The sequence below is a fragment of the Cupriavidus sp. 21MJTG02-4 genome (assembly GCF_057798975.1).
Genome location: NZ_JBYOJP010000017.1, coordinates 70,281 through 126,686 on the forward strand (window position 1 = coordinate 70,281; position 56,406 = coordinate 126,686).

Genomic DNA, 56,406 nt, shown 5'->3' on the forward strand with positions numbered 1-56,406 from the left:
AGATCCAAAGGCTCCATGTGACATTGCGTGGCGCTCTTTCGATCGGACTTCTCATGGCCCCTTGGGGAAAACAAGGTACTCCGCAAACACAGCGTTTTTATCGGTTCCCCGTTCCAGTAATTTTCAAAAATTTCGCTGCATCACCTATTTACGGAATTGGTTCAGGCATGAAAGTTGCGCTCGAACGTTCGAAGCCTTCACGCGCGAAGTTCACACGGCCAGGAGAGAACATGGACCAGATTGAAACACAAAACACGGAACGCCCAAGCGGCGGCTTCAATCCGGATACGCAACGCGGGACCGCGTTACGAAACCTTTCGTCGGATAGGCCTTCCGCCGATCGCCCGGATACCGGTGCATCGGCATCAGCAAAGCCTGCGTCGCAGGAACTGTCAGATGAACTCGACAAGCTGATTGAGCGTTTGCCCGGCCTCGCCGGTACAGCTCGGGACAAGGCAAAAGCGGAATTCCTCGACTTCGCTGCAAAGTCTACGAGTACCGCCGGGGCACTTGCTGCCGAGTCGACGGACGTCGCAAGGCGCGTCACCATACGGGCCAAGAACGAATGGGAAACGCGGCGGCAGCGCGTTGAATCGTTTGTGCAAGCGAATCCCTTCCGCGCGGCGGGCATAGCCATTGGATTAGGCGTACTGCTGGGGGCGAAGCTGTTTGGAAATTCGCATCGGCGCGGCGACACCTTGTAGGGGCTCGATGGCGATGGAGTTCCGTGTGTATGACGGGAGACCGCTGCCGGAAGCCTTGACACTAATGCCAGAGCAAGCGATGCATCGGAATCGAAGCACAGAGACGTATGGAGAGCAAGGCGAAACAAGGACAATGTCCTGCACCCGATGCGAGAGAACCACGGCTCGCCGAGATACGGCACCTCAAGATGGCACGTTCGTCACACGAGTACGCCCGCGGGAACGCGGCCCACTTTTACGCGTGGCTAGCGTGCCAGCCAGGCGGATCGGTCCCCGAGGGCGCTGACGTGTGGATTTGCGGCGACTGTCATCTCGGTAATCTCGGCCCGGTGGCCGATCAGGCCGGCGAGACCGCGATCCAGATCCGGGACCTTGACCAGACCGTGATCGGGAATCCGGCATACGATCTGATACGGCTTGGCCTCTCGCTGGCAACCGCGGCGCGCAGTTCCGATCTGCCAGGCGTGATCACGAGCCGGATGATGGAAGCGCTCATGACAGGTTATGAGCAGGCAATCGATCCGCGTCGCGGCAAGACCGCACAGGAAGCGCGGCCCGCGGTCGTTCGGATCGCGATGAAGAAGGCGCTGCATCGTTCGTGGCGCCGAATGGCCAGACAGGAGACCCGCGACGCGAAACCTCATATTCCTTTGGGCAAGCGCTTCTGGCCGTTGTCGAGTGAGGAGATGAACGGAATCCGTGCGCTCTTCGACACTAAGTCCCGCTGCGTACTTGAAACCCTCCTGGGCCCTGAATGCGACCCTGATACAGAAGTCAACTTTCTCGACGCGGCGTACTGGGTGAAGGGGTGTAGTTCCCTGGGGCGTCTCAGGTATGCGGTAATGGTGGATGTCTGCAGCGCGGGTCCGCGCCACAACGGCCCATGCCTGCTGGACATCAAGGAAGCCGTCAATCCCGCAGCGCCACGGCAGGAGGCGCGTCGCATGCCGCGCGACAATGCCAGGCGGGTTGTCGAAGGCGCGAGGCACCTCTCCCCCTTCCTCGGCGACCGGATGATGGCGGGACGTCTCTGCAGTCGCGCCGTGGTCGTGCGCGAGTTAAGGCCGCAGGACCTGAAGCTCGAAGCTGAGCGGCTCGGCGAGGCTGATGCAGTCAAGGCCGCGCGTTTTCTTGCATCCGTCGTTGGTAAGGCGCATGCCAACCAGATGGATGCCGCGACCCGGAAAAGCTGGCTCGCGGAACTGCGCCTGAACCGGCCAAAATCGCTGAACGCGCCATCGTGGCTTTGGCGGAGCGTGGTCGGGTTGCTGAGCAGCCAGGAAGCGGCGTATCTAGAGCATTGCCGGCGGTATGCGAAAGGCCGGCCACTCAGCTGATTCTAGCCGAGAATCCCGTGAATTCTGGCTGGCACTAAACTCAGGTACGACGCGCACCGGCTTCTGGCCAGTACGAGCAGTGCGTCACGACAAAAATTCAACGTCCTATCGTACAGTAGCATCGGCATCAATTCCGCCCGCGTGGCACAGGTAACATCCTGCTGGCCACGGCGTCACCCCTTGATTCTTGGCGACGATCTCGCCAGGTGCAAAGCAGGCTGGCGGCATCTGGCAGAGTGGCGGTTGAATCCCTCCAGCCTTCGCCTGCATTAATGTCCCCCCAAACTGTGCGCAGCGGCATTAGCCATGCCAGAGACTAGGATCGCGGCGCAATTGCCGATCATCGATATTGAACTCGTGCACCGCGAACTCCGCTAGCAGAACGCGGAGCCGGTGCTACTCAATGGGTGCCATCCGAGGATGTGCGCCTGCTCGGCAGTTTGCTTGGCGAAAACCTGAGGTCAACAGTATCTATTGGATTGTGCTAAACACCACATACCTGCCTTTGCCGCCGCGCTTGGCGGTGTAGAGCGCCGTGTCCGCCTGCATAAACAGGTCCCCAATGGATTGGTCGTGCTGCGGATGTCGGAGTGCGACACCAACCGTTGCGCCAGCAGTGATGTGATGGCCGTCGATGGTATAGGGCGCTGACGCGAGTTCTACGATGGTTTGCGCAACGCGTTCCACCGTATCGGGGTTCGAGATGTGTTCCATGACAATGGCAAATTCGTCTCCGCCTATTCGCGCCACCGTATCAGATTCGCGCACGCACGACGCAAGACGCTCCGAAAACCTCCTCAGGAGCTTGTCGCCGACGGCATGACCACAGGTGTCGTTGACCGGTTTGAAACCATCTAGGTCTATCAGCAGCAGACCCATTTGGGTGCCGTTCGCACTTGCTCGCTCGTTGGCCAACCTTAAGCGCCGGTCGAAGCCCTTTCGGTTGAGCAGGCCCGTCAGGTGGTCGAGGAGCATCTGCTTTTCAAGGTGCCTTAACTTGAGGCGTTCCGTGGTCACGTCTCGGACGAAGATGTGCAGGCCCAGGACAGTGTTCTTTGCCTCGTTCCATGCGGGCTGGTAAGTCACCTCAAGGCACTCGCTACCGCCTCCTGAATCCCGGTCGAAGGCCACGGAAGCGCCTGCAAACGCTTCGTCGAGGTAGGGCTTGACTTCGGCGTAAGCAGTGGCGCCCCAAAGCTCTTGGATGGACAGGCCAACTATCTGTTCCGATGCAAGTCCAAACCGGCGCCCGTAGGCCTCGTTCACGAACACGTAACGTTCGTCGCGTCCGACATAGCTGGCGAGGTCCGGAAGGTGATTGGCGATAGCCTGAATGCGTCTTTCACTTTCCCGCGCTTCGTCCTTCGCGCGTTCCAAGGCAGCTTCCCTTTCGGCGAGTTGTTGCATGAACTCTGAGAAGGTCGTGGTGAGGTCGCTGATTTCATCACCAGTTGTAATTGACACAGGTGAATGCATGAGCCGGCCTTTCGCGTTCTGTTGCACTAGCCCATGTAACCGAACCAATGGAACCACCAGTCGGTGCGAAACCATCCACATGAGAATGGCTGCAAAGGCTATAGCGATTCCAGCCGCCAGAGCCAATCTTCTTCTCACATCATTCAGCGGCGCGTAGGCCTCAGCCGCAGGAAAGTTGGCAACTAGGTCCCAACCATTGGTGTCGAGCAGGTAGTGCGAGACTATGGGCTGCTTCGGATGAATGAACTCCAGGGCAGCAGGGTCGGTGTCCGCCTCACAAGACTCTCCAGTCGCATTCGCCCCTTTCAATAAATTCGACAAGTCAATATGCATGACGTATCGCGGGTTGTCTCCTGACGATACCAAGCAGAAGGTGCCCGTCGCGCCGATTCGGTTGCGTGTCAACTCCTGCAGAAAATTCTCCCGCAGCAGGTTCAAGCTTCCTGCCACGATTGCGCGCAGGCTGCCATCAGAGGAACGCAGCCCGACGGCCATGACGATGCCAGGCGCGCCATTGTTCTTCCCAACCAAGGGTTCGGAGACGGCAACGGATGCTCCTCGGACAATTTCACGAACATAGTCGCGGTCGGCCAAGGATATGTGTTGACCCAAAGGCGTGGCGCTGTTGAAAGCCAGTTCGCCGTCTGGCCAGATGAGGGAGACCGCGTTGAATGCCTCGGGAATGGAAACAGCCTGCGTCGCGAAGGCTCTGAGCTCATCCGGGCTCCGGTCGAGCATTGGCGCTAACTGCCGTGCCAAGCGGCGCAACACGATGGCTCGGCCTTCAAATTTCTCGTCGAGCTGCTCGGCCACCAGCTTAACGAGAGTGTCTTGCTGGCTCTGCAGCAAGTCTCTCAGGCTCAAGTACGCGTAATACTGGGCGACAACAGCAAGTGCGAAGATGACAACTGCTACGACGAACCCGGTCGCGAGTGCCGCTCGAAATTTCAGAGAACGCCGCACTGATATCTTCCTCTTTCCCATTTCGCGACAATTATCATCTCTACATGCTCCCAAGCCCACCCGAACGGGTGACTGTGTGGCTGGCGCGGCAACTATGCTCTTCATAAGAGCGGAATAATCCTCAGAAAGAGACTATTGAGGCACAAAATGGGTGGGCTCCAGTTTTAGCAGCCACAACAAAGTCAGCATCCAAGGGAATTTGGTTCGTGATGAGCTTGAACTGTACGGCGCGTACAGATGACTCATGTACTTGCGGCCGCCGCTTGCATCGTGTGGCCGCAACATCCCTGCTTCCACAGGCTTCCTTGATCAGGCGAGATGCGGTCGCACTGTTCCCGGCAGTGATGCTGAAATGCTCCCGAAGCGTCGCCGGTCGCGCGTCCGGCAACCGGCTCGACCTTGCACCAGTCCAAGGTTGTCAGGGCTGGTCAGTCAGGTTTCACCCAGCTCTGGTAGCATCGACAGGCGGCGTCTGCAGGTCTGTCGCCTCACCCCCAGTTCGGGTCTCTAAACCGTAACCTCCACGGGAGGGAGTGCCATGGATGTCCAGCAACTTGTTTCCGAATTTCTCGCTTCCGAGCACGGGAGCCAGGCTGCCCAGGCTCTGGCCGCCCAGGGCATCAGCGCCGATGACACGCAGCAGATGCTGAGCCAGGCGGCAGAGACCGCGCATGCCCACGCCGAGGAACAGAGTGCCGGCCTGATGGGTGAGCATCCGGGCAAGAGCTTTTTTGCGGCCTTCGCCGCCGGCCTGGTCCGGGGCGATGGTTTTTTCAAATCCCTCGCGGAGGGCGGGGAGGGTATCCTGGCCGGCCGGGTGGCTGAGTCGCTGGCGGAGAAAATGGGCATCGACCCGTCCACCGCGTCGACCGTGGCCGCCGCCGCTACCCCGTATCTCGTAGCGTTCCTCAAGGAAAAACTCGCCTAAAGAGCTTCTGTCGCGTACCGATGGCATGCATGGTTGGGAGGCCCGGCCCGCCTTACAATCGAGCCCAGCAGCCCTCAGCGCCGGTGCCAAGCCTTCATCGACGTCGTCGATGCCGAGCTTCGTCATTGCATCGGGAGCCGCTGCTTGTAGACGGCAGGCGCTCGTGGTCAGACTGCCCGCGCAGGCAAAAGGCTAAACCCAATTCCTTGCAGGGAGAGTTGTCCTGATCCGAACTACTCTCAGGCTGTGACCGTAAGATGCAATGATTGGGGCCGCAAAGATCGGGTCTCCATTTGAGCCGGACGACATTGGGTTCTTTGATTCCACGAAACTGGCTGCTTCGCTGAAGCGCAAGTTCTTGGTGGCCCAAATCCGTATTGCGGCCCAATCCTTTGCACCTTGAAGACTTCCCAAACAAGCCTTCAGTTAGCGCATGCCGAGCGGCAGGAACAAATGTTTAGACATTATGCCGGGTATGTCGCGTGACCTTACCGCCGGCGCCGCGCCCTTGCGACGCTCGCGACCTGCTTCGCCGACTAAGGTGGGCCAACCTGCGGGGTGCCCGCCACCAGTAGGGGAGCGTGCTGCCGGCTGCTGCCCGTTTGTCTCTTGCCGACCCCGCGGCGTCATTCGAGTCCGCGAGGCTCCAAAGTCAGCTTCCGAAGTACAGCGGTCACCCGTCATACGCGATAGCTAGCGAGTTCCATCATGCCGCGGATTGCGATTGCCGGTAGCGCCCCGGACTTTGTCCAACGATCCGTTTGAACGCGGAATTGAAGGCAGCCTCTGAACCATAGCCGACGCTTTCGGCGACCGAAGCTATACTTTTCCTTTCTCGCAGCGCGGCGCCAGCTTTTGCGATACGCCAATCGGTCAGATAATCGATGGGCGTCATGCCGACTAGCGTCCTGAAGCGCTCGGCAAACGTCGTGCGCGACATGGCCACCGCCGCCGCCAATTCATCGACTTTCCAACGCCGGGCTACGTCCTCATGGATGAGGGCAAGGGCGGTCCCGATCTTTGGATCGGCCAGGGCGCCAAGCCAACCCGGCGTATGCGCTCCCGACGCCAGGTATTCGCGCAGGACTTGCACGAGTACCATGTTCGCGAGGCTCGCTGCGGCGACCGACGCGCCCGGGCGGGGCTTCTCCGTTTCAAGTCGCAGCAGATCGAGCACGGCCCGCAGCGCCGGAGCCGTTTCAGAAGCAGCCGGAATATGGATAAGTGGCGGCAAGGATTTCAGCAAGAGTTCGCTGGTATCGGCGTCGAAGACGAAGCGGCCTCCGGCTGCACTGACCTTCTCCCCGCTGCGGCCATAACGCACGATCCCGTCTGCGCAAAGGCTCGTGGCAAGCACTTCACGGCCGTCGTCAGGAGGAAGTGAAGGGTCGCTTCCGGTGCAATACGCCTGCCCTTGAGTCAACAGATAGAAATCACCCGCCCTCAGTTCGACCGGCGGGGTGCCATCTTCGAACCATAGCCAGAAAGCACCTTCCAGGACGCCACCGAACTTGATGTGTTCATAAGCAGAAAAGCGCAGCGACCATGCGCCATACACATCCAGCCGTGCCGACAGCACGCTGTCGACTTTGAGCAGGTGAAAGACATCTGAGAGCGGGTCCATCCGAATCCGGACGATTGATAAATAAATACGTTGATTCGATTATAGATTAGACGACCCTGCTAGACGAACATTGGATGTGCAGAGCGTGCGGGGGCTATTTCATGATTCTCGCCCTCTTGGACAAGAGATGAGGAAAATATCATGTCGACAATCAAGGACAAGGTCGTTGTCATCACCGGTGCAAGCAGCGGAATTGGCGAGGCAGCGGCACTGCTACTGGCGGAGCGCGGGGCGAAGGTGGTGCTGGGCGCCCGTGGCGAGCATCGGCTTCGCGACCTCGCCGATCGAATTGCCAAGGCGCGGGGACAATGCGCATGGGCATGCACAGATGTCAGGCGCCGAGAGGACATGTCGCAACTCGTAAAACTGGCGTGCGAGCGATTCGGTCAGCTCGACGTGCTGATCAACAACGCTGGCGTCGGGCCGATTTCTCCTCTCGACGAGCTGCGCGTGGACGATTGGGAAGACATGATCGACGTGAACATCAAAGGCGTGCTGAACGGTATTGCAGCGGCATTACCGGTCTTTCGTACGCAGGGCTTCGGCCACTTCATCAATACCGCGTCCACCGCCGCTCTTCGCATCGCGCCAAACATGGCGGTCTACGCCGCAACCAAGAGCGCCGTGCGCGCGATCTCGGAGGGATTAAGGCAGGAGGCGGGAGACAAACTGCGTGTGACGGTCATTTCACCCGGCTTCACGCGGACGAATTTTGCAGAATCGGTGACCAACTCGGAAGCCAAGGCGCAAATCTCCGCCTCGATGGATGCATTCGCCATGTCGCCGGACGCCATTGCCCGGGCTATGGCGTTTGCAATCGAGCAACCGGCCGATGTTGACGTGGGCGAGATTATCGTCCGCCCCACGGCGCAGGGGTAGGTTGCTGCCGCCGCAGCCGGCCTTATCGTTCCCCGGCTGGTAGCTGACATCAGTACAAATTGGTCGGTTCGTTCGCATTGGGCGAGCGACGGCATCGGCGGCCTGCGAACGGCCGGAAACTGAACGAAGCCGACACCTGAATGTCATGTCCACGACACTAGCGGACGGCTCTTCATGGCCGGCAAGCGACCGCTCAGCCGGCCAATCGTTTTCAGACTTCAGTTTGTTCTGCCATTTCGAGGGCGTCATCTACCTCGATACCGAGGTAGCGAACAGTGCTCTCAAGCCTATTGCCTGCAGGCCATAGAGCAGAGATTTTTTTGGTTAGCGATCGCGGCTACTGACACGTGAACAGGCCGGTCGGGCCAGCCCGCGATCGGTAATCAAAAAAATGTTTGTGCTAAACCGCTCCGCAGGCGCTGGCGTTTATGGGCATTGAATGATCGTCGCGGTGATTTGCGATACCCGGCGCGTGCCCATCGCAGGCCGGAAGCAGGCGGTCTGACGGAGCCGGTCGCGCGATGACAGTGAGAATGCGAGGGTCAATGGGCAGATGGTGCGCAGTTTCGCGGCATTGTGTTGGTGCGATGCCGCCAAAGCACGAGTGGGTTCGCGTTGGCCGCGTGGGGAAAGACCATCGTGCTCGGGGTGGTGGTGATGCCGGTCAGTGTCCATGGCTGGGGTCAGGCGGGGCCCGCGGAAGGATGCCAGGCACACCGCCTTCGATGCGGACCATGTGGCCCTCGCCACAGACGGGGCAATCGCGCAGTGACTTGCCGGTGAGCCGCTGGTAACGGTCACGGTAGTCTTCTGCGAAGGGCGGTGACGCAGCGGCGGGCGGCTCGATACCGAGCAGCCGCCGGCAGGTGGCCAGGCGCGCCGCCAGGTGGCAGTTGGCGAGCCACCCGTAGCTGCGGATGCGCTTGAAGCCGTCGGGGAGCACGTGCAGCAAGAAGCGGCGGATGAACTCGTCGGCCGTGAGCGTCATGGTTTTGTGGCGGGCTTCGTGACGGTAGTCCTTCCACTGGAACAGGACCGAATCGCCATCAAAGCGCAGCAACCGGTTATTCGAGATGGCGACGCGATGCGTGTAGCGACCCAGGTAATCGAGTACCTGTGCAGCGCCGCCAAACGGTGGTTTCGCATAGACGACCCACTCCGCGTGAGCAGCGGGCGCGAGCCAGGCGGCGAAGGCTCGCGGGTCACGCAACGGCTCGAGCTGGCCATGCAAACGCAGCGCGCCGGCGTCGAAGGCGCGGCGCAATTGGTCGAGAAAGAGCCGCCGGAAGAGCCGCGAGAGGACCCGCACGGGCAGGAAGAAGCCGGGTCGGCAGGCGATCCAGCGCTCGCCGTCCGGGGCAATGCCGCCGCCCGGTATCACGCAGTGCACGTGCGGATGGTGCAGCAGATTCTGCCCCCACGTGTGCAGGACCGAGAGGAAGCCGATTTCCGCGCCCAGGTGCTTCGGGTCGGCGGCGATCGTGCGCAGCGTTTCCGCGCTGGTGCGAAACAGAATGTCATAGAGCACCTTCTTGTTCTGGTACGCGAGCGCGGCGACGGGCTCGGGCAGCGTGAAGACGACGTGGAAGTATTCGATCGAGGGGAGCAGCTCGGCGCGCCGGCGTTCGAGCCATTGCGCACGGGCGAGCGACTGGCACTTCGGACAGCAGCGATGGCGACACGAGTCGTAGGCAATGCGCTGATGGCCGCAGGCATCGCACTGCTCGACATGACCGCCGAGCGCGGCGGTGCGGCATAGCTCGATGGCGCTCATCGCGCGGCGCTGGGCACGACTGAGGGCGTCGGCATGGGTCTGCCGGTAGTGAGGGCCGCAGCGGCGGAAGATGTCCGCCACCTCGAGCGCCGGCCGCATCGCCGGCTTCAGAAGTACTCGGGCGCAGGTGGCGGGGGTGGAACGGGTGCAGGATGCGGCAGCAGGTCGAAGGGACTGGTGGTAGCGCACACGGTGCTCGTCGCCAGCTTGAGGTACCGTGCCGTCGTAGCCATGCTGCGATGTCCCATGAGCAGTTGGATTCTGCGTACATCGGCACCGGTTTCCAGCAGATGAGTGGCAAACGCGTGCCTCAAAGAATGGGGTGTAACGGGTTTCGTGATGCCGCTACGCTCACGTGCAAGCTGGCATGCGTCGCCCACAGCATGGCGGCTGATGGGCCGCCCCGGAATGCTGCCTGGAAAGAGCCATTCCCTCGGGTGAGCGTCCTGCCAGTACAGTCGCAGGACCTCGAGCAGCCTCGGCGAGAGCATGACGTAGCGATCCTTACGGTTTTTGCCCTGGCGCACGCGGATCATCATCCGCTGGCTGTCGATATCGGTGACCTGCAGATGCACGACTTCGGAGACACGCAGGCCGGCCGCATAGGCCGTCATCAGGATGGCGCGATGCTTCAGGCTGGGAATCGACTCGAAGAAACGCGTGACTTCCTCGAAGCTCAGGATGACCGGAAGCTTCATGGGCCGCCTGGGGAGCGGAAAGTCCTCGTCGCTCCAGTCGCGCCTGAGCGTGATGCGGTACAGGAAGCGCAGCGCGCCGACGGCCAGTTGCACACTCGCTGGCGCGAGCTTGCGTTCGTTGGTCAGGTGGATGATCCAGGCACGGATCTCTTCGGGGCCGAGTGCCTCGGGTGAACGCCGGAAGTACCGGGCAAAACTGGAAACCTGCAGGAGATAGGTCTTCTGCGTGTTGACTGCAAGGTTGCGGATCTGCATGTCGTGCAGCATGCGTTGGCGCAGTGGCGTCATGGCGAGCCTCCTGGAAGCAGTGGGTGGAATGCCCAACCGGGCGTTCACATACTGCTCCTGGCTTCACGGCTCACCACCTCGCCGGGGTTCAGCGCCAGACGACCTCTTCATGAAACGTCAGCCATGGACCTGTGCCCACCTCCCCCTACCGCGTCAGCGGTTTAGTACAGGCTTGACTATGTCCCGCGCGAAACTATGTCCCGCGATCGTTGGGAATCCCAGTCGGGAGTGGATTTTCCGCAGGAGCGCTAGACATTGGCATTCTCCTTTGCAGGCACTTAGCCTGAAAGGAGAAGTTCGTGGAACATTCTTACGAGAACGCGGACGCGCTGGTCCGCACCGCCCGAAGCGCAACCGGGGAACCCCTTTCGGAGTTCGTTAGTTCGCTGATCAAACAGCAATACTCGGTCAGCTATGTATGCCAACTGGCACAGCACGCACTTGCGTTTGAGCGCTGGTGCGAGGATCGCCGCATTCCCTTTCATACGTTGAAGGACGACGATATCGCAAGGTATCAGCGCTTTCGTTCACGACATCGATCGCGATGCTCAGAGACGCAACGCCGTGAACGGCACGGATTGGAGTTATTGATCCGCTTCCTGCGCGATCAGGGAGTGTGTCCTGCTGGGAAAGCGCGCGCAATTGCCGCAGACGACGTTGCCGAGGAGTTCGCGCAGTCCTTGAGGCGTGATCAGGGATTCGCCGTTGTGACCGTTGAAACCTATGCAAGGCTGACACGCAAATTCCTGGTGTGGCGGTTCGCTCAAGGAGAGATCTGCCTGCATGACGTTCGCGCGACCGACGCCAGCACTTTCATTCAGAGCGAGGCGAAGCGCATGGGACCTGCTGCGCTGAAGAACGTCGTCACGGCATTGAGGTCCTTCTTTCGTTACGCCCAGTTTCGTGGAGAGGTCACCGTGGGACTTGCCGCAAGCGTGCCAGCGGTGGCCAGTTGGGCGAGCACACCCCCAATCCCCAGAGCCATCTCTCCCGAACACGCACAGCGCGCGATTGATAGTTGCGACCGCCGGACCGGGGTGGGCCGACGCGATCGCGCCGTGCTGCTGCTTCTGGCGCGACTGGGGCTACGAGCCTGCGAGGTCGTCTAGCTGACGCTAGATGACGTCGACTGGGACCGCGGTCAATTGCGCGTGTGTGGCAAGGGCGGCCGGGAGAGTTTCCTGCCATTGACCGCCGACGTAGGCGACGCAATCGCCGCGTATCTGAGGCGTGGACGTCCCACGAGTCCAGACCGGCATCTCTTCCTTCGATCCGTAGCGCCGATACGCGGGCTGATGGAGGGCTCAGACGGAATCGGCACGATCGTGCGCCACGCGCTCAATCGTGCCCGGGTCAGCGCGCCGCACCGCGGCTCTCACCAATTCCGGCATGCTCTCGCTGTTCGCATGTTACAGCTCGGCGCGTCGCTGCCCGAGATCGGACGAGTGCTTCGTCATCGTAGCTCGCAGTCCACCAGCCTTTATGCGAAGGTGGACCTCTGTACTCTCCGTACGTTAGCCATGCCGTGGCCGGGAGGTGTGCGATGAACACGCTTCGCGATGCACTCCAGGAGTACCTTGAACTGCGCCGCAGCCTGGGCTTCAAGATGCACGATGCCGGCTTGCAGTTGCCCCGATTCGTCAGCTTCATGGAGACTCGGCAAGCCGAGCACATCAGCACTGGCCTCGCTCTCGAGTGGGCGCAACATCCGTCGGTTCAACCCGCAGAATGGGCCAGACGCCTTTGCTTCGTGCGCGGCTTTGCCCGCCACCGCAGTGCAACCGACAGCCGCACGGAGATTCCGCCAGTCGGCATGTTGCCCCATCGGTCTACTCGAGCCAGACCTCATCTATACACGGAAGCGGAAGTACAGCGCTTGCTGGACGCGGCATTGGAACTGCCGGTGACATGGCCGTCGACGCCGCTGCGGCCTTGGGTATTCCATTGCCTCATCGGCTTGCTCAGCGTCACCGGCCTGCGCATCAGCGAAGCGCTGAACCTCGAGCTTGGAGACGTGGACCTCGAAGATGCCGTCCTGACGATTCGCGGCGCCAAGCTCGGTCGGTCTCGACTGGTGCCCATTCATCAGACGACCTGTACTGTCCTGGCTGACTACCTCAGACGCCGCAAGCAGTTCCTCGGTTGCCGGGTCTCGTCGTATGTCTTCGTGACGAGTCGCGGAACCCGCCTCGACATGGGTCGCGTTCATCGGACGTTCTACGCGCTGTCGCGACAAACGGGACTGCGTGCCAAAGGCGCAAGCAAGGGGCCGCGACTGCATGACTTCCGACATCGCTTCGCCGTTGAAGTACTGATACGTTGGTATCAGTCGGGAGAGAATGCTTGGCAGCTATTGCCGGTGCTGTCGACCTATCTTGGGCACATCTATGTGGCCGGGACTTACTGGTATCTCAGCGGGTCGCCCGAGTTGATGGCACAAGCGATGGAGCGCCTGGAACACCGTTGGGGAGAGTCATCATGACAAGGGAACCTAGCTTTGCAGCCCTGCTGGAGAAGTTCTTCGTCCAGCGCCTGATCCATCAGCGCCAGGCTAGTATGCACACGATCGCATCATACCGCGACACATTTCGGTTACTGCTGGAGTATTTACAGCGACGCCTGCATAAAGCGCCATCCACTCTGGCACTGGAAGACATCACCGCGCCGCTCGTCATGGACTTCCTCGATGAACAGGAGCAGGTTCGCGGCGTCACGGCTCGAACACGTAACCTGCGCCTGACGGCAGTGCATTCGTTCTTCCGGTATGCGGCCTTCGAGATGCCGTCGCTCTCGGCGCACATCCAGCGCGTGCTGGCCATCCCGGCGAAGCGGTTCAGCCGCGCATTGGTCCCATTCCTGAGCCGACAGGAGGTAAATGCATTGCTGGCCGCGCCGGACCAGCACACCTGGTCAGGTCGCCGCGATCACGCTCTGTTGTTGCTGGCGGTTCAGACAGGGTTACGCTTATCTGAGCTGACCGGTCTTCGGCGCGAAGACCTCCACATTGGGGCAGGCGCACATGTCCGCGTATTCGGCAAGGGACGCAAGGAGCGTTGCACGCCGTTGAGCAAGAACACCCGCGCCGTATTGGCCGCGTGGGTTCAGGAGCCACCGCGAGCAGGAAACCAGCCACTGTTCCCAAATGCACGTGGCGGCCGGCTGAGCGCACACGGCATGCACTACCTCATTCACAAGTATGTCGTGGCGGCTGCGGAGAAATGCCCTTCACTGATGAACAAGCGTGTAAGCCCGCATGTGCTACGACACACTACAGCGATGGACCTGCTGCAAGAAGGCGTCGAGCTCTCGGTAATTGCGCTGTGGCTCGGTCACGAAACGGTGGAAACCACGCGGGTCTACCTGGACGCCAACCTCACGTTGAAACAGCAGGTTCTCGATAGGATCACGCCTCCTAACGGTAAGCCAGGACGGTATCGTCCAGATGACCGATTGCTGGTGTTCCTGAAGAGCTTGTAGGCCCATGGCTATGTCCTGCGCCGTGCACGGGCAACTGATGACATCTTGCTAGTCTCGTGACACACGAGACATAGTTCTGCGCGGGACATAGTCAAGCTTGGTATGGCCGAGCAACAGTTGCACAGCCCTAAGGTTTTTCATTCGCCGATATATCAATGAAGCCTTTGTGCGACGCATGGTGTGCGTGCCGTACGCTGTATCGTCGAGACCAATAGAGGCGATCCATCGATGGACCATGCGCGCGTATTGCCGCGTCGAAATATGCGGCGAGGCATGTAGTCGACTGGGGAACAGATAGTCGGTGAGTTTGAGGCCGCGGGCCTTGATCCAAGCTTCGGCGCTCTGACGCGTCTGCTCGGTGATCTCGAATCGCACCGACCGTTGGGTCTTCTGTTGTATGACCACCGCTCTCGATCCGACATGGCTGCCCTGACAGATGTCCTGGACGACCAACCGAGTTAGGTCGCACGCTCGCAGTTTGCTATCAATCGCGAGGTTAAACATAGCAAGCTCGCGGATGTTCGACGACATCTGCAACCGGGTGCGAATCGCCCAGATCTCCGGAAGCTTCAACGGTGGCTTCTGTCCGGTAACCTTGCCCTTGTTCCACGGCACGCGTCCGCCGACGTGATTATTCGAAGCTTTCATGATGATCTCCTTTCGGTTGGAGGGAGATCCAGTGTGCGCGTCGGCTGGCGGTCGCTGTCCCACCCGAAGCCGCCCACCTGCGCTTTAACCAGGTTGTGTCTGCTGAGCAACTTGTTGCTGCCATTCATTTGAGCTTGAACGGGGCTCCAACCTGCTGGTGACGCTGATTGACCGCAGCTACCACCGGCACTTTGTTATGACAATGCCTTTACATGTCAAACGATTGAGGGCTATAAACTCTGCGAGATGCCGTAAATACTAGGAGCGGGCACATGCTCATTAGGGGAAGCTGCCACTGTCGTAACGTATCCTTCGAACTCACCTGGGAGCCTGATCCCGTCGAAATTCCAGCTCGTGCATGTACCTGCTCTTTTTGCAGGAAACACGGCGGTGTCTGGACGTCCAATCCTTCGGGGGTACTTCAAGTCCAAGTCCAAGACGCTTCGGCCGTTTCAAAGTACTCCTTCGGTACCCACACAGCCACATTCCACGTTTGCTCTCGTTGCGGTGTGGTGCCAGTTGTCACAAGCGAAATCGAGGGGCAACTCTACGCAGTTGTCAGCGTCAACGCCTTCGAGAACGTCGAGCCATCCCTGGTGAAACTTACGCCGGTGAGCTTTGAGAAGGAAACGGAAGCGTCGAGGCTGACTCGCAGGAAACGGGGTTGGATTGCCAATGTCCAGTACATAAAAGGCGGGACGTAAGCCCTCCATCTAGTGGACAGCCACAGGCAGGCTTCACTCCACCTGCCGCTCTAACGTTGACGGTAGCTTTCTGGCCCTCGAGGCATCCAAGCGGAGTAGGGCGCGGGTCGACGCTCCCCGACCAATGTTCGCTTCGATACCGATTTCGGTCCTTCGGCGCAACAATGCCATCGTCTCTACCTGGCCGACCTCAGGCAGCCGAGGGCAGGGCGCGCCGGTTGGCGCTACCCGACCCACTGCGGGCACTGGACCATGCGTTTCGCCAACGGCAGTTTCCTGGGCGAAGCGGTCGTCTGAATGGCACGGTCGGGGGCGAAATCGCACGCTGCCTCCTTGCCGACTGCCGGCGTCCGAGAGGAGGGCGCCTGATCGTCGCTACGCGACCCTTCTGCGCCGTTCGAGTCTTCCACAACTCGATGGCGGCTATTCGAGTCCAACGGTCATCCGCCTCCCCTCTGGCGAATTCATGATGGGTAGCAGCGAATTGCCTGACTCGCTCGCTAAGGTGTATCCGCAATATGCCAAAGAACGCCTCCAAGCGCTGGCTGACGAAGCGCCGGTGCATTAGCCCAGTTGAAGTGCTGCGCAGCTCATTGCAGCGCACTCAAGTGGCTCACGCTCTGGTGAAGCTGCCATTAGGCGCGGCGCCCTTCCGCGCGCTTGTCACGATTCCAGTTGCCGTTTAGCCGGAGAAGGAAGTTCAAGGCTCGCGATCCTGAACTAATTAGCCTACACTGCACTTCTAGTCGGTCTGGTCCGAGTACATCCATGAGTCCCGACGAGCACAACCACTCCGAGCTTTCGCCAATCCAACTGCGGGTGCGCGCGCTCGAGACAATCCTGACCGAGAAGGGCTACGTCGACCGTTCCGTCCTCGACCTTATCGTCGAGCGATACCAGACCAAGATCGGCCCTCACATCGGGGCTAGAGTAATCGCCCGGGCGTGGGTTGATCCTGAGTTCAAGGCGGCGCTGCTGTCAGACGCGACAAAGGCGATCGCTGCGCTTGGAGTCGTCAGCCATGTGGGCGATCATCTGATCGCGGTGGAGAACACGCCCGGGCATCACAACATGGTCGTCTGCACGCTGTGCTCGTGCTACCCATGGGACGTGCTCGGGCTGCCACCGGTCTGGTACAAGTCGGCCGCTTATCGCTCGCGTGCCGTGTCAGTTCCCCGCGGCGTGCTGGCCGACTTCGGTGTCGTCCTGCCAGAAGACGCGCAGATCCGAGTCTGGGACTCGACCGCAGAAGCCCGCTTCATTGTGGTACCACCCCGCCCCGCCGGCACTGAAGGCTGGCCCGAGGAGCGCCTTGCGCGGCTCGTCACCCGTGACTGCATGATCGGCACCGGCTTGCCCCGGCGTCCCGAGGAGATATCGCCATGAACGGAGTTCATGACATGGGGGGCATGCACGGCTTCGGCGCGGTCCAGCCCGAGGCTGACGAACCCCCGTTCCACGCGCAGTGGGAGGAGCGCGTGCTGGCGATGCAGCGGGCCATGCGTTTCACGCGCGCCTGGAACATCGACATGTCTCGCGACGCGCAGGAGCGGCTGCCTGCCGAGGTGTACCTCTCGGTGTCCTACTACGAAAGATGGGAATTGGGAATCGAGCGCAACGCCGTCGAGCGAGGGCTGATCGGCGCCGATGAAATCGCCGCAGGGCATGCCCTGCGTCCGGGCAAGCCCGTCGAACGGGTCATGACGACAAACGACATCGAACACGCATTCACCCGAGGCTCTTTCGCTCGCCCGCCCAAGAAGCAGGCCAGGTTCAAACCGGGTGAGCGAGTGCGCACGAAGAACATCAACCCGCCCACCCACACACGCTTGCCGCGATACGCACGCGGCCGTGAAGGAACGATCGAGGCGATCCGGGGTTGCCATGTCTTCCCGGACAGCGTCGTGACAGGCGCAGGAGAAGACCCGCAGTGGCTCTACACTGTCGTCTTCGAAGGCCGCGAGCTCTGGGGAGCGGACACCGACGCCACGCTCACCGTTTCGATCGAGGCATTCGAGCCCTACCTCGAACCAGCGTGAAATGAAGGTCGATCCAGCCGCAGCGCGTGATGCCGCCGAGGCCGTACCGGGCGTTCCCCATGACCAGGAAGGCCCGGTGTTCCGCGAGCCGTGGGAGGCACAGGCTTTTGCTCTGGCTCTGGTCTTGCACCAGCAGGGCCTCTACACCTGGCGCGAATGGGCAGCAACGCTGGCAGAAGAGATCAGGCGCGCGCAGCTTGCCGGCGATCCAGATACCGGCGAGACCTACTACCTGCACTGGCTAGCCACGCTCGAGCGCCTGGTGGCAAGTAAAGGCGTCGCGAGCACAGAGACGCAGGCGCGCTACCGTGAAGCCTGGCACCACGCTGCCCTTCGCACGCCTCACGGCACGCCTATCGAACTGTCGCATGGCGATTTCACAGGAAACGAGGATTCATGACCCCGCTAGGCTGCCCGGACGAGGAATAGCAAGCGCATGAACAACTCGCCATCTGCCACCGTATTTTCGCCTCGCTCGGCTGGACGGAGTTGATCTACAACCACATTCACCGGTCCAGGGCCCAGAGTCGGGCAGCGTACGCGTGCGTCGCGGAGGATCGTGGCACACGTGGTCGTTCTACGCTCGCTCGTCGTATCGCAAGTGGAATACACCGCAGACTCGTCGCGCCGCTGAAGGCCAGCAGACGTAACGAAGCGCGCATTGCCGGCCTGCCGACGGATGATACTTGACGCTTGTCGCGGAGGACCCATATCGGTCGGAAGTACGCAACCGCGACCGGAATCTTCAGTCATTCGCGAGAGTCCGTTGGCTGCGGCAGAGCCGACGTTTGAATGTCCATGTGACAGTTTCGGCCAACGGCTGAAACTGGCCGGGTGCGGCCCGACGCCGCCCGCCGGCAGCCGATCCTCCCCCGAACTCAGGTGTGTAAGACACCTCGATTGGGCTCCAACTAGGCACTCGTGTTCCTTGCAACTTCAGGCACCAAGTCATGAAGTCGAGAAAGAACGAGTCGTGCCGCCCGGGACAATGGGTGATGTCGCGTGATGCCCATGGCAATGGTCCGTGGTAAGCGTGGCTCGACAATCTCGACGGCGGACAAATGCCCAGTGGCAACTTCGTGATCCACTGCGAGCATTGGAAGTATTGTCAAAGCGCCCCCCGAAAGCGCAACCTCCTTCATCGTATTCAACGATTCGACTTCCAGCGCCACATCCAGCGAGATGCCGAGCTGACGCGCGTGCTGGTCGAGAATCGATCGCAGCCCGTTGGGGGCCGGTGGCAGGACAAGCGGAAGGCCGTCGAGCTTGCGGAACGGCACCGTCGGTACCCCGGCGAGCGGATGGCCGGGCGCGCAGATCAGGTAAGTGGCGACCTCAGCAAGCACATCTTCTCCCTGGCGGGGCCCGGGACCATAGCGGTTGATGACCGCCAGGTCCAGATGGCCCGATTCCAGTTCCTCGTCGAGTTGTCCGCTGAAGCCTTCGGCCACGCGCAGCCGGACACCGGGCGCCGAGGCGCGCAGATTCTCGAACAGCGCCGGTATCAGGCGCGGCGCCATTGACGGCAGCACGCCGATCCTCACCTGTCCGAACGGGACGCCCGCCGCGTCCTTGACCTCATCGCGCAGCCGTGCCGACTGGGCCAGCAGCAATTGGACATGCGGGAAGATCCGCTGGCCGAATTCCGACAGCACCACGCCCCGGCCGGTTCGTTCGAACAGCCGGTCGCCCCATTCCGCCTCGATCTGCGCAATCGCACGGCTCACCAGTGACTGGGCTATCCCCAGGGAGCGTGCCGCACGTGACAGCGATCCCACTTCAGCCACCAGCGCCACGATTTCGAGCTGTTTCAGATTCACACCGGCTCCCAATCCAGAAAGTGGATATCAGATATCTATGATTATACTCTTTTGAGTTGGCTCAGGACTCCTTAAACTGAGGACAGCCCTCCCTGCAGAGAGGGCTTACGCAACATCTGGAGACAATATGCCGTGCTTTTCCGCTGCACTTCGCGCATTCCGGCGTCCGTTATGCGCCTTGCTGGTCGCTGCCACCCCGGCCGCCTTTAGTGCCCCCGCTGCCGCCTCGACCGGCTATCCCGCCAAACCGATCCGCCTGGTCGTGCCGTTTCCCGCTGGAGGACCCACTGACGCGATGGCGCGACTGATCGGCCAGCACATGTCGCAGCAGCTTGGACAGCCTGTGTTGGTCGACAACCGCGGCGGCGCTGGCGGCACCATCGCCACCGAGGCCGCCGCGCAGGCAGCCCCCGACGGCTATACGCTCTTCTTTTCCACCACCGGTACCATGGCCATCAACCCGTGGCTCTACCGATCGCTGAAGGTGGACCCCCTCAAGTCGTTCGATGCCGTAGGCTCGGTGGCATCCACTGTCAACGTGCTGGTGGTGCCGAACAACCTGCCGGTCGGCAACATCAAGGAACTGATCGCACTGGCAAAGCTGAAGCCGGGCACGCTGACGTTCGGCTCGGCCGGCAACGGCAGCTCCAACCATCTGTCCGGCGAACTGTTCAAGTCGATGGCCGGCATCGATATCGTCCATGTGCCGTACAAGGGCTCGGCCGCGGCGTTCACTGACTTGCTTGGCGGACGCATCTCGATGATGTTCGACACCGTATCGAGCCAAGGGCAGTACATCAACGCGGGCAAGGTCAAGGCGCTAGGCGTGACCGGCGTGACCCGTTCTGAAGCACTGCCTAAGGTGCCGACGATTGCCGAGGCTGGCCTGCCAGGCTTCGACGTGACGATCTGGTTCGGCCTGTCGGCGCCGAAGGGCACCACGCCGGATGTGATCCGCCGCCTGAACAGCGAACTACAGGCCGTGCTGGCGCAGGCAGACGTGCAGAAACAGCTCGCCGCGCTGGGCGCCCGGCCGCTGCCGGGAACGCCGGCCGAGTTCTCGAAACTGATCCAGCATGACGCGGGCAAGTGGTCGCCGGTGGTCAAGGCATCGGGAGCGACCATTGACTGAGACCATTGCAACCTTCGACGCCCTGTTCTCGCCGGCATCGGTGGCCGTCATCGGCGCCTCGGACAACCCCAACAAGGTGGGCGGACGACCGATTCACTACATGCGCACCTTCGGCTATGCGGGCGAGGTGTTTCCGGTCAACCCGGCGCGCGAGGTCATCCAGGGCTATCGTGCGTACCCCGATCTTGATGCGATCGGCAAGGCGCCGGACGCGGTCGTGATTGCCGTGTCCGGCGAAGCCACGCTTGGGCAGGTGCGCAAGTGCGGCGCCGCGGGCGTCAAGGCTGCAGTCATCATGGCGTCGGGTTTTGCCGAAACGGGCGAGGTGGGACGCCAGCGGCAGCAGGAATTGGTGGCGGTGGCCAATTCCAGCGGCATGCGGCTGGTGGGCCCGAACGCGCAAGGCACGGCCAACTTCGCCAGCGGCGCGGTGCTCAATTTCTCGACGATGTTCATGGAGGTGGCGCCCCAGGACGGCCCGATCGCGATCATCAGCCAGAGTGGCGCGGCGAGCGTCATGCCTTATGCATTGCTGCGCCAGGCTGGCTACGGCGTGCGCTACCTGGTGGCGACGGGAAATGACGCCGATCTCGACGCCTGCGCGATGACCGCGGCCGTGGCGGCGGACCCCGATGTGCGGTTGATTCTGGTCTACCTCGAATCGGTGTCCGACCCTGCCCAGCTTGCCCGCGCGGCGGAAGTGGCCCGAGCGCATGGCGCCAGCATCGTGGCGATCAAGGCCGGCAACAGCCAGCGCGGTGCCAAGGCGGCGGCCTCGCATACCGGTGCGCTGGTCGGCAACGATGCCGCGATCGATGCCTTCCTAGCACGTCACGGCATCTGGCGTGCGCGTGACATTGGCGAACTGGTCCGCGCGGTGCCGCTGTATTTGCAGCAGCGCGCCCCGGGGCAGGGCCGCACGGTCGTGATGAGCCATAGCGGTGCGGTGGGTGTGATGGCGGCCGACCTGGCCGAACGGCACGATTTGCCGCTGACCGAACTCCAGCCGGCAACGCTGCGCGAACTGGGCGCGATCCTGCCTGAGTTCGGCACGGCCAGCAATCCGCTCGACATGACAGCGGCGCTGCTGGGCAAGGCCGACATGTTCCCGCGCGTGCTCCAGGCGCTGGGCGCCGATCCGCAGGCCGACATGGTGATGGTTGGCATTCCGGTGGCGGGTCCCGGCTACGACGTCGAGGCACTGGCGCGCGACGCCGCCGACTTCAGCGCGGGCCAAGCCAAGCCGTTGGTGGTCAGCGCGACGCAACAATCGGTCCGCGAGGTTTTCGTGCGACACGGCGTGCCGGCCTTTGTCACCGAAGCCGATGCCGTTGCAGCGCTTGCGCAGTATGTCGCGCATCATCGGCTGGCCGCGGCGGCAACGGTGACGGAGACTGCGTCGACCTGGCCTGACGCGCAGCGCCTCGACGGCAGCGGCTTGCAGGACGAAGCCCGTAGCCTGGCCTTGCTCGCCGAAGCCGGCGTACCCGTCGTGGCGCACCGACTCTGTGACAGCGTGGATGCGGCGGTAGCGGCGTTTGACGCGCTCGGCGGGGTGCCGGTGGTGGTCAAGGGCTGTGCGGCGGACGTCCCGCACAAGAGCGAGCACGGCCTCGTGCAGCTTCGCCTGACCGATGCCTCCAGCGTGGCCCGGGCGGCGCAGGACTGCCTCGACACGCTGCAGCGGCTAGGCGTGGAATCGCCACGGGTCATTGTGGCGACGATGGTCAAGGGCCGTCATGAGTTTGCGCTGGGGGTCTCGGTCGATCATGTGTTCGGGCCGCTGGTGATGATCGGGGAGGGCGGCACACTGCTCGAACTACGCAAGGACGTCGTGACCCTGCCGGCGCCGTTCACGGCCGAAGACGTCAAGGCGGCCTGCGCAAGGTTGCGCCTGGCGCCGTTGTTCGATGGCTATCGCGACATCCCGGCGCTTGATCTCGACGCGCTGGCAGCGTCCGCAGTGGCACTCGGCGACTGGGCATTGTGTCACCGTACTGCGCTGGCATCGGTGGATATCAACCCGCTGATGGTGATGGCTGCCGGCGAAGGGGTCATGGCGGTCGATGCTGTGGTGGAACTCAAGTGGAATTGAACATGGAAACTGTACGCGTCAAACGGGATAACGACATTGCCATCGTCACGCTGAACCGCCCGACCAGAATGAATGCGGTCAATGACGCCTTGCGCGGCGAGTTGATCGAAGCCCTGGGCCAGCTCAACGCCGAGCCTTCGGTGCGCGCCGTCGTGCTGGCCGGTGCCGGCGAGCGGGCGTTTTGTGCCGGACAGGATCTTGATGAGGCGGCCACGGTGACCTGGCAGCAGCTCGTGCCTTGGCTGAATCGGCAACGGGCGATGTACCAGGCCGTACGCGACCTGGACAAGCCCTGCGTGGCCGCAGTGCGGGGTGTGGCGGCAGGCGCGGGTTTCCAGCTTGCGCTGTGTGCGGACTGGCGGCTGGCCACAGCAGACAGCCGCTGGGGGCAGCCGGAGGTCAAGGCAGGCCTGGCGAGCATCGTCGGATCCTACCTGATGACGCTGCACGTGGGATACACCCATAACGTGCAGATGTCGCTCTCGGGCGATCTGGTCAGTGGCCAGCGCGCCTTCGATATCGGTCTGGTGACGGCACTATGCGGCGAGACCGAACTGATGGCGCAGGCGCTCGCGCAGGCCAGATCGCTCGCGGCGCTGCCGCCGACCGCCGTGCGCCTGTCCAAGCAGCGCTTTCGCGCCATGACGCAGCCGGGATTTGATGACGCCTGTGTCGCCGGAATCCGGGCGCAACTCGAATGCTATGCCGACGGCGAACCGCAGCGCGTGATGGCTGCGTTCCTCGACAAACGCAACACAAGGGAGTCGCAGTGAAGCAATTTACCCAACATTATATAGACGGCGCACGTCGTCCGATTCGAGCCGGCGAGTCAATTCGCGTCTACGATTCGGCGACCGAAGCCCCGTTGGCCGATGTCTGTCTCGGCACCGCGGGCGATGTGGCCGAAGCCGTGGCGGCAGCCGCGCGGGCGCAACCTGGCTGGCAGGCGCTGGGCGCATCCGGACGGGCGCCGTATCTGCGCGCGCTGGCCGACGCGCTGGAAGACTGCGCGACGGAGCTGGCGAATGAGATCTCGCGCGAAGTCGGCATGCCGCTGAAGCTGTCGCGTCGGATCCAGGTCGATGCACCAATCGCGGCGTGGCGCGCCACGGCGGCGATGGCGGACACGTTCGCCTTCGTCCGGACGATCGGCAATTCCCGCGTGACGCTGGGACCGGTCGGGGCAGTAGCCGCTATTACGCCGTGGAACTACCCGCTGCATCAGATCACGGCCAAGGTGGCGCCGGCGCTGCTGGCCGGCTGCACGGTGGTGCTGAAGCCGTCAGAGCTGGCCCCGGCCGTGACCGAACGGATGATGGCCGCTTGCGAGCGGACGAAGCTGCCGCCGGGCGTCCTCAATCTCGTGTTGGGCGGCGCGGCGGTCGGCGAGGCGCTGGTATCGCATCCCGACATCCAGATGGTGTCGTTCACCGGCTCCACGGCTGTCGGCCGCAAGGTCGCCGCACAAGCGGCCGGCGACATGAAGCGTGTGTCGATGGAACTGGGCGGAAAGTCCGCGTCCGTCGTGCTGTCGGGCGCGGATCTCGCCAGGGCGGTCAAGGCGACTGTCAACTCATGTTTCCTCAACTCGGGGCAGACTTGCAGCGCGACTACCCGGCTGATCGTGCCCCGCGAGGACTACCCGCAGTGCCGGCAACTGCTGGCGGAGGCGGCAGCAGCGGTGAAGCTCGGCGATCCCGCCGATGGCGAAACCCGGATCGGCCCCTTGCTATCGGCGCAGCAGCGTCAACGCGTGCAGGCGCATATCGCCGAAGCGGAGCAGGCAGGCTTTGATCGGATTGCCGGCGGTGCGGATGCGCCGGTGCCAGCAACCGGCTATTTCGTTGCGCCGACCGTCTACGGCAACGTCGCACCCGACAGCCGGCTGGCGAACGAGGAGGTCTTCGGACCGGTGCTGGCGGTGCTGTGCTACGACAGCGTCGACGAGGCGATCACCTTGGCCAACAGCACGCGCTATGGGCTGGCAGCAAGTGTCTGGGCTGCCGATGACAGTGCCGGCGAAGTGGTCGCCAACGCGCTGCGGGCAGGGCAGGTGGACGTCAACGGCGCCCGGTTCAATCCCGCGGCACCGTTCGGCGGCTTCGGTATGTCCGGCGTTGGGCGGGAAGGCGGCGTGTATGGGCTGGAGGAGTTCCTGGAACCGAGATCCGTTCAGCTCCCTTAGTACGACATCGAAAGGAATCGCAAAATGTACAGTCAGATTACCGTTGCTCGCGCCGGAAAAAGCGAGCGAATCGCCGTGGTCACCATGAACCGGCCGGACAGGCTCAATGCGCTGACCAAGGTCATGGAGGGCGAACTGCGCGACGCCATGGATTCCATCGATCGCGACGACAACGTGCGCGTGGTGGTGCTGACCGGGGCAGGCAAGGGATTCTGCGCCGGCATGGATATCAACGAGCTCGAAGTGCTGCCACCTGGCGATATCCGCGCCGCCCAGTGGATGCGCCCGTTCGACATGAACCGGCGCGCCGATTACCAGACGCGCTATGGCTACTTTCCGGCCATGCGCAAGCCCGTGATCGCGGCAATCAATGGTGCGGCAGCGGGGCTGGGGCTGGTGTTCGCACTCTACAGCGACATGCGCTTCGCCAGTGCCGACGCAGCATTCAGTACCGCGTTCGCGCGTCGAGGCTTGATTGCAGAGCACGGCATCTCCTGGCTGCTGCCGCGCGTGGTCGGCCCCGGTCATGCGGCCGACCTGTTGTACTCGGCGCGCAAGGTGCTGGCTAACGAGGCGCTGCGGATCGGCCTGGTCGACCGCCTGGTGGATGCGGACGCCCTCATGGCGATCACGCTCGACTATGCCGACGACCTGGCCGAGAACGTTTCACCCCGATCTATTCGCGTGATGAAACGGCAGCTGTGGGAGCAGCCGTTCCAGTCATTGGCCGAAGCCACGCAAGTCGCCAATGCCGAAATGTTCGAAAGCATCCAGAGCGAGGATTTTGCGGAAGGGGTTGCGCATTTCCTCGAGCGCAGACCTGCCCAATTTTCTGGTCGGTGACCGGGGGTCCCACTGGCGGCAAGACCCTATTGCTGACCTCGAAGCTCGACCGTCTCTGACCGACCCGTTGCCGCCGCTCGACTTCGCGCGGTCCGTGCGGCGGTTCCCACGAAGTACAACGGCCATTCAGCGAGGCCTGCCGACTAGCGAGTGATCGGCCGACGCAGACCGCGGATTCAACCGGTCGATGCAACGGTTTGATGGAATCGTTCAGCCGGTGTATGAGTCTGCCCGCTGATGGCTTCGCGCGGATTCTGGCGTGGCCTGGTCACCGACGATCAAGGCGCGGCGGCGCTCGACCGCTTGCACGTCGTCGTATGGACGGCCGTCCTGAGCAGCCTCTTCCTGTAATCGGTGATGTTCTATCTGGCGATGCCCGAGTTCAGCGAAACGATGCTGCTTCTGATGGGTATCAGGTCGGGCACCTCCATAGGCTTCAAGCTGCCCGAACAGCGATCATGACACCGCACGCCACACCAATGAGGGTCAGATGCAAGAGCGCATCCCCCTCGGCCAGGGGTTGTTTAATTGGAGTCTGGCCCTTGATGTCTCAGCTTGAATACCGCTACGGCCTCAACCAATTTTGTCGCCTGCTGACTTAAACTATCGGCCGCCGACGCAGACTCCTCAACCAGAGCGGCATTCTGCTGCGTCACGTAGTCCAGTTGGTTGACTGCGTCGCCAACCTGTCCAATACCAGACGATTGTTCGACGGTGGCTGCGCTGATCTCCGCAATGAGGTCACTGACCCGCTTCACCTGGGAAATGATGTCGCTCATCGATTCGCCTGCAGCGCTGGCCTGCACACCACCGGCTCTGACCTTCTCGACGCTGTCTGTGATCAAGTCCTTGATCTCTTTGGCTGCGGCAGCCGAGCGCTGAGCCAAGCCGCGCACTTCTGTTGCCACAACCGCAAAGCCGCGCCCCTGCTCCCCTGCGCGAGCTGCTTCCACGGCAGCATTGAGCGCTAGAATATTAGTCTGAAAGGCAATGCTGTCGATCACGCCGATGATGTCACCGATCTGTTGGCTGCTTGCCGTAATGGCTTCCATCGTGCTGACCACTTGGCTGACAGCTTTTCCACCTTGCGCTACGGCATCGCTCGCGGAACTCGCGAGTTGCGTGGCTTGACGCGCCGCTTCGGTATTGTTCTTCACCGTCGAACTGATCTCCTCCATTGAGGCGGCAGTTTGCTCCAGGTTCGCGGCTTGCTCCTCGGTGCGCTGACTAAGATCCGTGTTGCCGGCAGCGATCTGAGCCGATCCCGTAGCAATGCTTTCTGAGCTATGCCGTACCGTTCTCACCACGGAATCGAGATTCTCGTTCATGCTCTTGAGTGCGGAAAGCAACTGCCCCGTCTCGTCCGAACGCGTGATTTGAATGCTGGAGGTTAGATCACCAGCAGCTACCGTCTGGGCCACTTCCAGTGCCTGCTGGATAGGAACGGTAATTGATCGGGTCAGTCGCCACGCAAATGCGGTGCCAATTAGCAGAGTAGCCAGACCGGTGGCAAGCATTGCAATTCGCGTGGAGTCAATGTCATCTCTGATGACAATGCTCCTAGACTCAGCCAGCTTCTTTTGCAAATTGCTTAAGGCTACTACGCGGTCCTTCAGTGCTTCGAGTCGCGGAAGAGTTTCATCGACCAAGATCTTGGTGGCTTCATCTCGCCTGCCATCGCTCAGCAATGTGTCGACGCGCATGAAAGATTCAAGATAGGATGCACGCATCTCCCTTACGCTAGCGAGCAAATTCTTGCCCTCTGGAGTACGAACCAGATTCTCTAGGATATCGAGCGAGGCCACTACATTCTTCTTGTTAAATTCGATGCGCTGATGGATCTTGTCGGTTTGACCCTTGTCAGTAGCGAAGAACAGTTCCATCGTGCGTAGACCGTTGGCTCGAGTGTAGGTGTCGAGCGTAGCAGCGGCCTCCGCCTTGACCCAGTCTTCGTTGACAATTTGCTCACTAAGTGTGCCTATGTCTGTGATTCGGACCATCGACAGCGTGACCATCATGGCGATAAGTGCCAAGACGATACCGAAGCCAATACTAAGCCGAGTACCGATCTTCAGGTTATTGAAAGACTTCAAAGGAAACCTCCGTTATTTGCAGGCAGCTAGCTGATTTGGCCAGATAGATGAGGAAATACGTGAAAACCAACACGAGTCATCGTCGATGTACGTAGTCGGCTCATCCTTGATACTAGATCGGCAGGAAATTGGATTGCACTAATCCCCCTTTGGAGGGGCGTTCACTATACAGCTCCACGACTGCCCTCAAGGATGAAGGCGTCCCCCACAAAGGGTTCTCTTTCCGCCTGTGCGGGTGGTCGGCATCGGAAGCTCAATTTGGCGGGTTCATCGCTAATTGAGCTGCCGTGATCCCATGTTAGTTCTTCGCCTCGAGCATGCAGTTAGGCGATCCGAAGGCTGCCGCAATGTCGATAGGGAAGGCCGACGGAAACGACGCGCACGCTGGTCCGGAATTTGGCCTTAAGATTGTCACCTGCCGGTAATCAGCAGCCCAAGCAAGACCACCACCGAGATACCTAGCACGAAGGTCAGCGCCTGCCAGAAGCGCAATGGGTTTCGCTCCATCAGTGGCGGAGTCGCGCGCTGCCAGAGTGGCTGGGCAGGGATGTGCAATGCCTGAATGAACTCGGACATTGTTTCGTGCCGTTTCAGTGGATTGGGATGCAGCGCCTTTCGCACAGCTTCATCGATCCACACGGGCAGATCGGGGCGCAACTCGCGCAGCGATAGGTAGCGCATGCGATGAAAGTTCGAGCGATCGCGGACCTGCGTCACCTGCAATCCATACGGCAGTTTCCCGGTCAGCATCTGATAGGCCAGTGTCGCCAGCGAGAAGAGATCAGATGCCACAGTGCCACCGTCTCCAGTCAAGTATTCAGGAGCGGTGTACTGCAGTGTGCCGACTGGTTTATCGGGGCGTGGATTCCGCGTGCCTTCGGTCAGCCCCGCCACGTGGACAGTCCCAAAATCCATGATTCTGACCGTGCCAGACCGGTCGATCATCGCATTCTCCGGACGTAGATCCTGATGCAGCATCTCGCGTCGATGAAAGGCCTGCAACCCGACTGCAAGCTGGGCGACGATCGCGCGTACAGCGTCCAGGTCCGGTGATGGATGATCGATCATCCATTGCCCCAGTGTCTGACCGTCGACATACTCCATCGCCACGTACAGGTGCTTGCGCTGCCGGTCAGCAAGGTGTGGCCTGACCACGTGCTGATTGTCAACGCGTCTGGCGACCCATTCCTCCAGCAGGAATCCATCAAGATGCGCCGCATCTTCGTATCGGTCCACGGCCGGGATCTTCAATGCGACAAACTGGCCGCTATCATCGTCCACTGCCAGATGCACATGGCTGCGGGCACTCGCATGAAGCTGCCGGACGATCGTGTAGCCCTCGAACTTCATGCGCGGCGTAAGAGGCGGCGGCAGGGCGAGCCGTTCGGCTTGCATGCGCGCGCCCGGCGCATCGAGTTCTGGCAAGGCATCGACGCGCGCGATTTGCACGGTCACGTTGTCCTGGCTTCCTCGTTCGATCGCAACCTCGGTTAGGGCTAGCGCGGCGCACTGCAGATCGCCGGCACTGGCGGCCAGCGCCCGGTGGACATCCGAGGCGTCCAGATGCTCGTAGGCGCCATCGGTGGCAAGCAGATAGATCTCTCCGGCTTCAACGTCCCAGGCGCGATAGTCAATCTCGACGAACGGACCCGCTCCCAAGGCACGACCCAGGTAAGCTTCCGAAGCTGAAACGCATATCCGATGATCGTTGGTCAGTTGCTCCAGCGTATGGCGGTGCAACCGATAGACGCGAGTATCGCCAACGTGCACCAGGTGAGCCTCCCGAGCCTTGAAAATCAGAGCACTGAAGGTACATACGTAACCCCGGTCGCTGTCGAAGCGGGCATCGCTGCGCCGGGTCTGCGCGTGCAGCCACGAGTTGATGGCCGCCAGCACGCGCTGTGCTGATCGCCGCACTGTCCAGGCTTCGGACGTGCAATAGTAATCCTCAAGAAAGGTTCGCACGGCCGCGGCGCTAGCCACCTGGCTCACCGCGCTTGTACTGATGCCGTCCGCCAGTGCCAGCGCGATTCCCTTCGTGACGCGCTGGTGGCCGGCCGGTTGTGTCACGCCATGAAAGTCCTGGTTGACTGGTTTCCGGCCCGCCTCAGAGTGCTGGCCAACGCTGATGCAGAGTCGCCCGTGCATTCGCTTCGACCAATGTCATCGATCAGCCGAGAACGCGTTTAGCCGCCGTCTTGTAGTGCGTGCTGTACAGCGTAGCCCCGACGAACGTCAAGCCGCCTACAACGTTGCCCAGGACAGTCGGAATCTCGTTCCAGATCAGATAGTCCATGATGGTGAAGTTGCCACCCAACATGAGTCCAGACGGGAACAGAAACATGTTAACGATGGAGTGTTCGAATCCCATGTAGAAGAACACGAGGATGGGCATCCACATGCCGATCACCTTTCCCGATACCGAGGTCGACATCATTGCAGCCACCACGCCCGTGGAGACCATCCAGTTGCACATCACAGCCCGGATAAAGAGAGTCAGCATGCCAGCGGCACCGTGTGCGGCATATCCAACGGTGCGGCCTTCGCCGATGTGCCCGATCTTCTGCCCGATTGCATTGGGTGCCTCGGAAAATCCGAAGGTGAAGATGATGGCCATGAATACAGCCACGGTGAAAGCGCCGGCGAAGTTACCGCAGAACACAAGGCCCCAGTTCCTCATTACGCCCTGCCAGGTAGCACCCGGGCGCCGATCCAGGACAGCCAGCGGCGCCAGCGTGAATACGCCGGTCAACAGATCGAAGCCGAGCAGGTACAGCATACAAAAGCCCACGGGGAAGAGCAGGGCGCCAACCAGGGCATTGCCGGTATTGACAGTAACCGTGACTGCAAATGCGGCAGAGAGCGCTAGGATGGCGCCAGCCATGTAGGCCCGGATCAGCGTGTCGCGCGATGACATCAACAGTTTGGATTCTCCGGCGTCGACCATCTTGGTCACGAACTCGGTGGGAGCGAGATAGGCCATTGGGTGTTCCTCTCCGTTTCTTCGTTGGCGCACAAAAGACAAACGGCGTCTTTCCCACGCCATACACAGTCAGCGGGGAAAGGACGCCGTTGTCCTCGATTTCTACAGGGGTTCGAAAGGGTACGAACTTTTGTACCGCTTGCCAGCGCGGCGCTAGTGCAGCGACGCTGGCAGCAGGCTGTCATCAGCCTGATGCCAGATCCTGTCGCATGTTCCATGCCAGCGATGAGGAGCAGTTTCGGACGATCACCTCGTCGTTCGTGGTGCAGATTCGGCGCGCTTTTGGTGCGCGCCGTGGATCCAATTCAATCGTGGTGCAGGCAACCGCCGTCCACTGGCAGGTGACTGAGGGAACCCAGCAGCCATGGTCATTGGACCACGTAGCGTCCCGGGCGATGGTTGGTTGTCAACACAAAGTTGAGGACAACGGCACCGAGAATGGAGAGAGCGACGCGCGGCCATGGAACGGTCAGAAGTGCCGCTGCGACGATCGCAGCGTCCACCGCCATCTGGATATGGCCCGCACGCCAGTTGCGCCGTTCCTGAAGTACGAGCGCAAGGATGCCGACACCGCCGAGACTTGCCTTGTGCCGAAACAGAATCAGGAATCCGTTGCCCAATAGTGCTCCTCCCAGTATTGCGGCAAGCGTGGGATCGAGCGTGGCGAAGCTGAGACAGCGCGGCAGCAAGTCGGCTTCGACGGAGAACAACAGCACGGCCACGAACGTCCGGATAGTGAACGTCCCGCCCATGTATTTCCACGCAAGCCAGTAGAAGGGCAGGTTGAAGACGAAGAACGCTAGGCTAAACGGCATGCCGCCGAGGTAATGGGCAAGGAATGCCAAACCAGCCGTACCGCCCGACAGCAAGCCTGCCTGCTTGAACATGGAGACCGCCAGTGCGACAAGCAGTGTGCCTATCAGCAGTGCCTGCAAGTTCTCTATGGGGGTGTGTTGGACAACTGCGGGCTTCATGGCAGAGGGGGTGAAGACGGCTTCGAGACCTGCCCATCAAGATAAGTGGGGCGCACGGACTATGGGACCGGCAAAGTGTAACGACGCTGGACGCGCCCTTGCATGATCCTGGTCAATTGTCAGCCGCCAAGCGACAGGTTCGTTCAGCACGGAGACCGCGCCAAATCGGGGGACTAAGCGGCAAGACAATGGCCAGAACTGAGGCGGAGCCGACCGAACTGCAGAAACGGCGAAACAAGTCCGGCGGGCGGGGGCTATCGGGACGCTTTTGGCTACCGCAGATTGCGCGCTTCGACTTGCTGTTTGTCGCCAGACCGACGGATTGGCCCGCAGCTTACACCGAGTATCGATCACAACGTCGTGACGCAACAACGAGTTCGCTCATTCTCGGTATCAGCCAAATAGACTGGCGGGATTCGCCGCAATCACAATGAAGAGACTGAGACCGCTGCTACATTTGCCATTCCCGCGGTTATACTCGGCGTTTTCGAACGAAAAATCACCCAAAAGGGACTCAATCACATGACTCGGGTCAAAGCAGTTGCCACAAACAAGCCTGCGGCAAAGAAGGTTGCTGTGCCGACGAAGAAGGCCAGCGTGCTCTCGCGCGAGGCGCAGGCCGCAAAGAAGCGACTGCTGAAGCTGCGCGCCGACACGAAGAAGGCGATCGAAGCAGCAAAGCGTGAGGTCGCCAAGGCGGCGGAAGCCGCAAGGGCTGCAGCTCGCTTCGAAAAGCAGGCTGCAAAGGACAAGGCGGCTGCAAAGAGGGCGAAGGCCGCCGGTGCAAAGAAGGCAACGGCTAGCAAGGTGGCTGCGAAGAAGCCCGCTGCAAAAAATGCGGTGCCCGACAATAAGGTCGCGGCGAAGAAGGCGGCTTCGGAAAAATCAGTGAAAGCCGTCACGAAAAAGCGGGCCCCGGCAAAGAAGGCGGTTACGCCGGCGGCCTGATTTATTGCCTCGGCCGGTACGCGATGGTACCAACCAGTTGATGGGCCGAAGATGCGGGCGCATTTCTTTCCATTGCGCCCCGCATCGACTGGGAAAAGTACATGCTGCGCACGGCGCCAACGGCTTTTCCCCTTGTGGTTTTATTGGGCCCCTAGCTCATGCCTGGTTAGAGCAGCGGACCTTCACTTTTCCTGCAGACCTATAGTACAGCGGCGGTGGAAACCGTTCGTAAGAGGTCGCCTTCGTGAAACATCTCGCGCTGCAAGGGCCGGAAGCTTAAGTGGTATAAGCCGTCGACTCATAATCGACTGATAGTGGGTTCGAGTCCCACCCGGCCCACCAATAATAGTGGTTCTCGGCATGCGAGGGACAGAGTGGGATACTACGACGCGGTCGAGTACCCGTGCTACCGTACAGCGAACAGTTCATTGTCGAAAGGACAGACCGCACCAGCTTACTCTGTCCAATGTACATCCACCTCTCTCATCAAGTGCCCCGCGAGAATATAGTCCCCCAACTTCGCCGCTTTTGCCTCCAGGCTCTCTAGCTCATCTGCTGGCAGGTCGTTGAGCTCAAACTGACAGTACAGATTCCGTTGCCGGAACGTTGTCTTTGGTCGCAATAGGCCGGCAACGAGCGCAGCCGGCGAGCGGACGGCTATGTTTTCGTGCCCGCGATACTCGACGCGTATCCCCACCTTCTGGCCGACCCTGCCGAGTTCAACTGCATCCTGCCAACCTGACTCGTAGTCCAATTCCACCACCGTCACTCCCTCTGTTTCCAGGAGCTTCAGTGCCTCCCGTCTGGTTCCAGCTCGAGCTGTCGCCATTCTGTACTCCGCGACTTCCCTCGGCGGCCGTCGGCGCATTCGCCAGCCGCGAATAGGGGCGTGTGGCTATTCATGCGCTTCTTAGGCCATGGTCCTATATTGCACGGCAACATTGTAAAGGGCGGCTTCGTTTGCTGGATGCGGCCCTTCGAGCAGATAAGAATCCTTGCATCATGCTGGAAAGACCCTGGGGGGCTATGTACCACGAAGCGTGCCATCCTGGCATGGCCATCGACGGGTGTTGATGCGCGGTGCTCAGCTATCGAGGCCGCTTCTCGAAGGGGTCGCTATGTGGTCGATATTTTATGACGTCGGGGCTCGCCGACTGCGTGACGGAGTTCGCAGTCTTCGATGATTCCTTCGCTGCATGCAGGGCACTGCATTGCCCTCAGCATAACAGTCTTGTTTGGCTCAGGAGCTTCTATCTCTAGCGTCACTGCCGTCAGATCAGCCTTGTCACAGACGGGGCATTGCATGATGGCGGAGGGGAGTCGTGGCCAAGCGCGGATTGTCACGAAAGCCTTTTGCGCCGCGGATTTGGCAAGTTCAAGGTGTCTATGGCTTTGGGCCGGGCGTGCTCGCCATGCTTTGCAAGCCAATCATGGCACCGGACTCATCAGTGATTCGCGCGAGTTCGCGATAAGCATTCGCCTGAACGCGGTCCGGTAGGGGGACGAACTTTGCCCGTCGGGCCAAGTCGTCTCCGCGCAAGTATCCCCAGGTGACAAAGCGAAGTGCTGCTAGCGTTTGCTTTGCAGACTTACTGACTTCGGGCACGGCAACGAACGTGCCCATCGTAATGGGCCATGTGTCTCGGCCCGGGCGATTTACAAGACTACTGGAAAAATCGCCCTTTCTGTTCCAGTCGCTATTCAATACGGCCTCGCGGAAGCTGCTGACTTGAGCGTTAACGAAATTCCCTGCAGCGTTGCGTAACTGCACGGGGCTCAGGCCGGCGTCTAGCACGTAGTTGTAGTCGATGTAAGCGATGGTTCCAGGGGTGCCACGGACCACTCGAACGACCTCGTCGCTTCCTTTTGCAGTGAGAAAGCCGACCGGCCAGGAAAGGGAAGCCTTCGTGTCGAAGGCGATCTTCCAATCGTCGCTGACATTGCTCAGATAGTCCGTGAAGTGAAAAGTCGTGCCTGAACCGTCAGCGCGTACAACCGGTCGAATCTTCAGCTTTGGAAGCGAGATACCAGGATTCAGCGCTTGAATTTCCATAGCGTCCCACGCGTCAAGTTTCCCTAGGAATATCTTGGCCAGCACGTCGCCGGTAAGACGCAATTGGCCCTGGGCAACAGAAGGAAGATTGACAACCGGAACGGCCGCAGTTACCACGGTTGGCACCAGTACCAAATGGACACGCTTTGCTTCCGAAGCCGAAAGTGGCACATCCGATGCACCAAAATCGATGCCTCCATCGCGTATGCGCTTCATGCCCTCGCTCGAGCCCACCGCTTCGTACGCGATATTAACGCCTGTGGACGCTTTGTAGGAATCCGCCCAAATCTGGTAGACGGGTGCCGCAGCGGTTGAGCCTGCCCCACGAACCTGCGCGCTCGCAAGAGGAGAGATAAATGGCATCAGAGCGGCGAAGGCGAGTGCAGCTTTATATAGCATGGACGGCAGGAGGAAGTTTGGGTCTGATTGTACTTGTTTACGCTTGAAGCCACGTGCTGCCGTCGCGGGAGGCGAGGGAGGCGAGGACGTGAACGTAGCCACGGATGAGGTAATTGGCCGCAGGTGCAGGCCATGCATGGACGGGGAAGGTTGATCGGCGGGGACCGGGCCATACGTTAATACAGACTTCATTTCGATTGAACGGATTACAGCGTATGAGGGTAGCGAACGAATATCTTGCCGACCGACTTGAGAATGCGTATAAATCAATCGTGGCTGAGAAACTGGAGAGAAGAATGGCAACGTATCAGGAATTGTTGGCGCAGAAGCAAGCGTTGGAAGCCAAAATCGAAGAGGTGCGTTCGACTGAGGTCGCGGGCGTCATCGAAAAGATTCGCGAGCTGATGGCTCGATATGGTCTGTCGCCGGAAGACGTGGCGCCGCGTCGTCGTCGGGGCCGGCCCGCAAGTTCAGCGTCCGCGGCCACCGAGAAAGCACCGCTGCCGCCGAAGTACATGGATCCCAAAACCGGCAAGACCTGGTCCGGCCGTGGTCGCCAGCCGGCCTGGCTAGGGAAGAACCCCAAGAGGTTCCTGATTGCAGAAGAAGCGTAAACCTTGATTTCTGCACCTCAGAATAGAATTCGCCCCTGCCCGCAAGGCAGGGGCTTTGTTTTTTGAGAGCAGTACCATGTCCTTTGAAGCGATTCACGCCGAAATTATGCTTGCTCGGCCATACCTGGTTCCTCGCGAACGCTCAGAGAAAGGGATAAGGAATGGGTATTCTTATTGGCTGCGGGTTCCGCCCAGCAAGGAGCTGCGAGTCATCCGTCTTTCGCAAGAGGGTAGTGGCTACGAGCTCGTGCGTTCGGCCAGCGAGCGAAAAACACGAGAGAAGGTACGACAGCGCTTCTCGGGCTCAGTAGACGAGCTCTTAGCCATCATCGATGAACAGGTGGAAATCATCCGGAAACATGAACTAGCCGGTTTCCCCGGTTAGTACCGACGCAGCGGTTCGGTCAAGGGCTCATCCCTCTGCATTGTTCAGCCATTGCCGCATCGACGTGCTGTGGCTAATCATGATCGCCGCGGCCAAAGAATCGGTCATTCCACCGACCAGGTCACCGCAGCGGTGTAGCACCGATCTTTGGCACTGCAGCAATAGCTGCCCGACCTATAGTGAAACTCTGGTACACCTCACGCACCCGCATAGGTACAGGGCGCCGCAGACCCTGACTGGCGTACTTTCTTGGAGACCTCCATGCTCTACCGGTTCATGGAGTATCAGCGCGCAATGCTCGCGCCATTCACTGAGTGGGCAGCGAACGCGGCAAGCGCGTTTTCCGACCGTGACAACGCCCTGTCGCAGATGCCGGGTGCTCCTGCCTTTGCCGCTGGGTACGAAATGCTGTACCGTCTGGGACAAGCCCCCGACAAGCCGGGGTTCGGTATTGCAGCCGTTGATCACAACGGCTGCGTCATCCCTGTGGTCGAGCAAGTCGTCCTGCAGAGGGCATTTTGCCACCTTTTGCGCTTCGCACCTGATCCGGTCGCTCTTGGCGCCGCCGCGTCGCATTCAAGACCTGCCGTGCTGGTCTGTGCGCCGCTGGCTGGACATCACGCGGTCATGCTTCGCGAGGTCGTCGAAAGCTTATTGCCCGAGCATATCGTCTATGTGACGGACTGGATTGACGCGCGCTGCGTTCCACTCGTGGACGGGCCGTTTCACCTGGATGACTATGTCACCGAGCTGCAGGCGTTCATCCGTCAGATTGGCGCGGCGGAGCCGCTACACGTGATTGCAATCTGCCAGGCCACAGTGCCGGCCCTAGCAGCAATTTCCCTCCTGGCTAGCGCGGATGAGCCGACTCCCAGGAGTCTGATCCTAATGGGCGGGCCGATCGATGCGCGTCGCAGTCCAACTACGGTTGGCAGATTGGCCGCAGACCACTCGCTCGAATGGTTTCAACGGAATTTGATCTATACAGTGCCCGATCGCTACGCCGGTGCCGGTCGCAAGGTGTGCCCGAACTTCCTGCAGCTTGCCGGCTTGATGGCAGCACAGCCGGGCCTTTTGGTGGCGTCGCACTGGGCCTACTATTTGGGACTCGCGCTGGGTGACTACGAGCGTGCCGAAGCCCTCCGGCGCGTTTGCGATGCGTACCATGCGGTGCTCGACATGGCGGCCGAGTTCTACCTGGACACCATCCAGATCGTGTTCCAGGACTTCCGTCTGGCACGCGGCAATTGGTTCGTGCACAGCCAGCCTGTGCGTCCGCAAGACATCCGCGCTACTACGCTACTGACCATAGAAGGCGACCGCGACGCTATTTCCGGCTGCGGACAGACTCAGGCAGCGCACGATCTGTGCCGAGGCATTGCAGCAAGCGACAAGCGGCACGTGACGGCGCGCCGGTGCGGCCACTATGATCTTTTCTCTGGCCCCCAGTGGCACTCCGAGATCTACCCGGTCATCCGCGACCTGACTCGACAAGATACCTAGCGCCGCGATGCCCGCGCCCATTATGCAAACACCACAGATGGCATCACCTGCAAGCGGCGATCGCAAGAATTCGATGTCGGCCGTCCACTAGTCATGGAGGTGGACACCATTCATGCCCGGTGCCAAGAACGAAGATCGCACTGGCTGCCGCACGAGCCGTGTTACAGAATGCGGCGCAGGGCTTCAAGCATAGAAGCACCTTGACTCGTCAAACGAGGGTGGGCACTAGCGCTACCATAGCCATGTTCCATTGTCACCAGTTTGTGGATCAGCAATCCGTCCAGTTGTTCTGGTTCGAGATCGTCGATGTCTTGGGCATCGCCAAGCAGTAATAGCGCGGCGATTTCATGCGGACTGAGCATGTCAGGCTCCTTTGTCTGGATCGGAAAAAGGAACTACGACTGCAGGTCCGTGGATGGAGTTCCACGGGGGACGGTAGGAACGGCTGCTGAGTGAACTCGGTGCGAGGACGCGCTGAGTATGCGCACACCGAGCGTTCACCCTAAACCGTTTTGTCAGCAGAATCAAGCTCTACACGTGCTGCGATGCAGCGGAGCAAGGCTGAGACACATCGGATTGTTGGTCGTTGTGACTGTAGGCCAGATTGCGAATAACGACCCGACGGGGCACGGGAGGCCAATCTCACCTAGTGCCTGGGCCAGGCGGCTTCCCAGCGGCCGAGCGTACCCGTTTCTGCGTACGCTCGTGCCCGAGCCTGACCAGCATGGAATTCGAGGCCGGACCACGCTTGATCCGGCCGGCTTCGTCGCCGGCCCCGGGGGCGTGAACCGCCCCGGCGAGAAACTCGGTAACATTGTTGCTAGGCTCCTTCGATCAAACATTAGCGATGCGCGTTGGCCGACCCATTCCCGCACCTTTACGGCCGGTCTGCGACGACTGCGGCAACATCGCCCAGCTTGCCCAGAGAGGTGACTCCGCATATCCCTACCTTGAGGATCATGGTCCCGTTTGGATCTGTGTGCCATGCCAGGCCTGGATCGGCGTCCGTCCTCGCAGCCGTCAGCACGCACTGCTCGGTCGCCTTGCGAACGCAGAACTGCGCGACGCGAAGAAACGCTTGCACGATGCGCTGGAGCCCTTGGTGGCCGCAAAGATGCGCCGGGACGGCGCGAACCCATTCGAGGCCCGCGGCAAGGCGATCAAGTGGTTGGCGAGCGAGCTTAATTTCACCTTGTCGACACCAAGTGTTCACGCACTGACCCGTGAACAGTGCGAACAGGCGATCCGTTACATAGCCGACTTTCAGGCGGCACGCCAGCGATCCAGCGAACATGCGCCTGCAACGAGTCGCAAGAAGGATGCGCCGGGAGAAGAGTGATGTGCTATTCCGCCCAATCCAAGCCAGCTATCGCAGGTACGTTCGAGAGTTTGGTGCGCACATCAGCCTCGAGCGCTTTGTGGATCTTTTCTGGGAGAAGCGACGCGATGGCGGCTGGTCGAAGCTGCCCAAGGCCATGCGAGCTGCATTCGAGGCGCCGACCAACGAGGGTGAGCGTGTCATTGCAGACCTGATCGCCGCGGCTGATCGAGAGCTGGCCGGCCTCTATGAGGCGGAGCTGTTTCAACAGAAAACGCGTCTTACGGCTGCCGAGCGCGCGCTGGCGACCAAGCCGACGAAGAAGGCGGAGAACGACCAGCGTATCGCCACTGACAAGATTGCAAGGGCCCAGCGCAACCTGGCGGACCTGCAGCGCACTGAAATACTGCCTCGCGATTCGCGGATATTTCCGGGTTACTACGCACCGGTGCTCGTAGTTGAGGATGGCCAGCTCACCATCATTCCGATGCGCTATCAGTGCCGCCTGCCTGGCTGGACTGCGGCGATGGAACGACAGAAGCCGGGCACCTACAATGCGCGCCGCGACGGCCTTAAGAAGGCCTGGCGCCAGCTTTATGGCTACAAGCGCGGCATCGTGATCGTCAATGCCTTCTACGAAAACGTCGCTCGGCATCGGATGGAGCATCGCGAACGCGCGCCGGGCGAGGTCGAGGAGAACGTGGTACTGGAATTCCGCCCGGAGCCGCAGCAGGACTTGCTGGTGGCCTGCCTGTGGTCCTTTTCAAAGGGGGAGGAGGGCGAAGCCGACCTCTACTCGTTCGCGGCAATCACCGACGAGCCACCGCCAGAAGTGAGCGCTGCCGGTCACGACCGTTGCATCGTGCCGATCCGCCGCGAGAACGTCGACGCGTGGTTGCACCCGGATCCCAGGAACCTGCCGGCACTCGATGCCATTCTCGAAGACCGCAGCAGGCCGTATTACGAGCATCGACTGGCGGCCTGACTACGGGATACGGGAGTTGTATAGGAAAACGTCGCCTACGCCACCGGGGAAGCGCCCGGCTATGCTGGTCCCATGGCGCACGATTCCCTTGCCCGATACCGCGACAAACGTAACTTCCGCATCACGAAGGAGCCCACCGCGCGCACGCGGGCCCGTCGCGCCAAGACCAAACCGCTACGGTTCTCTCGCGTACCCATCTCGATCGTTTCCTTAGGCTTTTCCGTTTCAGGATAGTTCGTGGTTGCGCGCATCCACTTCGAATGGCGCATCCACGTAGCCGAAGGTGACGATCTGACCCAAGTATCCAGGGAGAAAGTTCGCAATGGAGCCGGCTTGCTCGTACTGATGAACATGCCTGAATTCGTGTGTGAGTAAGCGCCGTGTGGCATAACCGTCCGCAATCAGTATGGCGTACCCCAAGGTCAGTCCAACCATACCCGGACCGAACAACCCTGTTGAGAGTGCGACGTTCTTCAGCGCCTCGTCGTCGGGCAGCGGAAGAGTTTGCACAATTGAAATGCGGATGCGTTCCGGCATTGCAACACCAACGGCGCGAGCGTCCGATAAACCTTGTTCGGTAAGCGTACGTCCGTTGCAGATAACTGCTTCGGCCATACTCTCCGCCCAAGCTACTGCGCCAGGCAATATTGACGACAATACCGATGAAAGGTTCGCTACCATGTCGCACCTCTCTTCCTACTCGTGATGCCGAAGATCGGCAAGAGACGCCTCCAGGGTCTCGGCTGCATCGGCATGCAGGCCTGCAGTCGCTTCATCAAGCTCGGTCCCCGAGGGCATCTTCCGGGACTCTGCCGCGTCGCGAAGTACATTGATCGCAAGGCGCAGCGCATCTGCGATGGTCAGTGCCGACATGTCATTTTCCATTACGTTGGTGCGCGACCAGTCACGGTGCGATAGCGTGCCGCCAGATCGTCCGCGTCGCGCGGCAGCTCATCCCGCTGCCCGTCGTAGGCATCCGCCCGCTGGCCATAGTCAAAGGCATTGACTGGTCCCGTTTTTCACTGTCCAAACACCCAATTGGCATCGCTCTCACCGTCACAAGTGGTCATCGCTGCGCTCCCCATACCGCGGCGGCTTCGCGATGCGCCTTCTCTCGCTCACTTACAGCCGCTCGCCGCTCTTGTGATGCTCCACCCATACCCGCCAGCCGTTCTTGTCGATTACCGACGCGGCTTCCAACGCAGACTTCCGTGTTTGAGGATTGCCCGCGTCGCCAACGATCCGGCCCATGTTGCCCACGGCGAAAATGAGATTCCAAACCTTCGTGGTCATCCGCTTTTTCTGTCAAAGAGACTGCTTCAGGATAGCCGCGCGATACTGCGATCGCAGGAGCAGATCCGGTACCGGTGCGAGAACCTCCGCCATAAACTGAAGCTCAACGCAAGTGTGGACACCGTGGCCCTCCCTTGCCGCCCTTTCAAATGCGGCTCGGGCCGCCTCAAGTTGATCTTTGTCGCCTGACGCCAAGCCTCGGATCGCGGCTCGCTCGGCGTTGGTAAGAATCGCTTTCATGCTTTTCCTTTCTCAGAACCTGATTGAATTTGCCGGGACATTGATCCCGTGGTGCCGCAGAATCTCTGTGCGAAACACTTTCCATTCGGCCTCACCCGCCGGCTGGTGTGTGCAATGTAAGCATTGATCAGCGCCGGCCAACTGCTCCTCCACCGTCCGATGGACGTCGATCCCAAATCGCTTACTGAACCGGCCTACGCACGAGCCGTCGTGTGCTGTTACCCACACCGTATCTCCGGTCGATGACACGTCAATGCTGTACGGTTTCATCGCACTCTTTTCCTGTGAAATTAGGCAGGCTTCGCGGCACCCGACCTAAGCATGGCCTTGTTGAGCATGTTGACGTAGAAGGAGTGCAGTTCGTCGAACTCCGACTCATAGCAATCCATCCGGACGTCGGGCTGGTACGCAATGTCCAGGGACACTGTCGGATGAATTTTGGCCCGCGCGCGATAGATGCCGGTCGAGAACTCACCCATAGAGTCGTAGTAGCGGCCGGCAACCTCAACTATTAGATGCGCCCAGGGATGACCCTCCCTTTTCACAGCTGAGACTAGCTGACAGGGAATCCCCTGAGCCGACAACACGTCGTACAGCGCGGCGGCAAACACCGCACAAGTGTCTTCCTGTGCGTCCTTTCGAGCGCGCCCCAACTTGGCTGCTTGGATGATTGCGGTGATGTCCATCGCCCTTTTCCTATTGCACTTCTCGGTACATCGCAGGGCCGCCAATCAACCCGACAGCGGTCGTAAAACTCCTGCCATAGTTCCGGGGTTCCTTGCGTACTTCGTATCCCTCCTCGTCACGACTGAGCCGAGCAAGGTGTTGTTCAACCGTGGCAACCTCGTCACGAACGGCGGGCAGGTCGCGCATCACGAGGTCTGCGGGAAGCGATCGAAGGCATTCAAGAAGGGTGGGCATGTGAACTTTCCTACACGTGAAGAAGTGCGAGCACAGCCAGGACTCCACCGACTGCACCCGCGCCATATGAGACAGCCTGTAACCAGCGGCGGCGCGACAACAAGGTGATGGCAGCCAGCGCGATCGCGACCTGCACGGCAACGACAGCTTGCGCCCAACGGTGGTGGTGATAAACGGCTGCCTCGCTGGCTTCATCTGCTCGCTTTGCTTGCTCTTCTTGTGCGTCCGCCTTCTGACGAATGGCCTCCTTTTCGGACCCGTACCCCTGGGCCTCTCGCTTAGCCGCGACCTGATCGACACCAGGTAGTTGCGCGGTCAGTTCGGCGATAGCCTGTTTCTGGCCCTTGGCCTGATAGTAGACCCACTGATTGGCCGCCTCTGTCTTGTGGATGGCAGCTTCGTTCTTCAGCAGCAGCGCCTCGTTCTGTGTCGCACCGCCCTGGTAGCCGAAAATGGCACCTGCCGTGGACAGAATCGCCGTCATTACTGCGATGCGCCCAGCAAAGCGTCGGCGTGGCCAGTTTCCGCTGCGTGTTCCAGCGCGTGGTCGTGGGCCCCATGGACATGAAATCCTTCAGACATCTGTTGTTCTCTTTTCCTTTGTTGACGTCTAGTAACGGCTATTCAAGGATGGTTTGAAGACGGGCGAGCGCATCTTCCACAACCTCGGCGGGTGCCCGTTCGACCTTCCTCGCGCCGCGAGCCTCAAGATCCAGCGTACGCACCATGTTCACCAGCGCGACACCTTGGGTCGCCGTGCCAGCACCAGACAGCGGAACAGCAAAACCAGCGAAGCGCGCGAAATCGCCTCCCTGCGTAATCGGTGCAACCAGGGCAACACCCAGAGCGTTGAATGCTGCCGGTGAAAGCACGAGCGCAGGACGGAAATCGCCCTGTTGCTCACGCCCCTCCGTTGGGTTCAAGCACACTCGCACAATGTCGCCCCGGTCAAACTTGGACCGCCTCACCATACTTCGCGCCCCACCGGTTTGACCCCGCTCCAATCACCCAGCCCCTTGGGTGTCGGCGCCTTGGGGTCGCACTGAGCAACCAACTCATCGAGTGAATACTTGTGCCGAGCGGGCTTAAGCATGACGCCGTCCGGACGCACATCGACAGACAGCTTGTCTCCCAGTGCCACCTTGAGTTGTTCAAGCAAGGTTGTGGGCAGGCGCACAGCCGCGCTGTTGCCCCATTTTTGAATTGACAGTTCCATCTCGGCACACTCCTATTGTGTAGATTCATTGTAGATACACGGGTGCAGTACGTCAAGGAGATGTTTCTACATTGTAGCTACTGCAGAGCATCACAAAGTGCTGCGACCGCCTCTCGAAGCTCCTTGTTTGAAGCTTCGAGATACGATGTAATATGGTCTAGCTCGGCATGCCCCAACAACGTTTGCACGGTTTCGAGCGAGTGCCCCTGTGTGAGGACTCGGCTGGCATACGTTCGGCGGCCACAGTAGCTGCTGTAGCCGGTGCCAAAGCCCGCCGCACGGTACAGGCCTGTAACTTAGCTCTGCAGACTGTCGGCCGCCAGGTACTCGAGCGGGTCGCCGCCCGCCTTTCGTGATTTCCGGTAACAGCTTCGCGAAGTTTGCCACTGAGCAGCAGAACGTCGGCGACTTCCGGGCAACCTCAGACACCCGCATGCCGCAGGTGAATGCCAATAACAGGATGAGCGTGTCCCGCTCCGGGTGCGGATTCGGTGACACAGAGCAGGTGTCGGGATCTGGGACGGTTTGAAGGTCTTGGCGCGTCTGATGTGCATCGTTTCTCCATCTCGGAATGCGCTGGATTTCAAGCATTGTTGCGAGAGAGAAACGGACAGCGCTCCTTTCAAGGATAAGCCGGCTTGTTGCCTGTCGTCCTCGGAAAAATCCGAGCAACGCCGGCTCTCAGCAGAAATTCCGGCTTGCTGTATCAAGGCGGCCAAGCATCGGAGAAAGATCCACGATGCGCTGCGCGATCAGATGGCGGACTTCGCCTTCGCATTGCCACTGTCCGTAGATGCCGGCTATCCTCGCGCCGAGGACCTCTTTGCGAAAGCGTTCGAAGACGCCAGGCCACACGATCACGTTCACAACGCCAGTCTCGTCCTCCAACGTCATGAAGATGACGATGAGTTCGAAGCTTGCGATACCCTTGCCTCGGTGATGGCGAGAGCCGACGCAGCACTCTATGCGGCAAAGGCCGACGGCAGAAACTGCGTGATGTTGGCCGGGGCATCACGAAACCGACGATTCGACCCCGCCCAAGCAACCCTCCTGGAGACATTCTGAAACGGCCGGCTGCCGTTCAGTCTCCAGCGTGACGGGTCAAGCAATGACTGCGATTTCCCGGCAGGTCGGGCGATGAACAATTGAGTTTGTCCTCGCTGACATCCCCAAGAACCACTCATTTCTTGAGGGCTTGCACCTGGGCAAGGACAACTGCAAACCTGGAAGCAGGTAGTCCGATCCGAAGCTCCTCAGTCGGTGGGGTGTGGCCTCCCTCCTGCCACACGAATTCTTACAGTTGTCGTCCATATACAGCGGTATGCTCCCTGCCTTATCTATCCCCAGCAGAAAGTTGATGAGCCGTCCAGCCGTACTGTCCCTTGCCGCCGCTGCGTTGCTGAGCGGCTGTGCCATTGCCCCATATGACGACGGGTACTATGGCGGCCACGCTGCGCCCTATTACGGTGGGTATGCTGTACCCAGTTACGGTGGGGCGTACTTCAACTGGAGCAATGGCGGCCACTACAGCGGTAGCAGGGAATGGGACCGGGACCGCCACGACCGGTACCGGGATGACCGCCGAGGCTGGGACCGGGGCTGGAACCAAGTCGATCAGCGAGGCTGGGGCTCTGGCAATCGAGGGGAAAGCCGTGACGGCAACAACGGCAACCGAGCGGAGAGCCGGGGCTGGGGGCGTGGTCAGGAGCGTGGCCAGGCCCAACGGGACAACAAGGGTGGTGACCGTGGTGAATATCGTGGCCGGGGGCGTGGCGGCGATCGAGATGGCGGTTGAGTGGGGGGAAACGTCCGTCCCTACCGCGATATCCCCGAGGTAGCCTGAACCTCCGCCCCCAGGTCAACGGCACGCCCCCGATAGCGGGGCGAAAAATGAAATGGGGTCACCTTGCGGGCACCTGTGCGGCGGGCAATCAGTCCAGCCTGTACTGTGGTCAGATGGTTTTTGCGCAGGGCGTGGACGCTATCCGCATCCACAAACATACTTTCGATGAAAAGTTGATCGACGTTTTGCATCAGGCCCGAAAGCGCTCGTATGTTCTCGCTCGTATAGCGCAGGTCGGTCACGTAGCCGATGCGCTGGCCGGGCTCCACGTCCAGGATCAAATGGCATAACTCGCCGACCGTTCGCGTTACCGTGTGGTCGCCGCTTCTGTCGTGCCACTGCACGAGAACTGGTGCATCGCCGGCTGCGCCGGTCAGAACGGCATGCTTCAGGTGGCGCAGCCAGGCGCCGGTTTTCAGGCCGGATGCAGCAAGGCGCTCCGCGTTGATGCTGAGTCGGACCTTTTCCTCGACCAGGTAGGCCAGGCATGGAATTCCGTGATCGACAAAGCAGGCGCGCACCCGGAATGTGGTCTCGTCGTGCACAATATCGCCGGTTCTTTCGATGGGGGACTCGGCCAATCTGGCGAATCCATCGCGACTGGAAAAGCAAGCACGCCGCACTTGCCCGTCCAATCCAAGTTCGTTCGCTCTAACAACAAGTTCAATGTCGTAGCGATGCACCAGGTTCCACGTATAGGCGAGCAGCTTGTGCTCGACCTGCGCCAGGAAACCTGGCCCGCCGTACAGCACGAGGGATGGCTTGCGCCCGAGCAGCACCCGCAACAAATGATCGAAGCCGGAGAAGTGGTCCATATGCGTATGCGTGACAAACACATGCGACAGGCGCATCAACTTGCGCGGCATCAGGGTGCTGATATCTCCCAGGTCGAACAGCAGCGCGCGCCGTTCGTCCAGGAAGTCGACGAACAGTCCGGGATCGCCAAAAGCATCATTGACGAGACGGGCTTCCAGCAGGGGACGCATGCTCACTTTCAGCGGCGGATACGAAGGGGCGGTCGAGGGCCGATCCGGCTTAATGGTATGACAATCGTTCCTGCGCTGGCGTGACGAGTTCCCCGACGATCTGATCGGGGAATAGACGGGCAATACGCCACTCGCCACTTCAAACGGCAAACCGCATTGGATCGTAGGGCAAGGGATCAACGTAGGGTTGCTCGCCGTCGATCAGCTCGCCGAGCAGACGTGCCGTGACTGGCCCTAGCGTGAAACCCTGATGGCCATGCCCAAAGTGGAACCAGAGACCGTGATGACGCGGGGCCCTGCCCACGATGGGCTTCATGTCGGCCACGCAGGGGCGGGCGCCGAGCCACCGCTGCGCTTCGGCTGGCTGCCCCAGCCGCACCAGTTCGCGCGCGTAGCTTTCGGCACGCTCCAATTGGACAGGTGTAGGCGGCGCATCGCGGAGGGCAAACTCCGCGCCCGTGGTCAGGCGCAGGCCCCGCTGCATTGGCGCCAGCATGACGCCGTTCTCGACGTCGAGCACCGGCAGCCGGGGCATAGGGTCGGCTGCATAGTGGCGGTGATAGCCACGCTTGACGAATAACGGAAAGCGATAACCGAGCCTCTCGATCAGTGCCGAGGCCCATGGACCGAGTGCGATCACCACGTGTGCCGCGCTCAGCGGGCCATCTTCGGTGGTCACGGTCCAGCCGGCGCCGGCAGGCTTGAGCGTCGTGGCATCGCCGCGGCGGAAGATGCCACCCTCGCGCTCGAACAGCGCGGCATAACGAGTGACAAGCTCTCCGGGATCGGCAACCGTCCAGGGATCGCGCCAGTGGATCGCGCCGGCGAGCCGCCCATAAAGGGCCGGCTCCGTAGCCGTCACGCCAGCCTGGTCGAGCGCCTGACAATCCAGGCCGTGCACACGCGCGACTGTGCTGGCCTCACGCGCGGCCCGGTCGAACGCTCGCGCCGTGCGGTAGGCCTGTAGCCACCCTGACTTGCGCACCAGGTCTTGTGCGCCGGCGAGCGTGATCAGTCGCTCGTGCTCACTCAGACAGTGGCGTATCAGCGCACTGTAGGCGGTTACGACCGAGGTATAGCGATCGGGCGCCGACTCCCGCCAGTAACGCACTAGCGCCGGTGCCAGGTGTGCCAGCGCGCCAGGGTGGTAATGCACATCGTTGCCCTGGCGCAGGGCAACCCGCAGGATAGCCTGCCACTCCCGTGGAAAGGCATAGGGTTGCACCGCCTCTCGTTGAATAATGCCGGCGTTGCCGTAGGATGTCTCTCTCCCCGGTGCCTGGCGGTCGAGCAGCACCACCGCGTGGCCGCGCTGGCGCAGCGCCAACGCCGTGCATACGCCCACCACGCCGGCGCCGAGTACCACAATGTCCTTTGTCATGCCGTCTGTGCTGTCATCCAAGAGTTTCCTGCGCCGGCAATACGCCCCCCGGGCCCGACAAGTCTCGCGATCGGTTCATTGCGGCCAGCAGCGAACTTGGCCATGTTGACCACGTTAGATTCTCCCTGTCGCGCGCGCCGACGGGAATATGCTTGCACCGCATTTAACGGAATGGTGGATTGCAATTTCGGCAATCAGCCATCGCCAACACCGGTGATGGTCTGCACCAACTGTTGCACGAATGCGCGCGCCGCGGCAGGCAGGTTGCGTTTGGCCAGGGTCTGGATCTCGATGTAGCGCTCGTTCATTTCACGGTCGCGCAATGGCATGGCGGCAATGGTGCCGGCCTTCAGCCGCTCGCGCACCGACAACTCGCCATAGAAGCTGATGGCACCGCCTCCGGCCACCACGAAACTCACGAGCGAATCGAGATGGTTGCTCGAGAAGACGGTCTGGTAGTGCAGGTCTTGCCGGCTGCAGCTTGTGTCAAGCAACTGCCGCAATGAGCTGTCCTTGGGCGGCAACGCGAGCGGGTAGGCTATGACTTGCGACAGCGAAACCTGACGTTGACCGGCGAGTGGATGGTCGGGCGACATGATGGCGAGCACGGGCGCTGGATGGCGAAGTTCCACCTCGATCTCACGCTCGGGCACCCCGCTCAGCGTGACCCCGATGTCAGCCTCGCCGTCCCGGATTCGCCGGGAGACGTCGCCCTGCGGGCAGACATCAAGCTCGAATCGAATCCCGGTGTGCTGTTCCCTGAACACGGCTGCAAGGGTGGGCAGGAACTCATGAGCGATGCCCTCGACACTGGCCAGCCGCACCCGTCCGGCGCGCAGGCCGCGCAGCGCCTGGATGTCGCCTGTGACGCGCTCGATCTCCTGCTGGGATCGCTTGGCGAACGCAGCCAGCAACTCTCCGGCGGCATTGGGAGCGAGGCCTCGCGCACGCCGGTCGAACAGCAGGGTGTCCAGCTCATTCTCAAGCTTGGCGATCTGCCTGCTGACCGCTGACGGGGCCACGTTCAGCTTCAGTGCCGCGTCTTTGACCGAGCCCGTGCGCACTACCTCGAGGAAGTAGCGGACGGCGGTTTCCTGAAGGATCCGATAGGACATGGGGTGCCTGCATTGCAATGCGAGAGGGGAAACGCAGCCTTGATCCTTACGGATTGCCGATTTGGCAATCAATTGTTCTAAACATTGCTACGAAGTTGGGCTGCCGAGATCGTAGGATAGTCTGACATGGCGTGCCACTGCCATATGTCGGTTCCAATCCCTGCCGGAGCATCAAGATGCGATCCCCTCTCCACCACGCTCTTTCTGCACTGACTGCCTGCGGGCTCGCCCTGACTACTGGCCTGGCGCCCGTCCTGGCAAGCGCACAGGGCACCTACCCATCCAAGCCGATCCAGCTGGTACTGCCGTTTCCGCCCGGGGGGGCCACTGATGTGGTCGGCCGTCTTATCGGCCAGAAGCTGGGTGAGCGACTGGGTCAGACCGTGGTGGTCGACAACCGCCCTGGCGGCGGCACGATTGTCGGTGCGAGCTATGTCGCGAAGTCCGCCCCGGACGGCTATACACTGCTGGCGACATCCGGCACGACGTTCACAGTCAACCCTGCCGTCTATCCGCGGCTGCCCTACGACCCGCAGAAGAACTTCGAGCCGATTGGCTTGATTGGATCTACCGGGCTGGTCCTGCTGGCCAATCGCGACGTGCCCGTCAATACCCTGAAGGAGTTCGTCGCAGCAGCCAAAGCACAGCCCGGCAAGTATTCCTACGGCTCCTTCGGTGCAGGGACCACCGCGCATTTTGCCGGCGAGGCGCTGCTGAACCTGACCGGGACCAAGTTGCTGCATGTCCCTTACAAGGGCAGCTCGCCAGCCATGACTGACCTGATTGGCGGCCAGATTCCCTTCAGCATCGATACCGTGGCTGCCGCTCTGCCCCAAGTCAAGGCAGGCAAGATCAAGGCCATCGCAGTCACGACGGCCAAGCGCTCGGCGCTGCTGCCCAATGTGCCGACCGTGGCCGAGAGCGGATATCCCGGCATGGATGCCAGCACCTGGATCGCGCTGGTGGCACCGCGCGCTCTGCCGCCGGAGATCCACGCCAGGCTGGAGAAAGCGCTGGCCGAAGTCGTTGCCGACCCGGACACGCGCAGGAAGCTGGCCGATAACGGCATCGAGCCGCACTACGCGACGGGCAAGCAGGTCAGCGACATGATCGACAAACAGATTCCGCAGATGCGTGCGGTTGCACAGCGCGCCAATATCAAGCTTGACTGAGCCTGCGCGAATTCCGTCCCCTCAACCGGGGCCGCTGGCGCAAGCGGCCACTCAAGGAAATCCAACTTCCATGTCTTCGCAGGACCCACTGACTTCGACGTCCGCCGTCGAACTGCGCCGGCTGATCGGCGCCCGGGAAATCTCCCCGGTCGAACTGCTTGAGGCGTGCATCGCCCGCATCGAGACCTACAACCCGGCAATCAATGCCGTGACCGCGACCTGTTACGAGCGTGCGCGCAAAGAGGCGAGGGCGGCCGAGCAGGCCGTCATGCGCGGCGAGCCGCTAGGCCTTCTGCACGGGCTGCCGCTGGGCGTCAAGGACCTGGAGGCCACCGCAGGCCTGCTCACCACGTATGGCTCGCCGCTATACCGAAGCAACGTGCCCAGCCAGGACAACGTCCTGGTCGCGCGCCTGCGGTCGGCTGGCGCCATCGTCGTTGGCAAAACCAATATCCCGGAAATGGGTGCCGGTGCGAATTCTCGCAATGCGGTCTGGGGTGCCACTGGCAACCCGTTCAACCCGAACCTTAATGCAGGCGGCTCCTCAGGTGGCTCCGCCGCTGCGCTGGCCGCCAATTTTCTGCCGGTTTGCACCGGTTCCGATACGGGAGGATCGCTGCGCATCCCGGCTGCCAAGTGCGGCGTGGTCGGCTTCCGGCCTTCGCCGGGCGTCGTACCGAACTCGCGCAAGCTGCTGGGCTGGATGCCGATTTCCGTGGTCGGCCCGATGGGCCGCACGGTCGCCGATACCTGCCTGCAGCTGGCAGCGTCGGCGGGCGGGTCGGTCACTGATCCCCTTAGCTACGAACTCGATCCTGCTGCCTTCCTGTCGCCACCGCACGTCCATCTGTCCACCTTGCGCGTAGGCTGGACGGAGGATTTCGGCAGCTGCAGCGTCGATGACAGCATCCGGCGCGTCTTTCGCGCAAAGATCGCCGCGATGCGGCACCTCTTCCAATGCTGCGATGAAGTCAGGTTCGAGCTCGGCGATGTGCATCGCTGCTTTGACGTATTGCGCGCAGAGAGCTTCGTCGCGAGCCTGAATGAAGCTTACCAGCGCGATCCCGCCAGCCTCGGGCCCAATACCCGCGCCAACTACGAGATGGGTGCGCGAATGTCCCTGGGTGACAGCTCCTGGGCTCAGGCAGAGCAGACCCGAATCCTGCAACGCTTCCAGCAGGCCTTCCAAGACTATGACGTCATCCTGTCGCCGACCACGCCAGTCTCTCCATTTCCGTGGACGCAGCTGTACGCAGACACCATCAATGGCGAGAAGCAGGAGAACTATTACCGCTGGCTTGCCCTGACCTATGTCGTCACCCTGACCACGCATCCGGCCATTTCATTGCCATGCGGCGTTGACGAGCAAGGCATGCCATTCGGCCTGCAGGTGACCGGCGGGTTCCGCGGCGACGCGGTGACGCTCGGCGTGGCGCAGGCGATGGAAACCGCGTTTGCCACCTCGGCAGCATTGCGTCGCCCCATTCCCGACCTCGATGCCATCGTGTCGGCCGTACCCGCGCTTCGCTCCATCGTGACGGCGCCGCCCACCTTTGCCGAGACAACACAGGCAGGTGGCGTATCGACGGTCTGACTCGACGCCGGCAAGAAATAGTCGCGCCGGCAACAACGGGATGAAGCCGGCCTCTGCGACATCTGAACGAAGTCAAGTTGAGCGCATGCGCGGAATTGACAGCGCGCCGGTATCCAGAGCAACTGAAGTGATGTCAGATGTTCCTTTTTGCTTTGGCTAGCATATCACTCATCTGTTATGTATTCGTTAGCATATCGCTCCCGGCCCATTTCAGAAATAGCTTTTTGAATGACCGACGCACGGCCCCTCGGTCGCAATTTCATGGCAGCGACGTCGTTGCGAAGAGTCGGTAATTTTCATTTCTCACTATTTTTAAATCCGTCCTTAAAAAGCTTCAATTGTCATTGATGCGCCGGCCGGATAAATTCATTTCTGAGGCCCTGTCCTCTTCATCCAGAACGCTCCCCGTATCTGGTGGATCTTTTGAAAGCGCGGCACAACCGCGCTTCTTTTTTCACGTCTCGGCGCGTGGCGCGCACTGTGCAGAAAAATGTCGCATCAGTACTGCCGAGCAGACGCCTAACGCGACTCCAACCCATGACATTTTTTGTCAACTGTCAGTCAAATCGAATTTGCATTAGGTGGATCGAACCAGCATGCTGGCAAAAACTGTTGCGCCTCTTGATGTGCAAGCACAGGTTACACTCGAACGCTGGCGGGTCCGCGAGACAGCAGGAGGTGATCGATATTTCGTCGGATTCTGTATTGAGACCCAGACGGGACGTGTGAGTACGGCCATTCGGTCGTTTGACGTTGGCACCGGCGTAGGTAAGACCGCAAGCGGACGGCGATACTTACTGTCCGGCTGGCCATGCTTCGATGCCGAAGCTGAACGCCTTTGGGCCCGCCTGACGGCGCAGCATGCCACTACCGAAACCAACGATGTCAGTATGGAATACTTGCCTGCCCCGAAGGATTAGGTCCGCGCGTGCCGGTTGCGGCGAAGCCGCGTTAGCTACAATAGCGCGAACGCGGAGGCCAAACAGGGAGGCAGGGTGCAGACGGTCGCAGTGCTGGATTTTGAAACGACGGGATTGTCGCCGGGCCGCGGTGACCGAGCAACCGAAATTGCTGTCATTTTGCTGCGTGACGGCGAGATCGTTGATCGTTTTCAAAGCTTGATGAACGCTGGAAGGCATATCCCCTCGCAGGTTGTCAGCCTGACCGGAATCACCAATGACATGATCGCAGATGCACCTGCTGCGTCGAAGGTCATGAGTGAAGCGGCCCGGTTTGTCGGCAAGCATCCGGTAGTGGCCCACAATGCCGGTTTTGACCGCAGGTTTTGGCAGGCCGAGCTTGGGCTATTGGACATTGCAGCCAATCAACACTTCGCGTGTACGATGCTCACTTCCAGGCGTATCTACCCACACGCTCAAAATCACAGGTTATCGACGCTCGTCGATATGCTGCAACTGCCTAAGACCGGTCGTGCGCACCGGGCAATGGCCGACGCTGAAATGACCTGCCATCTGTGGCATCGCCTGCAACACGATATCGGTCAGACGTACCGAGTGAGCCAGGTCGACTACGCGCTCATCGCACGTGTGCAGGCCACAACCAGCGCGAAGGTCGCGACGCTACTGCGCTCGCTAGGCGAGGCTTAGCACCGCAATTCAGTGGTCCGTCGAGGAACGGGACCCCGGACGGCGAGTAAAGTCAAAATGGGCAGCGGCATACACGGCGTTGCATGCCCATACTTCTTTGCCTTCCTTGTAGAAGATGACCCACTTGCCGTCGCTTAGGCAATCCGCGCCGGGGTAGACCTCGTCGTGGCCATTTGGACCGTCCAACGGAAAGGGTGCATGCGGAGTGGCCCAGTATTGGCCACTCGGTAGTGATTCTGGCGTTTTGCTTGACATATCATCTGCACCATGAAATCCAAACAGCAGTTAAAACCGGATTTGGAAGGATCGCACCAACGGTTATACTCCGCGCCTCACACTAACGGATTATTCCGAAAAGCTTCGGCCTGATCCTTGCCTCGGCTGGGCGGTTAATTCGCGAGCCAGATGCACTGAGCGACAGACTTATCATCACGCACAATTGGCGACCGCGACAGCCCCTCCCAATGCGGCACGCGAAGACAGTGCCACGATTCAGTCCGGATGCGCCGAAAAAAAACCGGAGCGACGCGGGGAGCATCGATCCGGTCCTGCGCAGCGGCGCATAAGTTGTGCAGCATTTGCCGCCGCGGACCGGAATTTAATCATGTTTAATTCTGATTTAGAACCCGTGAATATCATATGTTGCGATGCAGCAACGTATGCTCCGGAATGGGCGTAAGAAAGTGATGATTTGGAAACACGAACGCTTCACATCTCGGGAGCCGCCAAGCTTGAGGGAGAAGGATCGGACCCGAGAGGCAAATCAGGCCCTTACCGTGCGTGGATGGCTTCCGAGGGCCGGAGTTCTATGTTCTTCAGCTTCCAAGTGCACCGCGCGACCCGAGCTGGCAGGTTTGACGACGCTCCCTTGTTCCCCAGCACTTGACGCTCGGAATTGCACCCATGTCGTCCAGCCACTGAGCGCTGGAACACCTACACGACCAGGTCGGCCGGCGGATGACTTGGCTGGAATCGCGGGTTATGCCTCATCTCCAGCTTTCAAGCGTGAAAGTCGAGCCCTGAATCGAAGCTATCACCCCATCGACTGAGGCATCACGATTTAACATAATCCTTATTATGCGAAAGTGCACTGTAGCGGCAAAGTTGTAATGTCCGGTTTTGGCAAAGTTCAAATGTCCGCCTGAGTGCTCCATTCATGGTATTTAGCCTGCCCCGGTTGAACACGATGGAGCCGCCAGAGGATGGCTAGATCCGAGGTTATTACAGTCAGCATGCAGGAATTAGACAGGCTCAAGACCGTCCAGGCGGTCGTGGATGGTCGGTTACGGCCCGGTGTGGCCGCCGAACGATTGGAGATCACGGACCGGCAGTTGCGGCGGTTGCTGGAGCGCTACCGGCAAGAAGGCCCGTCGGGACTCGTGACCCGCAAGCGCGGCCGTCCGAGCAACAACCGGCTGTCGGCCGACCGCGAAGCCGCGGCGCTGAGCCTGATCCGGGAACACTACGTCGACTTTGGGCCGACGCTGGCCTGCGAGAAGCTGCGCGAACGCCATGGCCTCACGTTGTCCAAGGAAACGATCCGCCGGCTGATGACGGCATCTGGACTTTGGGTACCGCGCAAACAGCGGCCGCCGAAGGTCTACCAGCCGCGCAACCGCCGTGCCTGCCATGGCGAGCTGATTCAGATCGACGGTTGCGATCACCGCTGGTTTGAGGAGCGCGCGCCGGCCTGCACGCTGCTGGTCTATGTCGACGACGCCACCAGCCGGATCATGGAGCTGCGCTTTACCCATGCCGAGGCTACGTTCACATACTTTGCTGCGACGCGCGCCTACCTGGAGCGCCATGGCAAGCCCGTGGCGTTTTACAGCGACAAGGCCAGCGTCTTTCGGGTCAACAAGCCGAATGCCACCGGCGGCGATGGCCATACCCAGTTTTCCCGGGCCTTGTTCGAGCTGAACATCGAAGGCATTTGCGCCAACAGCAGCCAGGCCAAAGGGCGCGTCGAACGGACCCACCTGACCCTGCAGGACCGACTGGTCAAGGAACTGCGCCTTCGCAATATCAGCACCATGGAAGCTGCCAACGCCTTCATGCCCGAATTCATCGCGGACTACAACGCGCGCTTCGCCAAGGTCCCGCGTAACAGCCATAACGCGCATCGTCCGCTGCGACCGGACGAGAACCTTGATCTGATCTTCGCCTGGCGCGAACCACGCTGCGTCTCCAAGAGCCTGACGATCCAGTACGACAAGATGCTCTACCTGCTGGCAGATACCCCCGAGCATCGGAAGTTGGCCGGTCGCTATATCGACGTCTACCACTACCCCGACGGCAGGATCGAGCCACGCGCGAATGGCGTCGCCCTGCCCTACACCATCTACGACAAGCTGTCGGAAGTCGATCAAGGGGCAATCGTGGATAACAAGCGGCTGGGGCACGTATTGCAACTGGCGCAGTACGTTCAGGAGAAACGCGACAACACGCGATCTCTCTCTTTGCCTGCCACGGAAGGCGTTGTCCGCAAGCGTGGACGACCACCAGGCAAGAAGTCGCAGCGCTCGCTGGATCAGAACGACATGTTGGAAGCGCTAAAACGCTTGCAGCAGCAACCATGGCCGCTTAACGGAACCGAGAACTGATTTCCGCTCTCCCGGGAATTCAAATCCGCCCCGATGGAATAACAGTCCCACCCTGATCACAACTCTGCCACGTCAGGCCAGCACCACTGCCTTACAGGAACCCCAAAAGACTGAACAAACAAGCTGAAAAGACACCGGACAACCGGACATTTCAACTTTGCTGAAGCCCGGACATTTCAACTTTGCCTGGACATGCACGATACATCATTTTCACGCCGCGCAAAGATCAGGAATGCAGGCAGTCTGCCCGGCGCGCAGGCTCCAAGCGGGCTGTCTCCGATGTGCGGGCCTGACGTCCAATAAAATCGAGCATGCGCTCGCATTCCGCGCCAGCATCGAAATTCACTGGGACCACCGCACTTGGCGGCGAGTCAGCCGAATTCGCTTCGGCTGACTCGAGCCAACGATAGAACTCGCGTGACAGGATGGCCACCATCACGAAGAGGACGATGGCTATCGCTAGCTGAAAGGCCGATCGGAACCGAGAAGTCATGTGAAATGAGTCGATGCTGACGCCTACCGGCGCTCTCTTTTCCGCGCCGCCAGCGGCGCGTCGTCGGTTTTCC

50 protein-coding genes, 1 tRNA gene and 5 pseudogenes (1 of these 56 cut by a window edge) are annotated in these 56,406 nt (G+C 60.7%); 29 read left to right on the top strand and 27 right to left on the bottom strand.

Features of this window, described 5'->3' with window-relative positions:
• Positions 1-230: 230 nt before the first annotated feature.
• Together AC3FKH_RS27350 and AC3FKH_RS27355 are read left to right on the top strand one after the other, a co-directional pair.
• On the top strand, positions 231-704 hold the full coding sequence (locus tag AC3FKH_RS27350; protein WP_488678849.1) for a glycine zipper domain-containing protein: 474 nt from the start codon (positions 231-233) through the stop codon (positions 702-704).
• Positions 705-811: 107 nt separating this feature from the next.
• Positions 812-2,041, top strand: a complete 1,230-nt coding sequence (locus AC3FKH_RS27355) for a DUF2252 family protein (protein ID WP_488678850.1) — start codon at positions 812-814, stop codon at positions 2,039-2,041.
• A gap of 471 nt (positions 2,042-2,512) precedes the next feature.
• Here AC3FKH_RS27355 and AC3FKH_RS27360 read toward each other — a convergent pair whose 3' ends face one another.
• Entirely contained in the window at positions 2,513-4,501 is a 1,989-nt protein-coding gene (locus AC3FKH_RS27360; protein ID WP_488678851.1) for a sensor domain-containing diguanylate cyclase, read from the bottom strand.
• Between the two features lie 517 nt (positions 4,502-5,018).
• Here AC3FKH_RS27360 and AC3FKH_RS27365 point away from each other — a divergent pair.
• Positions 5,019-5,408: a hypothetical protein gene (locus tag AC3FKH_RS27365; protein WP_488678853.1), complete on the top strand. Its 390-nt coding sequence runs from the start codon at positions 5,019-5,021 to the stop codon at positions 5,406-5,408.
• Positions 5,409-6,114: 706 nt separating this feature from the next.
• On the opposite strand, the gene AC3FKH_RS27370 is transcribed toward AC3FKH_RS27365, so the two are convergent.
• Entirely contained in the window at positions 6,115-7,032 is a 918-nt protein-coding gene (locus AC3FKH_RS27370) for an AraC family transcriptional regulator (RefSeq protein WP_488678854.1), read from the bottom strand.
• Positions 7,033-7,173: 141 nt separating this feature from the next.
• Between AC3FKH_RS27370 and AC3FKH_RS27375 the strand changes: the two genes are divergently transcribed.
• A complete protein-coding gene (locus tag AC3FKH_RS27375; RefSeq protein ID WP_488678855.1) occupies positions 7,174-7,911 on the top strand; it encodes an SDR family oxidoreductase in 738 nt (245 codons plus the stop codon).
• A 211-nt stretch (positions 7,912-8,122) separates the two neighbouring features.
• Here AC3FKH_RS27375 and AC3FKH_RS27380 read toward each other — a convergent pair.
• The 3 genes and pseudogenes from AC3FKH_RS27380 to AC3FKH_RS27390 form a co-directional block, all read right to left on the bottom strand.
• A pseudogene (locus AC3FKH_RS27380) lies at positions 8,123-8,200 on the bottom strand (integrase); the annotation flags it as partial.
• Positions 8,201-8,575: 375 nt separating this feature from the next.
• Positions 8,576-9,784: an IS91 family transposase gene (locus AC3FKH_RS27385; RefSeq protein ID WP_488678856.1), complete on the bottom strand. Its 1,209-nt coding sequence runs from the start codon at positions 9,782-9,784 to the stop codon at positions 8,576-8,578.
• 8 nt (positions 9,785-9,792) lie between these two features.
• Positions 9,793-10,671: a tyrosine-type recombinase/integrase gene (locus tag AC3FKH_RS27390; protein WP_488678857.1), complete on the bottom strand. Its 879-nt coding sequence runs from the start codon at positions 10,669-10,671 to the stop codon at positions 9,793-9,795.
• A 299-nt stretch (positions 10,672-10,970) separates the two neighbouring features.
• On the opposite strand from AC3FKH_RS27390, the gene AC3FKH_RS27395 reads away from it, so the two are divergent.
• Genes AC3FKH_RS27395 through AC3FKH_RS27410 form a run of 4 tightly spaced genes read left to right on the top strand, consistent with a single transcriptional unit; the run spans position 10,971 to position 14,148 of the window.
• The gene (locus AC3FKH_RS27395) at positions 10,971-11,780 is read left to right on the top strand and encodes a hypothetical protein (protein ID WP_488678858.1); all 810 of its coding nucleotides are present in this window, start codon (positions 10,971-10,973) and stop codon (positions 11,778-11,780) included.
• Complete coding sequence (locus AC3FKH_RS27400) at positions 11,781-12,218, top strand: tyrosine-type recombinase/integrase (RefSeq protein ID WP_488678927.1); 438 nt, start codon at positions 11,781-11,783, stop codon at positions 12,216-12,218.
• Complete coding sequence (locus AC3FKH_RS27405; protein ID WP_488678859.1) at positions 12,215-13,153, top strand: tyrosine-type recombinase/integrase; 939 nt, start codon at positions 12,215-12,217, stop codon at positions 13,151-13,153. Before AC3FKH_RS27400 ends, AC3FKH_RS27405 begins: the two co-directional genes overlap by 4 nt.
• On the top strand, positions 13,150-14,148 hold the full coding sequence (locus tag AC3FKH_RS27410) for a site-specific integrase (RefSeq protein WP_488678860.1): 999 nt from the start codon (positions 13,150-13,152) through the stop codon (positions 14,146-14,148). The genes AC3FKH_RS27405 and AC3FKH_RS27410 overlap by 4 nt, the downstream gene beginning before the upstream one ends.
• Before the next feature lie 48 nt (positions 14,149-14,196).
• Here the strand turns inward: AC3FKH_RS27410 and AC3FKH_RS27415 are convergent, their stop codons facing one another.
• Entirely contained in the window at positions 14,197-14,796 is a 600-nt protein-coding gene (locus AC3FKH_RS27415; protein WP_488678861.1) for a tyrosine-type recombinase/integrase, read from the bottom strand.
• 272 nt (positions 14,797-15,068) lie between these two features.
• On the opposite strand from AC3FKH_RS27415, the gene AC3FKH_RS27420 reads away from it, so the two are divergent.
• The 5 genes and pseudogenes from AC3FKH_RS27420 to AC3FKH_RS27440 all read left to right on the top strand — a co-directional run.
• Positions 15,069-15,500, top strand: coding sequence for a GFA family protein (locus AC3FKH_RS27420; RefSeq protein ID WP_488678862.1), 432 nt, complete (start codon positions 15,069-15,071; stop codon positions 15,498-15,500).
• Between the two features lie 768 nt (positions 15,501-16,268).
• A complete protein-coding gene (nthA, locus tag AC3FKH_RS27425; RefSeq protein WP_488678863.1) occupies positions 16,269-16,886 on the top strand; it encodes a nitrile hydratase subunit alpha in 618 nt (205 codons plus the stop codon).
• Positions 16,883-17,539: a nitrile hydratase subunit beta gene (nthB, locus tag AC3FKH_RS27430; protein ID WP_488678864.1), complete on the top strand. Its 657-nt coding sequence runs from the start codon at positions 16,883-16,885 to the stop codon at positions 17,537-17,539. Before nthA ends, nthB begins: the two co-directional genes overlap by 4 nt.
• Position 17,540: 1 nt before the next feature.
• On the top strand, positions 17,541-17,939 hold the full coding sequence (locus AC3FKH_RS27435; protein WP_488678865.1) for a nitrile hydratase accessory protein: 399 nt from the start codon (positions 17,541-17,543) through the stop codon (positions 17,937-17,939).
• 100 nt (positions 17,940-18,039) lie between these two features.
• Positions 18,040-18,189: pseudogene (locus AC3FKH_RS27440) on the top strand (formylglycine-generating enzyme family protein); the annotation flags it as partial.
• Positions 18,190-18,450: 261 nt separating this feature from the next.
• Here AC3FKH_RS27440 and AC3FKH_RS27445 read toward each other — a convergent pair.
• On the bottom strand, positions 18,451-19,359 hold the full coding sequence (locus tag AC3FKH_RS27445; RefSeq protein WP_488678866.1) for a LysR family transcriptional regulator: 909 nt from the start codon (positions 19,357-19,359) through the stop codon (positions 18,451-18,453).
• Positions 19,360-19,486: 127 nt separating this feature from the next.
• Between AC3FKH_RS27445 and AC3FKH_RS27450 the strand changes: the two genes are divergently transcribed.
• From AC3FKH_RS27450 to AC3FKH_RS27470, 5 genes are read left to right on the top strand one after another with little or no spacing between them, the layout of a single operon-like run.
• Positions 19,487-20,491: a Bug family tripartite tricarboxylate transporter substrate binding protein gene (locus AC3FKH_RS27450; RefSeq protein WP_488678867.1), complete on the top strand. Its 1,005-nt coding sequence runs from the start codon at positions 19,487-19,489 to the stop codon at positions 20,489-20,491.
• Positions 20,484-22,586 carry an acetate--CoA ligase family protein gene (locus tag AC3FKH_RS27455; protein WP_488678869.1) on the top strand — a complete coding sequence of 701 codons (2,103 nt, stop codon included), beginning with the start codon at positions 20,484-20,486 and terminating at the stop codon, positions 22,584-22,586. Before AC3FKH_RS27450 ends, AC3FKH_RS27455 begins: the two co-directional genes overlap by 8 nt.
• 2 nt (positions 22,587-22,588) lie before the next feature.
• Positions 22,589-23,359, top strand: coding sequence for an enoyl-CoA hydratase/isomerase family protein (locus AC3FKH_RS27460; protein ID WP_488678870.1), 771 nt, complete (start codon positions 22,589-22,591; stop codon positions 23,357-23,359).
• Complete coding sequence (locus AC3FKH_RS27465; protein ID WP_488678871.1) at positions 23,356-24,771, top strand: aldehyde dehydrogenase family protein; 1,416 nt, start codon at positions 23,356-23,358, stop codon at positions 24,769-24,771. Before AC3FKH_RS27460 ends, AC3FKH_RS27465 begins: the two co-directional genes overlap by 4 nt.
• Positions 24,772-24,795: 24 nt before the next feature.
• A complete protein-coding gene (locus AC3FKH_RS27470; RefSeq protein ID WP_488678872.1) occupies positions 24,796-25,614 on the top strand; it encodes an enoyl-CoA hydratase in 819 nt (272 codons plus the stop codon).
• Between the two features lie 524 nt (positions 25,615-26,138).
• On the opposite strand, the gene AC3FKH_RS27475 is transcribed toward AC3FKH_RS27470, so the two are convergent.
• From AC3FKH_RS27475 to AC3FKH_RS27490, 4 genes are all read right to left on the bottom strand, one after another.
• Entirely contained in the window at positions 26,139-27,707 is a 1,569-nt protein-coding gene (locus AC3FKH_RS27475) for a methyl-accepting chemotaxis protein (protein WP_488678873.1), read from the bottom strand.
• A gap of 411 nt (positions 27,708-28,118) precedes the next feature.
• The gene (locus AC3FKH_RS27480) at positions 28,119-29,855 is read right to left on the bottom strand and encodes a bifunctional protein-serine/threonine kinase/phosphatase (RefSeq protein WP_488678874.1); all 1,737 of its coding nucleotides are present in this window, start codon (positions 29,853-29,855) and stop codon (positions 28,119-28,121) included.
• A gap of 22 nt (positions 29,856-29,877) precedes the next feature.
• Positions 29,878-30,690, bottom strand: coding sequence for a formate/nitrite transporter family protein (locus tag AC3FKH_RS27485; protein ID WP_488678875.1), 813 nt, complete (start codon positions 30,688-30,690; stop codon positions 29,878-29,880).
• A 368-nt stretch (positions 30,691-31,058) separates the two neighbouring features.
• Positions 31,059-31,625: a YitT family protein gene (locus AC3FKH_RS27490; RefSeq protein ID WP_488678876.1), complete on the bottom strand. Its 567-nt coding sequence runs from the start codon at positions 31,623-31,625 to the stop codon at positions 31,059-31,061.
• 561 nt (positions 31,626-32,186) lie between these two features.
• Here AC3FKH_RS27490 and AC3FKH_RS27495 point away from each other — a divergent pair.
• On the top strand, positions 32,187-32,612 hold the full coding sequence (locus tag AC3FKH_RS27495) for a fumarate hydratase (protein ID WP_488678877.1): 426 nt from the start codon (positions 32,187-32,189) through the stop codon (positions 32,610-32,612).
• A 265-nt stretch (positions 32,613-32,877) separates the two neighbouring features.
• Positions 32,878-32,954 (top strand) — tRNA-Ile (locus tag AC3FKH_RS27500).
• A 112-nt stretch (positions 32,955-33,066) separates the two neighbouring features.
• Here the strand turns inward: AC3FKH_RS27500 and AC3FKH_RS27505 are convergent.
• Together AC3FKH_RS27505 and pstS are read right to left on the bottom strand one after the other, a co-directional pair.
• Entirely contained in the window at positions 33,067-33,441 is a 375-nt protein-coding gene (locus AC3FKH_RS27505; protein WP_488678878.1) for a PHA-granule associated protein 4, read from the bottom strand.
• 555 nt (positions 33,442-33,996) lie between these two features.
• Entirely contained in the window at positions 33,997-35,064 is a 1,068-nt protein-coding gene (pstS, locus tag AC3FKH_RS27510; RefSeq protein ID WP_488678880.1) for a phosphate ABC transporter substrate-binding protein PstS, read from the bottom strand.
• Between the two features lie 296 nt (positions 35,065-35,360).
• On the opposite strand from pstS, the gene AC3FKH_RS27515 reads away from it, so the two are divergent.
• The 3 genes from AC3FKH_RS27515 (at position 35,361) to phaZ (ending at position 37,566) form a co-directional block, all read left to right on the top strand.
• Positions 35,361-35,678, top strand: coding sequence for an H-NS histone family protein (locus AC3FKH_RS27515; protein WP_483714772.1), 318 nt, complete (start codon positions 35,361-35,363; stop codon positions 35,676-35,678).
• 76 nt (positions 35,679-35,754) lie between these two features.
• The gene (locus AC3FKH_RS27520) at positions 35,755-36,063 is read left to right on the top strand and encodes a hypothetical protein (protein WP_488678881.1); all 309 of its coding nucleotides are present in this window, start codon (positions 35,755-35,757) and stop codon (positions 36,061-36,063) included.
• Between the two features lie 261 nt (positions 36,064-36,324).
• Positions 36,325-37,566, top strand: coding sequence for a polyhydroxyalkanoate depolymerase (gene phaZ, locus AC3FKH_RS27525; protein ID WP_488678882.1), 1,242 nt, complete (start codon positions 36,325-36,327; stop codon positions 37,564-37,566).
• Between the two features lie 161 nt (positions 37,567-37,727).
• On the opposite strand, the gene AC3FKH_RS27530 is transcribed toward phaZ, so the two are convergent.
• A complete protein-coding gene (locus AC3FKH_RS27530; protein WP_488678883.1) occupies positions 37,728-37,928 on the bottom strand; it encodes a hypothetical protein in 201 nt (66 codons plus the stop codon).
• 485 nt (positions 37,929-38,413) lie between these two features.
• Between AC3FKH_RS27530 and AC3FKH_RS27535 the strand changes: the two genes are divergently transcribed.
• Positions 38,414-38,905 carry a zinc-finger-containing protein gene (locus AC3FKH_RS27535; protein ID WP_488678928.1) on the top strand — a complete coding sequence of 164 codons (492 nt, stop codon included), beginning with the start codon at positions 38,414-38,416 and terminating at the stop codon, positions 38,903-38,905.
• A pseudogene (locus tag AC3FKH_RS27540) lies at positions 38,905-39,869 on the top strand (SOS response-associated peptidase family protein). The gene AC3FKH_RS27535 and the pseudogene AC3FKH_RS27540 overlap by 1 nt, the downstream one beginning before the upstream one ends.
• Positions 39,870-40,094: 225 nt before the next feature.
• On the opposite strand, the gene AC3FKH_RS27545 reads toward AC3FKH_RS27540, so the two are convergent.
• From AC3FKH_RS27545 to AC3FKH_RS27600, 12 genes and pseudogenes are all read right to left on the bottom strand, one after another.
• Complete coding sequence (locus tag AC3FKH_RS27545; protein WP_488678884.1) at positions 40,095-40,550, bottom strand: hypothetical protein; 456 nt, start codon at positions 40,548-40,550, stop codon at positions 40,095-40,097.
• A 15-nt stretch (positions 40,551-40,565) separates the two neighbouring features.
• Positions 40,566-40,742 carry a hypothetical protein gene (locus AC3FKH_RS27550; RefSeq protein ID WP_488678885.1) on the bottom strand — a complete coding sequence of 59 codons (177 nt, stop codon included), beginning with the start codon at positions 40,740-40,742 and terminating at the stop codon, positions 40,566-40,568.
• A 249-nt stretch (positions 40,743-40,991) separates the two neighbouring features.
• On the bottom strand, positions 40,992-41,162 hold the full coding sequence (locus tag AC3FKH_RS27555; protein WP_488678886.1) for a hypothetical protein: 171 nt from the start codon (positions 41,160-41,162) through the stop codon (positions 40,992-40,994).
• Positions 41,163-41,692: 530 nt separating this feature from the next.
• Complete coding sequence (locus AC3FKH_RS27560; RefSeq protein ID WP_488678887.1) at positions 41,693-42,088, bottom strand: hypothetical protein; 396 nt, start codon at positions 42,086-42,088, stop codon at positions 41,693-41,695.
• Positions 42,089-42,098: 10 nt separating this feature from the next.
• Positions 42,099-42,323 carry a hypothetical protein gene (locus tag AC3FKH_RS27565; RefSeq protein WP_488678888.1) on the bottom strand — a complete coding sequence of 75 codons (225 nt, stop codon included), beginning with the start codon at positions 42,321-42,323 and terminating at the stop codon, positions 42,099-42,101.
• A gap of 10 nt (positions 42,324-42,333) precedes the next feature.
• A pseudogene (locus AC3FKH_RS27570) lies at positions 42,334-42,905 on the bottom strand (DUF4337 family protein).
• Positions 42,906-42,943: 38 nt separating this feature from the next.
• Positions 42,944-43,294, bottom strand: a complete 351-nt coding sequence (locus AC3FKH_RS27575; RefSeq protein WP_488678889.1) for a type II toxin-antitoxin system ChpB family toxin — start codon at positions 43,292-43,294, stop codon at positions 42,944-42,946.
• The gene (locus AC3FKH_RS27580) at positions 43,288-43,539 is read right to left on the bottom strand and encodes an AbrB/MazE/SpoVT family DNA-binding domain-containing protein (RefSeq protein WP_488678890.1); all 252 of its coding nucleotides are present in this window, start codon (positions 43,537-43,539) and stop codon (positions 43,288-43,290) included. Before AC3FKH_RS27580 ends, AC3FKH_RS27575 begins: the two co-directional genes overlap by 7 nt.
• 681 nt (positions 43,540-44,220) lie before the next feature.
• Positions 44,221-44,442, bottom strand: a pseudogene (locus AC3FKH_RS27585) (OB-fold nucleic acid binding domain-containing protein); the annotation flags it as partial.
• Positions 44,443-45,354: 912 nt separating this feature from the next.
• On the bottom strand, positions 45,355-46,368 hold the full coding sequence (locus AC3FKH_RS27590) for a ribonuclease Z (protein WP_488678891.1): 1,014 nt from the start codon (positions 46,366-46,368) through the stop codon (positions 45,355-45,357).
• Positions 46,369-46,507: 139 nt separating this feature from the next.
• Positions 46,508-47,749: an NAD(P)/FAD-dependent oxidoreductase gene (locus AC3FKH_RS27595; protein ID WP_488678892.1), complete on the bottom strand. Its 1,242-nt coding sequence runs from the start codon at positions 47,747-47,749 to the stop codon at positions 46,508-46,510.
• A 194-nt stretch (positions 47,750-47,943) separates the two neighbouring features.
• The gene (locus tag AC3FKH_RS27600) at positions 47,944-48,864 is read right to left on the bottom strand and encodes a LysR family transcriptional regulator (RefSeq protein ID WP_488678893.1); all 921 of its coding nucleotides are present in this window, start codon (positions 48,862-48,864) and stop codon (positions 47,944-47,946) included.
• Between the two features lie 176 nt (positions 48,865-49,040).
• Between AC3FKH_RS27600 and AC3FKH_RS27605 the strand changes: the two genes are divergently transcribed.
• From AC3FKH_RS27605 to AC3FKH_RS27620, 4 genes are all read left to right on the top strand, one after another.
• Positions 49,041-50,036 carry a Bug family tripartite tricarboxylate transporter substrate binding protein gene (locus tag AC3FKH_RS27605; protein ID WP_488678895.1) on the top strand — a complete coding sequence of 332 codons (996 nt, stop codon included), beginning with the start codon at positions 49,041-49,043 and terminating at the stop codon, positions 50,034-50,036.
• Between the two features lie 70 nt (positions 50,037-50,106).
• Positions 50,107-51,630 carry an amidase gene (locus AC3FKH_RS27610; RefSeq protein ID WP_488678896.1) on the top strand — a complete coding sequence of 508 codons (1,524 nt, stop codon included), beginning with the start codon at positions 50,107-50,109 and terminating at the stop codon, positions 51,628-51,630.
• 995 nt (positions 51,631-52,625) lie between these two features.
• A complete protein-coding gene (locus AC3FKH_RS27615; RefSeq protein ID WP_488678898.1) occupies positions 52,626-53,237 on the top strand; it encodes a 3'-5' exonuclease in 612 nt (203 codons plus the stop codon).
• A 1,202-nt stretch (positions 53,238-54,439) separates the two neighbouring features.
• Entirely contained in the window at positions 54,440-55,840 is a 1,401-nt protein-coding gene (locus tag AC3FKH_RS27620) for an ISNCY family transposase (RefSeq protein ID WP_488678899.1), read from the top strand.
• A 516-nt stretch (positions 55,841-56,356) separates the two neighbouring features.
• Here the strand turns inward: AC3FKH_RS27620 and AC3FKH_RS27625 are convergent.
• A protein-coding gene (locus AC3FKH_RS27625) for a nucleotidyl transferase AbiEii/AbiGii toxin family protein (protein WP_488678900.1) crosses the window boundary here: on the bottom strand, positions 56,357-56,406 show its end. 646 nt of this gene lie beyond the right edge of the window; 50 of the gene's 696 nt are visible here — the last part of the coding sequence; its start codon lies beyond the right edge, outside the window — the gene reads right to left on this strand; it ends in the stop codon at positions 56,357-56,359.

Excerpts from the sequence above, each read along its gene's own strand:
- AC3FKH_RS27495 (WP_488678877.1), top strand. The coding sequence starts at position 32,187 with ATGACTCGGGTCAAAGCAGTTGCCACAAACAAGCCTGCGGCAAAGAAG.
- AC3FKH_RS27420 (WP_488678862.1), top strand. The coding sequence starts at position 15,069 with ATGCTCATTAGGGGAAGCTGCCACTGTCGTAACGTATCCTTCGAACTC.
- AC3FKH_RS27415 (WP_488678861.1), bottom strand. The coding sequence starts at position 14,796 with ATGAAAGCTTCGAATAATCACGTCGGCGGACGCGTGCCGTGGAACAAG.
- nthB (WP_488678864.1), top strand. The coding sequence starts at position 16,883 with ATGAACGGAGTTCATGACATGGGGGGCATGCACGGCTTCGGCGCGGTC.
- AC3FKH_RS27590 (WP_488678891.1), bottom strand. The coding sequence starts at position 46,368 with ATGCGTCCCCTGCTGGAAGCCCGTCTCGTCAATGATGCTTTTGGCGAT.
- AC3FKH_RS27595 (WP_488678892.1), bottom strand. The coding sequence starts at position 47,749 with ATGACAAAGGACATTGTGGTACTCGGCGCCGGCGTGGTGGGCGTATGC.
- nthA (WP_488678863.1), top strand. The coding sequence starts at position 16,269 with ATGAGTCCCGACGAGCACAACCACTCCGAGCTTTCGCCAATCCAACTG.
- AC3FKH_RS27350 (WP_488678849.1), top strand. The coding sequence starts at position 231 with ATGGACCAGATTGAAACACAAAACACGGAACGCCCAAGCGGCGGCTTC.
- AC3FKH_RS27405 (WP_488678859.1), top strand. The coding sequence starts at position 12,215 with ATGAACACGCTTCGCGATGCACTCCAGGAGTACCTTGAACTGCGCCGC.
- AC3FKH_RS27365 (WP_488678853.1), top strand. The coding sequence starts at position 5,019 with ATGGATGTCCAGCAACTTGTTTCCGAATTTCTCGCTTCCGAGCACGGG.
- AC3FKH_RS27605 (WP_488678895.1), top strand. The coding sequence starts at position 49,041 with ATGCGATCCCCTCTCCACCACGCTCTTTCTGCACTGACTGCCTGCGGG.
- AC3FKH_RS27565 (WP_488678888.1), bottom strand. The coding sequence starts at position 42,323 with ATGCCCACCCTTCTTGAATGCCTTCGATCGCTTCCCGCAGACCTCGTG.
- AC3FKH_RS27370 (WP_488678854.1), bottom strand. The coding sequence starts at position 7,032 with ATGGACCCGCTCTCAGATGTCTTTCACCTGCTCAAAGTCGACAGCGTG.
- AC3FKH_RS27385 (WP_488678856.1), bottom strand. The coding sequence starts at position 9,784 with ATGCGGCCGGCGCTCGAGGTGGCGGACATCTTCCGCCGCTGCGGCCCT.
- AC3FKH_RS27355 (WP_488678850.1), top strand. The coding sequence starts at position 812 with ATGGAGAGCAAGGCGAAACAAGGACAATGTCCTGCACCCGATGCGAGA.
- AC3FKH_RS27480 (WP_488678874.1), bottom strand. The coding sequence starts at position 29,855 with ATGCACGGGCGACTCTGCATCAGCGTTGGCCAGCACTCTGAGGCGGGC.
- AC3FKH_RS27555 (WP_488678886.1), bottom strand. The coding sequence starts at position 41,162 with ATGACCACGAAGGTTTGGAATCTCATTTTCGCCGTGGGCAACATGGGC.
- AC3FKH_RS27575 (WP_488678889.1), bottom strand. The coding sequence starts at position 43,294 with ATGGTGAGGCGGTCCAAGTTTGACCGGGGCGACATTGTGCGAGTGTGC.
- AC3FKH_RS27620 (WP_488678899.1), top strand. The coding sequence starts at position 54,440 with ATGGCTAGATCCGAGGTTATTACAGTCAGCATGCAGGAATTAGACAGG.
- AC3FKH_RS27560 (WP_488678887.1), bottom strand. The coding sequence starts at position 42,088 with ATGGACATCACCGCAATCATCCAAGCAGCCAAGTTGGGGCGCGCTCGA.
- AC3FKH_RS27450 (WP_488678867.1), top strand. The coding sequence starts at position 19,487 with ATGCCGTGCTTTTCCGCTGCACTTCGCGCATTCCGGCGTCCGTTATGC.
- AC3FKH_RS27410 (WP_488678860.1), top strand. The coding sequence starts at position 13,150 with ATGACAAGGGAACCTAGCTTTGCAGCCCTGCTGGAGAAGTTCTTCGTC.
- AC3FKH_RS27360 (WP_488678851.1), bottom strand. The coding sequence starts at position 4,501 with ATGGGAAAGAGGAAGATATCAGTGCGGCGTTCTCTGAAATTTCGAGCG.
- AC3FKH_RS27460 (WP_488678870.1), top strand. The coding sequence starts at position 22,589 with ATGGAAACTGTACGCGTCAAACGGGATAACGACATTGCCATCGTCACG.
- AC3FKH_RS27515 (WP_483714772.1), top strand. The coding sequence starts at position 35,361 with ATGGCAACGTATCAGGAATTGTTGGCGCAGAAGCAAGCGTTGGAAGCC.
- AC3FKH_RS27390 (WP_488678857.1), bottom strand. The coding sequence starts at position 10,671 with ATGACGCCACTGCGCCAACGCATGCTGCACGACATGCAGATCCGCAAC.
- AC3FKH_RS27530 (WP_488678883.1), bottom strand. The coding sequence starts at position 37,928 with ATGCTCAGTCCGCATGAAATCGCCGCGCTATTACTGCTTGGCGATGCC.
- AC3FKH_RS27535 (WP_488678928.1), top strand. The coding sequence starts at position 38,414 with ATGCGCGTTGGCCGACCCATTCCCGCACCTTTACGGCCGGTCTGCGAC.
- AC3FKH_RS27375 (WP_488678855.1), top strand. The coding sequence starts at position 7,174 with ATGTCGACAATCAAGGACAAGGTCGTTGTCATCACCGGTGCAAGCAGC.
- AC3FKH_RS27470 (WP_488678872.1), top strand. The coding sequence starts at position 24,796 with ATGTACAGTCAGATTACCGTTGCTCGCGCCGGAAAAAGCGAGCGAATC.
- AC3FKH_RS27580 (WP_488678890.1), bottom strand. The coding sequence starts at position 43,539 with ATGGAACTGTCAATTCAAAAATGGGGCAACAGCGCGGCTGTGCGCCTG.
- phaZ (WP_488678882.1), top strand. The coding sequence starts at position 36,325 with ATGCTCTACCGGTTCATGGAGTATCAGCGCGCAATGCTCGCGCCATTC.
- AC3FKH_RS27435 (WP_488678865.1), top strand. The coding sequence starts at position 17,541 with ATGAAGGTCGATCCAGCCGCAGCGCGTGATGCCGCCGAGGCCGTACCG.
- pstS (WP_488678880.1), bottom strand. The coding sequence starts at position 35,064 with ATGCTATATAAAGCTGCACTCGCCTTCGCCGCTCTGATGCCATTTATC.
- AC3FKH_RS27505 (WP_488678878.1), bottom strand. The coding sequence starts at position 33,441 with ATGGCGACAGCTCGAGCTGGAACCAGACGGGAGGCACTGAAGCTCCTG.
- AC3FKH_RS27610 (WP_488678896.1), top strand. The coding sequence starts at position 50,107 with ATGTCTTCGCAGGACCCACTGACTTCGACGTCCGCCGTCGAACTGCGC.
- AC3FKH_RS27600 (WP_488678893.1), bottom strand. The coding sequence starts at position 48,864 with ATGTCCTATCGGATCCTTCAGGAAACCGCCGTCCGCTACTTCCTCGAG.
- AC3FKH_RS27485 (WP_488678875.1), bottom strand. The coding sequence starts at position 30,690 with ATGGCCTATCTCGCTCCCACCGAGTTCGTGACCAAGATGGTCGACGCC.
- AC3FKH_RS27550 (WP_488678885.1), bottom strand. The coding sequence starts at position 40,742 with ATGTCGGCACTGACCATCGCAGATGCGCTGCGCCTTGCGATCAATGTA.
- AC3FKH_RS27545 (WP_488678884.1), bottom strand. The coding sequence starts at position 40,550 with ATGGTAGCGAACCTTTCATCGGTATTGTCGTCAATATTGCCTGGCGCA.
- AC3FKH_RS27520 (WP_488678881.1), top strand. The coding sequence starts at position 35,755 with ATGTCCTTTGAAGCGATTCACGCCGAAATTATGCTTGCTCGGCCATAC.